The 57671-nt window shown below is 52.4% G+C and carries 50 protein-coding genes, 1 tRNA gene and 1 pseudogene (1 of these 52 running past the window's edge); 24 read left to right on the forward strand and 28 right to left on the reverse strand.

Annotated elements, in window-relative coordinates:
- A pseudogene (locus G604_RS15570) lies at positions 1 to 218 on the reverse strand (IS4 family transposase); the annotation flags it as partial.
- Between the two features lie 280 nt (positions 219 to 498).
- Between G604_RS15570 and G604_RS0109825 the strand changes: the two are divergent.
- Positions 499 to 1461, forward strand: coding sequence for a cation diffusion facilitator family transporter (locus G604_RS0109825; protein WP_028910411.1), 963 nt, complete (start codon positions 499 to 501; stop codon positions 1459 to 1461).
- On the opposite strand, the gene G604_RS0109830 is transcribed toward G604_RS0109825, so the two are convergent.
- The 3 genes from G604_RS0109830 to G604_RS0109840 all read right to left on the reverse strand — a co-directional run bounded on the left by G604_RS0109830 (position 1445) and on the right by G604_RS0109840 (position 4424).
- Positions 1445 to 3199, reverse strand: coding sequence for a 1-deoxy-D-xylulose-5-phosphate synthase (locus tag G604_RS0109830; RefSeq protein ID WP_028910412.1), 1755 nt, complete (start codon positions 3197 to 3199; stop codon positions 1445 to 1447). The genes G604_RS0109825 and G604_RS0109830 overlap by 17 nt on opposite strands.
- A 12-nt stretch (positions 3200 to 3211) precedes the next feature.
- Positions 3212 to 4117, reverse strand: a complete 906-nt coding sequence (locus tag G604_RS0109835) for a helix-turn-helix domain-containing protein (protein ID WP_028910413.1) — start codon at positions 4115 to 4117, stop codon at positions 3212 to 3214.
- Positions 4118 to 4349: 232 nt separating this feature from the next.
- Positions 4350 to 4424, reverse strand: a tRNA-Arg gene (locus tag G604_RS0109840).
- A gap of 133 nt (positions 4425 to 4557) precedes the next feature.
- Here G604_RS0109840 and G604_RS0109845 point away from each other — a divergent pair.
- On the forward strand, positions 4558 to 5790 hold the full coding sequence (locus tag G604_RS0109845) for a nucleoside recognition domain-containing protein (protein WP_028910414.1): 1233 nt from the start codon (positions 4558 to 4560) through the stop codon (positions 5788 to 5790).
- Between the two features lie 3 nt (positions 5791 to 5793).
- The gene (locus G604_RS0109850; protein ID WP_028910415.1) at positions 5794 to 7275 is read left to right on the forward strand and encodes a polysaccharide biosynthesis C-terminal domain-containing protein; all 1482 of its coding nucleotides are present in this window, start codon (positions 5794 to 5796) and stop codon (positions 7273 to 7275) included.
- Positions 7276 to 8015: 740 nt separating this feature from the next.
- Here G604_RS0109850 and G604_RS0109855 read toward each other — a convergent pair.
- A complete protein-coding gene (locus tag G604_RS0109855; protein WP_028910416.1) occupies positions 8016 to 9425 on the reverse strand; it encodes an ATP-binding protein in 1410 nt (469 codons plus the stop codon).
- 334 nt (positions 9426 to 9759) lie between these two features.
- Complete coding sequence (locus G604_RS0109865; protein ID WP_028910418.1) at positions 9760 to 11631, reverse strand: DEAD/DEAH box helicase; 1872 nt, start codon at positions 11629 to 11631, stop codon at positions 9760 to 9762.
- A 234-nt stretch (positions 11632 to 11865) separates the two neighbouring features.
- On the opposite strand from G604_RS0109865, the gene G604_RS0109870 reads away from it, so the two are divergent.
- The 4 genes from G604_RS0109870 to G604_RS0109885 are packed head-to-tail and all read left to right on the forward strand — an operon-like array spanning position 11866 to position 14009.
- On the forward strand, positions 11866 to 12162 hold the full coding sequence (locus tag G604_RS0109870) for a type II toxin-antitoxin system HigB family toxin (RefSeq protein ID WP_028910419.1): 297 nt from the start codon (positions 11866 to 11868) through the stop codon (positions 12160 to 12162).
- Between the two features lie 4 nt (positions 12163 to 12166).
- Positions 12167 to 12532: a type II toxin-antitoxin system HigA family antitoxin gene (locus tag G604_RS0109875; RefSeq protein WP_028910420.1), complete on the forward strand. Its 366-nt coding sequence runs from the start codon at positions 12167 to 12169 to the stop codon at positions 12530 to 12532.
- 5 nt (positions 12533 to 12537) lie between these two features.
- Positions 12538 to 13068: a TIGR00730 family Rossman fold protein gene (locus G604_RS0109880; protein WP_028910421.1), complete on the forward strand. Its 531-nt coding sequence runs from the start codon at positions 12538 to 12540 to the stop codon at positions 13066 to 13068.
- 20 nt (positions 13069 to 13088) lie between these two features.
- The gene (locus G604_RS0109885) at positions 13089 to 14009 is read left to right on the forward strand and encodes a DUF7017 domain-containing protein (protein ID WP_196801116.1); all 921 of its coding nucleotides are present in this window, start codon (positions 13089 to 13091) and stop codon (positions 14007 to 14009) included.
- 22 nt (positions 14010 to 14031) lie between these two features.
- On the opposite strand, the gene G604_RS0109890 is transcribed toward G604_RS0109885, so the two are convergent.
- From G604_RS0109890 to G604_RS0109920, 6 genes are all read right to left on the reverse strand, one after another.
- Entirely contained in the window at positions 14032 to 15396 is a 1365-nt protein-coding gene (locus tag G604_RS0109890) for a PFL family protein (RefSeq protein ID WP_028910423.1), read from the reverse strand.
- Positions 15397 to 15429: 33 nt separating this feature from the next.
- The gene (locus G604_RS0109895) at positions 15430 to 15702 is read right to left on the reverse strand and encodes an ACT domain-containing protein (protein WP_028910424.1); all 273 of its coding nucleotides are present in this window, start codon (positions 15700 to 15702) and stop codon (positions 15430 to 15432) included.
- Positions 15703 to 15731: 29 nt separating this feature from the next.
- Entirely contained in the window at positions 15732 to 17888 is a 2157-nt protein-coding gene (locus G604_RS0109900; RefSeq protein WP_410524370.1) for a S46 family peptidase, read from the reverse strand.
- Between the two features lie 319 nt (positions 17889 to 18207).
- The gene (locus G604_RS0109910; protein WP_028910426.1) at positions 18208 to 19365 is read right to left on the reverse strand and encodes a dicarboxylate/amino acid:cation symporter; all 1158 of its coding nucleotides are present in this window, start codon (positions 19363 to 19365) and stop codon (positions 18208 to 18210) included.
- A gap of 7 nt (positions 19366 to 19372) precedes the next feature.
- Positions 19373 to 20557, reverse strand: a complete 1185-nt coding sequence (locus G604_RS0109915; protein WP_028910427.1) for an FprA family A-type flavoprotein — start codon at positions 20555 to 20557, stop codon at positions 19373 to 19375.
- A gap of 15 nt (positions 20558 to 20572) precedes the next feature.
- Positions 20573 to 21502 carry a carbohydrate kinase family protein gene (locus G604_RS0109920; protein ID WP_028910428.1) on the reverse strand — a complete coding sequence of 310 codons (930 nt, stop codon included), beginning with the start codon at positions 21500 to 21502 and terminating at the stop codon, positions 20573 to 20575.
- Positions 21503 to 21617: 115 nt separating this feature from the next.
- On the opposite strand from G604_RS0109920, the gene G604_RS0109925 reads away from it, so the two are divergent.
- Entirely contained in the window at positions 21618 to 22874 is a 1257-nt protein-coding gene (locus tag G604_RS0109925) for a M16 family metallopeptidase (protein ID WP_028910429.1), read from the forward strand.
- Here G604_RS0109925 and G604_RS0109930 read toward each other — a convergent pair.
- From G604_RS0109930 to dapB, 4 genes are all read right to left on the reverse strand, one after another.
- A complete protein-coding gene (locus G604_RS0109930; protein ID WP_036905310.1) occupies positions 22865 to 23473 on the reverse strand; it encodes a WbqC family protein in 609 nt (202 codons plus the stop codon). The two genes, G604_RS0109925 and G604_RS0109930, sit on opposite strands and share 10 nt — an antisense overlap.
- A gap of 67 nt (positions 23474 to 23540) precedes the next feature.
- A complete protein-coding gene (gene lepB / locus G604_RS0109935) occupies positions 23541 to 23957 on the reverse strand; it encodes a signal peptidase I (protein WP_081657740.1) in 417 nt (138 codons plus the stop codon).
- A complete protein-coding gene (gene lepB / locus G604_RS0109940; RefSeq protein ID WP_028910432.1) occupies positions 23957 to 25423 on the reverse strand; it encodes a signal peptidase I in 1467 nt (488 codons plus the stop codon). The genes lepB (G604_RS0109935) and lepB (G604_RS0109940) overlap by 1 nt, the downstream gene beginning before the upstream one ends.
- Positions 25424 to 25429: 6 nt before the next feature.
- The gene (dapB, locus tag G604_RS0109945) at positions 25430 to 26185 is read right to left on the reverse strand and encodes a 4-hydroxy-tetrahydrodipicolinate reductase (RefSeq protein ID WP_028910433.1); all 756 of its coding nucleotides are present in this window, start codon (positions 26183 to 26185) and stop codon (positions 25430 to 25432) included.
- Between the two features lie 115 nt (positions 26186 to 26300).
- Between dapB and G604_RS0109950 the strand changes: the two genes are divergently transcribed.
- Genes G604_RS0109950 through dprA form a run of 3 tightly spaced genes read left to right on the forward strand, consistent with a single transcriptional unit; the run spans position 26301 to position 29195 of the window.
- A complete protein-coding gene (locus tag G604_RS0109950) occupies positions 26301 to 27593 on the forward strand; it encodes a DUF2851 family protein (RefSeq protein WP_028910434.1) in 1293 nt (430 codons plus the stop codon).
- Between the two features lie 20 nt (positions 27594 to 27613).
- Positions 27614 to 28030, forward strand: coding sequence for an acyl-CoA thioesterase (locus tag G604_RS0109955; protein ID WP_028910435.1), 417 nt, complete (start codon positions 27614 to 27616; stop codon positions 28028 to 28030).
- A gap of 31 nt (positions 28031 to 28061) precedes the next feature.
- The gene (dprA, locus tag G604_RS0109960; protein ID WP_028910436.1) at positions 28062 to 29195 is read left to right on the forward strand and encodes a DNA-processing protein DprA; all 1134 of its coding nucleotides are present in this window, start codon (positions 28062 to 28064) and stop codon (positions 29193 to 29195) included.
- Positions 29196 to 29254: 59 nt separating this feature from the next.
- On the opposite strand, the gene G604_RS0109965 is transcribed toward dprA, so the two are convergent.
- From G604_RS0109965 to G604_RS0109975, 4 genes are all read right to left on the reverse strand, one after another.
- A complete protein-coding gene (locus G604_RS0109965) occupies positions 29255 to 30118 on the reverse strand; it encodes a hypothetical protein (RefSeq protein WP_155941917.1) in 864 nt (287 codons plus the stop codon).
- Between the two features lie 126 nt (positions 30119 to 30244).
- Positions 30245 to 30643, reverse strand: coding sequence for a hypothetical protein (locus G604_RS0109970; RefSeq protein WP_028910438.1), 399 nt, complete (start codon positions 30641 to 30643; stop codon positions 30245 to 30247).
- A gap of 130 nt (positions 30644 to 30773) precedes the next feature.
- Positions 30774 to 30929, reverse strand: a complete 156-nt coding sequence (locus tag G604_RS15265; RefSeq protein WP_155941918.1) for a hypothetical protein — start codon at positions 30927 to 30929, stop codon at positions 30774 to 30776.
- Between the two features lie 204 nt (positions 30930 to 31133).
- Positions 31134 to 33119 (reverse strand): OPT family oligopeptide transporter, encoded by a 1986-nt coding sequence (locus G604_RS0109975; protein WP_028910439.1) that lies wholly within the window; start codon positions 33117 to 33119, stop codon positions 31134 to 31136.
- Between the two features lie 98 nt (positions 33120 to 33217).
- Here G604_RS0109975 and dusB point away from each other — a divergent pair, with 98 nt between their 5' ends.
- From dusB to G604_RS0110010, 7 genes are all read left to right on the forward strand, one after another.
- On the forward strand, positions 33218 to 34231 hold the full coding sequence (gene dusB / locus G604_RS0109980; RefSeq protein ID WP_028910440.1) for a tRNA dihydrouridine synthase DusB: 1014 nt from the start codon (positions 33218 to 33220) through the stop codon (positions 34229 to 34231).
- A gap of 117 nt (positions 34232 to 34348) precedes the next feature.
- Entirely contained in the window at positions 34349 to 35386 is a 1038-nt protein-coding gene (ruvB, locus tag G604_RS0109985) for a Holliday junction branch migration DNA helicase RuvB (protein ID WP_028910441.1), read from the forward strand.
- A 25-nt stretch (positions 35387 to 35411) separates the two neighbouring features.
- Positions 35412 to 35864 (forward strand): pantetheine-phosphate adenylyltransferase, encoded by a 453-nt coding sequence (gene coaD / locus G604_RS0109990; RefSeq protein ID WP_028910442.1) that lies wholly within the window; start codon positions 35412 to 35414, stop codon positions 35862 to 35864.
- 29 nt (positions 35865 to 35893) lie between these two features.
- Positions 35894 to 36310, forward strand: coding sequence for an rRNA maturation RNase YbeY (gene ybeY / locus G604_RS0109995; protein ID WP_028910443.1), 417 nt, complete (start codon positions 35894 to 35896; stop codon positions 36308 to 36310).
- An 89-nt stretch (positions 36311 to 36399) separates the two neighbouring features.
- Positions 36400 to 37548: a PCMD domain-containing protein gene (locus G604_RS0110000; RefSeq protein WP_028910444.1), complete on the forward strand. Its 1149-nt coding sequence runs from the start codon at positions 36400 to 36402 to the stop codon at positions 37546 to 37548.
- 11 nt (positions 37549 to 37559) lie between these two features.
- Entirely contained in the window at positions 37560 to 38342 is a 783-nt protein-coding gene (locus G604_RS0110005) for a porin family protein (protein WP_028910445.1), read from the forward strand.
- On the forward strand, positions 38343 to 39575 hold the full coding sequence (locus tag G604_RS0110010; protein ID WP_028910446.1) for an MFS transporter: 1233 nt from the start codon (positions 38343 to 38345) through the stop codon (positions 39573 to 39575). It begins immediately after the preceding gene.
- 579 nt (positions 39576 to 40154) lie between these two features.
- On the opposite strand, the gene G604_RS0110020 is transcribed toward G604_RS0110010, so the two are convergent.
- From G604_RS0110020 to G604_RS0110055, 8 genes are all read right to left on the reverse strand, one after another.
- Positions 40155 to 41753 (reverse strand): S41 family peptidase, encoded by a 1599-nt coding sequence (locus G604_RS0110020; RefSeq protein ID WP_028910448.1) that lies wholly within the window; start codon positions 41751 to 41753, stop codon positions 40155 to 40157.
- A 67-nt stretch (positions 41754 to 41820) separates the two neighbouring features.
- A complete protein-coding gene (locus tag G604_RS0110025) occupies positions 41821 to 43806 on the reverse strand; it encodes a DNA topoisomerase IV subunit B (RefSeq protein ID WP_028910449.1) in 1986 nt (661 codons plus the stop codon).
- A 163-nt stretch (positions 43807 to 43969) separates the two neighbouring features.
- Complete coding sequence (locus tag G604_RS0110030) at positions 43970 to 45115, reverse strand: hypothetical protein (RefSeq protein ID WP_028910450.1); 1146 nt, start codon at positions 45113 to 45115, stop codon at positions 43970 to 43972.
- Positions 45116 to 45200: 85 nt separating this feature from the next.
- Complete coding sequence (locus tag G604_RS0110035) at positions 45201 to 46463, reverse strand: THUMP-like domain-containing protein (RefSeq protein WP_028910451.1); 1263 nt, start codon at positions 46461 to 46463, stop codon at positions 45201 to 45203.
- Positions 46456 to 47670, reverse strand: coding sequence for a nicotinate phosphoribosyltransferase (gene pncB / locus G604_RS0110040; protein ID WP_028910452.1), 1215 nt, complete (start codon positions 47668 to 47670; stop codon positions 46456 to 46458). Before pncB ends, G604_RS0110035 begins: the two co-directional genes overlap by 8 nt.
- A gap of 165 nt (positions 47671 to 47835) precedes the next feature.
- Positions 47836 to 48591, reverse strand: coding sequence for a succinate dehydrogenase/fumarate reductase iron-sulfur subunit (locus tag G604_RS0110045; RefSeq protein ID WP_028910453.1), 756 nt, complete (start codon positions 48589 to 48591; stop codon positions 47836 to 47838).
- A gap of 7 nt (positions 48592 to 48598) precedes the next feature.
- Complete coding sequence (locus G604_RS0110050; protein WP_028910454.1) at positions 48599 to 50545, reverse strand: fumarate reductase/succinate dehydrogenase flavoprotein subunit; 1947 nt, start codon at positions 50543 to 50545, stop codon at positions 48599 to 48601.
- A 66-nt stretch (positions 50546 to 50611) separates the two neighbouring features.
- The gene (locus tag G604_RS0110055) at positions 50612 to 51292 is read right to left on the reverse strand and encodes a fumarate reductase (RefSeq protein WP_028910455.1); all 681 of its coding nucleotides are present in this window, start codon (positions 51290 to 51292) and stop codon (positions 50612 to 50614) included.
- A gap of 175 nt (positions 51293 to 51467) precedes the next feature.
- On the opposite strand from G604_RS0110055, the gene mnmG reads away from it, so the two are divergent.
- The 6 genes from mnmG to deoC all read left to right on the forward strand — a co-directional run.
- Positions 51468 to 53384, forward strand: a complete 1917-nt coding sequence (gene mnmG / locus G604_RS0110060; RefSeq protein WP_028910456.1) for a tRNA uridine-5-carboxymethylaminomethyl(34) synthesis enzyme MnmG — start codon at positions 51468 to 51470, stop codon at positions 53382 to 53384.
- A gap of 195 nt (positions 53385 to 53579) precedes the next feature.
- Complete coding sequence (locus tag G604_RS0110065; RefSeq protein ID WP_028910457.1) at positions 53580 to 54110, forward strand: adenine phosphoribosyltransferase; 531 nt, start codon at positions 53580 to 53582, stop codon at positions 54108 to 54110.
- A gap of 134 nt (positions 54111 to 54244) precedes the next feature.
- On the forward strand, positions 54245 to 56083 hold the full coding sequence (gene uvrC, locus G604_RS0110070; protein WP_028910458.1) for an excinuclease ABC subunit UvrC: 1839 nt from the start codon (positions 54245 to 54247) through the stop codon (positions 56081 to 56083).
- 71 nt (positions 56084 to 56154) lie between these two features.
- A complete protein-coding gene (dtd, locus tag G604_RS0110075) occupies positions 56155 to 56607 on the forward strand; it encodes a D-aminoacyl-tRNA deacylase (RefSeq protein WP_028910459.1) in 453 nt (150 codons plus the stop codon).
- Positions 56608 to 56630: 23 nt separating this feature from the next.
- Positions 56631 to 56954, forward strand: a complete 324-nt coding sequence (locus tag G604_RS0110080) for a nucleotide pyrophosphohydrolase (RefSeq protein ID WP_028910460.1) — start codon at positions 56631 to 56633, stop codon at positions 56952 to 56954.
- 60 nt (positions 56955 to 57014) lie between these two features.
- Positions 57015 to 57671: the 5' portion of a deoxyribose-phosphate aldolase gene (gene deoC, locus G604_RS0110085; RefSeq protein WP_028910461.1), read on the forward strand. The gene runs 291 nt beyond the window's last position; 657 of the gene's 948 nt are visible here — the first part of the coding sequence; its start codon is at positions 57015 to 57017; the stop codon falls past the right edge of the window.

A 57671-nucleotide genomic window follows, 5' to 3' on the forward strand; every position in this document is an offset into this window, starting at 1 on the left:
TGGAAGGCATCTTTGATACAGAAGAACGGGAAAAGAAGCAGTAAATGGAAAACCTGCAATACAGTAAATTTGCAGTTAGGCTTCTTGGTGAGACCTATCTGCTTTTCATGAATATGCAAAGAACGCATAATGCCGACAATGCGGATTATAGCCCTGTGACTGTCATTTTGTTGGAAAAATTCTTGCAGCTCTGAAAAAATTGATGTATCTTTGCGCATAGCTAAAGGTATTTGGTACTTTGTTTATTGACATTACAAAGATACTAATTTTCCGCGACTTACGGAAACCTTTAGCTATTTTTATTCACCCTATTTTGACCTTTTTATTCACTTGCGAAAGTTGAGTATGTAATAAAGGGTAAGAAATTCGTAGTGAAATAAAATAATGAGTTATTTTGGTCTTTTCCTGTAAATTCACTACCTTTGCTTCCCATGAATCCGTGAACATGTTTTTGTCCTCACAATGAGGATAAAGGGTTCGTGTGAAGAGGAATAAATTATGGTTGAGAATAAGAATCAGGAAATCAGTCGGCGGGAGCGGGCGATCACCCGTGTCACCCTGGAGGGGAGCGTCATCAACATTGTGTTGCTGACCTTCAAGTTCATTGCCGGTATCGTCGGCCACTCAGGAGCGATGATCGCCGATGCCGTACATTCGTTGTCGGACTTCATCACCGACATCATCGTCATCATCTTCGTCCATGTGAGCAGCAAGCCCATAGACCGTGACCACGACTACGGCCATGGGAAATATGAGACGCTGGCGACGGCCCTTGTGAGCATCATACTCCTCGTCGTCGGCGCCTATCTGATGTTCAGCTCCGTGGTGAAGATCTGGAGCGTCATGCGTGGCGCCGTCCTCCCGCGGCCGGGCGCCATTGCCCTCGTCGCCGCCCTGGCGAGTATCGCGCTGAAGGAATGGGCCTACCAGTTCACCGTCCGCCTCGGTAAGAAGGTCCACAGCGATGCCGTCATCGCCAACGCGTGGCATCACCGCAGTGATGCCCTCTCGTCGGTGGGTACGGCCATCGGCATCGGTGGCGCCATCCTCCTCGGCAGCCGCTGGACGGTACTCGATCCACTGGCGGCCCTCGTGGTGAGCGTGTTCATCGTCATCTCCGCCTTCAAGCTCGTCAACGGAGCCGTCGGCGAACTGACGGAGAAGAGCCTGCCGGCGGACGTGGAGCAACATATCACGGACATCGTCTGCGATGAGCCGCAGGTCAGTGCCGTCCACAACCTCCGTACACGCCATATCGGCAACGCCACGAGTATAGAGATGCACGTACGCATGCCGGGGGACCTCACGCTCTATGAGGCCCACCGGCATGCGTCGAATATCGAACATGCGCTGCGACAGCATTTCGGCAGCAACACGATCATCAGTATCCATATGGAACCCGTGAAAATCCACGGGAAATATGAGGAGCCGTCAGGCAAACGTCCTACAGCAGACTCATGATGTCGGCAACGATCTGTCCGTCCTCGAGATGATTCTCACGCAGCAGCTCGTTGACATCATAACGGTCGTATAACGACTTCTTTACGCCGAAGTTGAGTACACGGACCTCCGTAGGACCATAGAAGCGGCTGACGCGCTCACCGAAGCCGCCGTCGAGGCTGCCGTCCTCCAGGGTAATGACGAGGCGGTGGTTCTTCTTCAGGTCCGCCAGGAGATCCTCGTCGATGCCGCTGAGCCAACGGGGGTTGACCAGTGTGGCATCGATGCCCTTCCCAGTCAGGAGCTCGCGGACCCGCTCGCCCTTCTGGAAGAAGTTGCCGACGGCGATGATGGCAACGTCACTGCCACGATGGGCCACACGGAAACGGTTGATATCACTATAGTCGGTATCCACGGGCTCCGTGGCATGACAGACCTTACCGGCCGGCACACGGATGGCGACGGAGTATTTCTCCTGGTTGATGGCCCAGTTCTCCATGGCGATGAGCTCCTCGTAGGTCGTCGGGGCGAGATAGTGGAGGTTCGGGATGTGGGAGATCATAGGGATATCGAAGAAACAGATATGCGTGAAATCGTTCATCCCATAGATCGTAGCGCCCAGGATGTTGAACACGGCGGGATTGCCGTTGACGGCGAGGTCCTGTGCCAGCTGGTCATAGGTGCGCTGGAAGAAAGTGGCATAATCGCTGAAGACGGGATGGGCGCCACGCTTCGCGGCCCCGGAGGCCAGTGCCACAGCTTCCTCTTCGGCAATGCCGGCATCGATGAACTGACGACCCGCAGCCTCACGGCGCGCCTTGTTGAAGCCGAAGGAAGAGGGGGTGCCGGCGGTGATGAGCACGAGCTTCGGGTCTTTCTTCATCTTCTCGAAGAGCCAGTCGCCAAGCAGGCTGTCGATATTCTCCCCATCATCGGTATTGCGCAGGCTGCCGTCGGCGATATAGAACGGCATATGCCAGTGCCATGCCTCCTTATTCTCCACGGCGGGCTCATAGCCATGGCCTTTCTCCGTATGGATATGTACGACAACGGGGTGGTCGATGTCCTTCACCTCCCGGAAAGCGGCGATGAGCGCCGCGATGTCATTGCCCTGCTCCACATATCGATAATCGAAGCCCATGGCCCGGAAGAAGTTGCACTCTGCCTTACCCTTGGTCTCCCGGAGTAGCTGAAGGTTACGATACAGTCCTCCGTGGTTCTCGGCGATACTCATCTCATTGTCATTGACAACGATGATGATGTTCGTGCCGATCTCTGCCGCCGTATCGAAGCCCTCGAAGGCCTCACCGCCGGAGAGAGAGCCGTCGCCGATGACGGCGATAACATTCTCCTTGCCGCCGAGGATATCACGACCTTTCTGCAGGCCCGTGGCCAGGGCTATGGAGGTAGAGGTATGACCAATCTCGAAATTGTCATACTCCGCGTTCTCACGGGGTGAGGAATAGCCGGAGATGGCATTCATATCCTCTACATGGAGGAAGCCGTCGGCACGCCCCGTGAGCATCTTGTGGGGATAGCTCTGATGACTGACATCGAAGACGATCTTGTCCTCGGGGGCGTTGAAGACATAGTGGAGGGCAATCGTCGCCTCCACGAAGCCGAGGTTCGGGCCTACATGACCACCATGGTTACTCACACGGTTGAGGATTCCCTGACGGATCTCACCGGCTACGTCGTTCAGTTCTTTGATATTGAGTCCCTTGATATCTTTCGGACTCTTGATTTTCTCTAAATACATATTCTTTACCTTTTATTTCTGTCTGTATTCTTTCGGCGTCATGCCTGTCAGTTTCTTGAAGAAGCGCGTGAAATGCTGGGGATACTGAAATCCCAAGTCATCGGAAATCTGCGAGATGCTGCGCCGGCTGTCCATGAGTTTCTCCTTGCCGAGGGAGAGGACATGCTGCTGGATAAAGAGTTGGGCGCTCATGCCCGTCTCCTTGCGGACGAGGTCTCCGAAATAGCCGGGAGAGAGACAGGCTTTGTCGGCAAACCAAGCCACGGAGGGGAGGCCATGGCGACGTACCTCATCACCGGTGAAATACGCCTTGATATTCCTTTCGAAATCGGAGAGGATGTCCGAGTTGACTTTATGGCGCGTGATGAACTGCCGGTCGTAGAAGCGCTGACAGTAATCGAGGATCAGTTTGATACGGTCAGTGAGGATGGTCTGCGAGTGCTTGTCGACGGGCAGCTCCAGTTCCATACGGATAGACTGGAGGGTGTCGGTGATCATCTTCCGTTCGCGCTCCGAGAGATGGAGGCTCTCAAAGGAATCGTAATCGAAAAAATGATAATCGCCGATGGCTTTTCCCAAGGGAGTGCCGTAGAGGATGTCGGGGTGGAAGAGCAAGCCGAGGGTATGACCGGGGTGGGCCATCTGCTCATCGGTCATATCCACCTGCACCACCTGCCCCGGGGCGAAACTGACGATGGTCCCGTCGTGGTAGTCATACTCCCGGCGGCCATAGTGCAGCGTGCATTGTTTTCCGTCCTTGAGCCACAGGGCATAGAGACCATAGCGCAGTTTGACATGGTTGATCCACCGCGTGGCCTCCGCCATATCCACCACGGCGACATAAGGGTGCTGCGTGGTGAAACCGTAGGATTCATTATATTTACCGACAGAGTCGATGCTGATGATTTCTTCTGACATAATCTTCTTTTTGATTTCCGTTTGCAAAGTTACACATAAGAAATCAAAAACGTGTTACCCCATCTCATGTCTTTTTTACCTTTTATGCTTATTTAGTAGGGACATGATTTATCATGTTCCGCAAAGGTGATTTCGTTAGGGTTCGTTGTGATTCCGTTGGGGTTCGAAACCATACCCAGCAGCGTTTTGGTCGGGGATATATAGGGATTTGAGTTATACTGATCCTCAAAGGTGATTCCGCTGGGGTTCGAACCCAGGACCCACAGCTTAGAAGGCTGTTGCTCTAATCCAACTGAGCTACGGAACCAACACCCATTTACAGGAAAGGCCTGTAAATTCTGTGCAAAGGTACGGCTAATTTTTGAAATAGCGAAATCTTTGCACAGATTTTTCCTAAACAGCCCTCTTTTTCCAAAATTTTCCTTAATTTTGCAGCCGCTATGGTATTAAACTATATTTGGATCGCCTTCTTCGTCATCGCCTTCCTCTTCGGACTCGTCCAACTGGTCTTCATGGGTGACACCACCGTCATGGAGAAGATGGTACAGAGCACTTTCGACACGTCAAAGACCGCCTTTGAGACCTCGTTGGGCCTCACAGGTGTGCTGGCCCTGTGGCTCGGCATCATGAAGATCGGCGAGCGCGCGGGAGCCGTCAACGCCCTCTCACGCCTCCTCTCCCCCGTCTTCACGAAACTCTTCCCAGGCATCCCCAAGGGCCATCCCGCCATGGGTGCCATCTTCATGAATATCGCCTCCAATATGCTCGGCCTCGACAATGCCGCCACGCCGACAGGCTTGAAGGCCATGCAGGAGATGCAGAGTCTGAACCCGAAGAAAGACACGGCGACGAACCCGATGATCATGTTTCTCGTGCTGAACACCAGTGGACTGACGATCATTCCCACGACGATTCTCGCCTTCCGTGCCGCGAAGGGAGCCGCCATGCCGACGGATGTCTTCATCCCCATCCTCATCGCCACGGGTATCGCTACGCTCGCGGGTATCATCATCACGGCACTGTGGCAGAAGATCAACCTCCTGCAGCCCGTTCTCCTCGCCACCCTCGGCGGTCTCATCGCCTTCATTGGCCTCATCATCTGGGGCTTCGGACAGATGGACAAGGACACGATGGCCACGGTGACGAGCGTGACCTCCAACCTCATCCTCCTCGGCGTGATTATCACCTTTATTATAGGAGGCTTCCTGAAGAATATCAATGTCTACGACGCCTTCATTGAGGGCGCGAAGGAAGGCTTCCATACCGCCGTAAGGATCATCCCCTATCTCGTAGCCATCCTCGTGGGTGTCGGCATCTTCCGCGCCTCAGGAGCCATGGACATGCTCATCGACGGCATCGCCTGGTGCGTGAAAGCCTGCGGACTGAACACGGACTTTGTCGGAGCGCTGCCGACGGCCTTTATGAAGCCCCTCAGCGGCAGCGGCGCCCGCGGTCTGATGCTCGAGGCGATGGACAACTACGGACCCGACAGTTTCGTCGGCCGGCTGAGCTGTATCTTCCAGGGCTCCACAGACACCACCTTCTATATCCTTGCCGTCTATTTCGGCAGTGTCAACATCAAATATACGCGCCATGCCGTGGCCTGCGGTCTCCTCGCTGATCTTTGCGGTGTCATCGCTGCCATCTGCGTGGCCTACATCTTCTTCCACTAAAATATGGCAAACTTAAAATCACTAGCAAAAGATACCGCGATCTACGGACTGAGCAGCATTGCGGCACGCTTCATCGGCTATCTCCTCGTACCGATCGAGACAGCCAAGTTCAACGCCGCCGGCGGACAGTATGGTATCATCACGAATATCTACGCGTATATCGCCCTGCTGATCATCATCCTCACCTACGGCATGGAGACGACATTCTTCCGCTTCATGAACCGTCCGGGCGAGGATCCGAAGAAAGTCTATGCCACGACGTTGCGCATGGTCGCCACGACCTCGCTGGCTTTCGTGCTCCTCCTCTGGGCCTTCCTCAGTCCTATCGCGAATGCCATCGGCTATCCCGACCATCCGGAGTTTATCATGATCATGGGCACGTGCGTGGCCATCGACGCCTTCACGGCTATCCCCTTCGCTTACCTCCGCTATGCCCATAAGCCCGTGAAGTTCGCCCTGCTGAAGATGGTGAGCATCGTCGTCAACCTCGTCGGCGTGAGCCTCTACCTCATCGTGCTGCCGGACATCCACCTGAACCTCTTCCATATCTACGACGCCAACTTCGACCTGGAGGTGGTATGGGTATTCTGGATTGAACTGTCGGGCTCCATCCTCACGCTGATCCTCCTGGCGAAGGAGCTGAAAGGCTTCGCCAATCCCTTCGACAAGGCGACCTGCAAGCGCATGCTCTCCTATACGTGGCCGTTGCTCGTCATGGGCCTCGCCGGACAGCTCAACCAGTGCGCCTCACAGATTATCTTCCCCTATGTCTTCAACGGCACCCCCGAGGAGGCCCGTGTGCAGCTCGGTATCTACGGTGCCTGTATCAAGATTGCGATGATCATGGTCATGATCACGCAGGCCTTCCGCTATGCCTATGAGCCATTTGTCTTCGGACAGTCGAAGGAGAAAAACAACAAGGAGACCTATGCCCGTGTAATGAAATACTACATCATCTTCACCCTCCTGGCCTTCCTCAGCGTCATCGGATACATGGATATCATCCGCTATATCGTCGGCAAGAGCTACTGGGAGGGTCTGGAGATCGTGCCTATCGTCATGGCCGCGGAGATCATGTTCGGCATCTTCTTCAACCTCAGCTTCTGGTATAAGCTCATCGACAAGACCATCTGGGGCGCCTACTTCAGTGGCATCGGTGCCGCCGTCCTCATCGCCGTGGACATCATCTTCATCCCGCGCTTCAGCTATTGGGCCTGCGCCTGGGCCGGTTTCGTGAGCTACGGCGTGAGCATGGTGCTGAGCTATTTCTTCGGACAGAAATACTATCCCATCAACTATCCGCTAAAGGATATCGCCTTCTACACCATTGCCGCCCTCATCGCCTTCGCCATCCTCGACTTCAGCAACAACCACCTACCGATGTGGGGTGCCCTGGCCTTGAACACCGTCCTTCTCGCCGCCTTCCTGGCCCTGATCATCAAGCGCGACTTCTGGGCGCTGATCCAGGCAAGAAGACACAGATAATAAGTAGGTGTCGTCCTATTGCGGCCACGCAAGGAAGATGGGAAAATTTGTTTTTTCCATTCATCGTGGGTGCGTGGCCGCAACATGGCGGCCACCTACAATTCCCGTTAATCGTGGGTCAAATTTTGCATAGTCTCCACTCAGAATACCTCAAAATTGACACGGCTTTTGCATCATCTGTTTTTTAGTTCTGGAAAGCGAGATGCCCAAAATGCCATCTGCGCCTAGCAATCATGCAGAATCGCTCCCCTATCTATCGTGCAGAATTTTGTAAACAGCATCCACAGAAAATTATCTCTGCTGTTTACGAACCGTAAATAGCATTGTTTCTCACAAAAAATGCCATCGTTTTCTGCATAAATATCAGCCATAGTACCGAAAATGCATCATTTTCGCGAATAATTATACCATCCGACTTCCCCATTTGACAGACCCATATTCGTATCTCGCTGTCATACAGACAGATAGTAAAGTCGCCCATATTTCGGCTATTTGCGGCCTAATGCCCGTTTGGTGATTTCCGCGCCCGTCATGAACCTTTACCTCCTGTTAAAATTGAGGGAATGACGACCATGTTGCATCCACGCCCTACTTATCGAACAATCAAATCCATGTATATACGATATTAAATCACCCTACATCCATTTGGGAAGATTAATTCCCAACTCATAGAATAAGCAAAAGAGGCCCCTCAAGCGTGAGGGACTTTTTTTGTGCCTTTTTTCCTACCTAGCCGCGCTCTACAAAGGCAGATCATTCTCATTCCAATCCATGGCCCCGAGAATCTTTTCCAACTGCGAAATGGCGAAAAGTGGGCAGATGGCGATGTGGCGGACAGATTGATTGTCTTCTGAATCAATATATTCGAACTTGCCAAAATTCTCCATAGAGCACCTGACGGCATGGGAAAGGCCTTTCTCTCTCATGAACAGCCATAGACTTTTCATGCCTCCTCTTTTACCGGCCTTCACCTCAATGGGTAATACCGTCAATTTATAACTGGAGATATAATCAATCTCCGCAAGAGAACTTTTAGCCTCTCTTACCCAATAAAATAATTTGTGCCGGATATTAGGAGTCCGATATCGAAGCAGTTCCAATCCAGCCACCATTTCCGCCATAGGACCTTTGTTGACAAGATCAGATATGTCCGAAGTAAGGATATGCTCTGTCAATTCAGAGATATCGCCTGTCGTCATATTCAGCAGCCGAAGCAGAAGGCCGGTATCCAGCAACATAACCTTGCAATATGAATCATCAGCCTCACTCCCTAATGGTAATCCATTAGCGGCAGTATTTGCGACAGGTATTAAAATCCCAGCCATATAAAGCATGTCCAATGCCTTCTTCACCTCGTTAGCCTTGTATCCACCCTCCACCCGGGAATAGATAAACTTCTTAGTGACTTGTGTTGCTGCACTCTCCAGAGTTTTTCTTAGAAGAGTAGGGTCTACTTTCTTACGGTATTTCGGAAAATCATCCTCGTAAGACACTAATATATCGTCTTGTATTTCTTGGCATGAGAGATAGTCGTGTGTCGTAACCCATGTGCTTACAACTTCCGGCATCCCCCCAATAAGCAGATAATTTCTAAACTCCGCAACTAAACGATCGTATAATGGAGTTGGCAGGGGTTGATCAGCTGTTGCCATGTTTCTGGCATTCATCAAAAGCGACTCGCCGTTTGCTGCCAGAAACTCATCAAATGTCATCGGATACATGAACATCGAGTGTATTCTACCTACCCCAAAAGTGGGTAATTCGTCCAAGGCAAATTCCAACAGAGATCCGGCAGCAATCACATGCAGCCCCGGCATATCCTCCTTAAAGAAACGAAGAGACATAATGGCCTTAGGACATGCCTGTATTTCATCCAAGAACAAAAGAGTCTCACCACACACGATTGGCGTGTTGACAATAGCTGCTATTTGGGGAATGATTCTCTTGACATCTAAATCTCCTTCAAACAGCTGACTGAAGGCTGGTTGTTTCTCGAAATTGATCTCCACAAAACTTTTAAAGGTTTCTGCCAGATGGTGAACTGCTGTAGATTTGCCCCCCTGTCTGGCTCCACGTAGCAGAACCGGCTTATGGGTTGGTTTAGCGGCCCACTCAGAAAGATACTTATCTATTAATCTTGGGTAGTACATATCGCGTTTTTGATTGTTTGAATGAAAGAAAGAGGAATATTTTCGGTTGCAAATATACGGAATTTATTGCTTGCAAACAAATTAATTCTTTGTTTTTGACAAAATACAAACAATTAAAAGAGCGATTTTTGACAAAATACAAACAATTAAATCCCTTGTTTTTGACAAAATACAAACAATTAAATATAATTTCCACCGTAGGGGCGGCCCTTGTGGCCGCCCTAACGCCACAAAATCCCAATTAGGACGGCCACAAGGGCCGCACCCTACGGCGGGGAAGAGACCTGAAAAAATCTTATTGTGATCAGATGTGATGTGATCAGTGTGATCAAACCTACTTCTTCTTCGGACGACGACGGGCCCAGCCCTCCTCACTGAAATCGGGGATCTCACCCTTCAACTTGAAAGGCTTGTCCTTGATGAGGTCGCGCCACGACTCCTTTTCCCTGCCGTGGCGGGCCTGTTTGCCGCGGGAGCCATTATCTCCCTTGCGAGCCTCCTTGCGGGCGATACGGCGCTCGGCACCGGCCTTAGGACGTGCGCTGCGGCCGTGGCCACCCTCGTCGGCATCATTGCAGCGTACCTCACGGCCCTTATAGGTGGCGCCATTGATGGCGTTCATCACCTTTTCGGCATCGCCCTCGGGGACCTCGATATAGCAGAATTTCTGCAGCAGGTCGATATGGCCCACCTCCTGTTTGCTGCCGTGGATATGATGATTGAGAAACTGCATGATCTCTCCGGGATAGAAACCATCAGTCTTACCGAGGTTGATGAAGAGACGGCGATATCCGGCCTCAGCCTCATGACTGCGGCGTCCACTGCTGACGCGGCCCTTGCGGTCGCCCTTCTCGTCCTTACGGTCACTGCGCTTGCCCGTAGGCTTCTCAATGACCGGCGCGTTCTTGTAATACTCCAGGAACTTACCGAAGGTGACGGCGACCATCTTCTTGATGAGGTCTTCCTTATCGAGATATTCAAACTGGCGGTTGATATCGTCCATATACGGGGCGATCTGCTCCTCGTCGATATCCGTCTTCATGATGTCGTCCATCGTCTTGTAGAGCTGTTTCTTGCAGATCTCCTCGGGCGTGGGCAGCGTGCCGTCGACAAACTCCTTGCCGATCTGCTTCTCAATCTGACGGACCTTCCATTTCTCTTTCGTATGGATAATGCTGATCGACGTACCCTTCTTGCCCGCACGGCCCGTACGGCCACTGCGGTGAGTATAGCTCTCGATATCATCGGGCAGACCGTAGTTGATGACATGCGTGAGATCCTCTACATCGAGGCCGCGGGCAGCGACATCGGTGGCAACGAGGAACTGCACCGTATGCTGGCGGAATTTCTGCATCGTCAGGTCACGCTGCTGCTGGCTGAGGTCACCGTGGAGGGCCTCGGCGTTGTAGCCGTCCTTGATGAGCTTGTCGGCAATCTCCTGCGTCTCGAGCTTCGTACGGCAGAAGATGATGGCGAAGATACGCGGGTAATAGTCTACGATACGCTTCAAGGCCAGATACTTGTCCTTGGAGTGAACGAGATAGTAGATGTGGTTGACATGCTCGGCGCCCTCATTACGGCTGCCGACAACGATCTCCTTATAGTCGTGGAGATACTGCTGCGCGATCTTCTCAATCTCCTTGCTCATCGTGGCGGAGAAGAGGAGCGTGTTGTGGTCCTCGGGCAACTGCTCGAAGATGGCGTTGATACTCTCGGAGAAGCCCATGTTCAGCATCTCATCGGCCTCGTCGAGGACGATATTGCGGACGTTGTCGAGCTGCGCCACGCCACGGTTGATGAGGTCGATGAGACGGCCCGGCGTGGCGACAATGACCTGCACGCCCTTCTTCAACTGGCGGATCTGCGGCACGATGTCGGCACCGCCGTAGACGGGCACGATATGAAGGCCATGGATATACTTGGCAAAAGCGTTGAGATCATCGGCGATCTGCAGACAGAGCTCACGCGTGGGCGAGAGGATGACGGCCTGCGTCGTCTTCGCCTCAGCATCGGTCTTCTGCAGCACGGGGAGGCCATAAGCGGCCGTCTTGCCCGTACCGGTCTGCGCCAGTGCGATGACATCATTCTTATTGCCTAAAAGATACGGGATGACTTCTTTCTGGACCGGCATCGGCTGCTCAAAGCCCAGTTCCTCAATGGCGCGGCGAATCTCTTCGCTGACGCCTAACTGTTCAAATGTTTTCAAAATCTGTTACCTGATATTTTTTAATACGCTTCCTGTGAGGGGATAACTTCGCCCTCCCAGCCATGAAAATATCGGGCGATGATCCTCCGTTCTTAGAAATCGGGTGCAAAGGTAATGATTTTCATTGATAATCAAGGCAGAAAAAAGAGGAAAAGATATTTTTTTCTAAATTTTGGAAAATAATTTTGTAATTCAGAAATATTATCCTTATCTTTGTACAAAAATGATGATGTTATGCATATTATCAAAAGAAAGACTATCGTAGATTTCTATTTAAAGAATCCACAGTCAAAGGATGCTTTAGAAGACTGGTTTAGTAAAACCAAAAAAGCTACATGGACTAACTTTGCTGATATGAAAATGACTTTCAATAGTGTAGACAACGTTGGAAACCAACATTATGTCTTTAATATTAAAGGAAATGACTATCGCTTGGTGGCCGTGGTGAAGTTTACCATTCAAAATGTATTGATACGATTTATCGGAACCCACAAGCAATATGACCATATAAAAACGATTAATGAAATATAGCTTTATGGCAAGAATTAAGAACGAAACAGAATACAATGCATTGATGAAAAGGGTAGAAGAACTTGCTCCTCAGTTCGATGACAGCACGCCGACTTCTGACCCAAAAGTCATAGAGTACGTCATGCTCTCCAATCTTATTGAAGAGTATGAGGAGGAGCATTATCCTATTCAGACGCCTTCGTTGCCTAACGTAATTAAGTTGAGGATGTATGAAATGGGATTGACTCAGACTAAATTATCTTCTATTCTTGGTGTCAGCCCATCTAGGATAAGCGATTATCTCTCAGGTAAGAGTGAACCAACCTTACAGATTGGGCGAAAAATTAGTAAAACTTTGAATATTGATGCCAATGTTGTGCTAGGAGTATAAAAGATATGAAGTTAGCAGTATTTTGTTCAGCGAATAACGGTATCGTGGCGGAGTTTGCGGAAGCGACGACAGAGCTCGGACGATGGATGGCCACGGAAGGGCATACGCTCGTCTATGGCGGCTGCAACAGCGGGCTGATGGAGTGTATCGGCAAGGCCGTCCACGACGGCGGCGGCATGACGATCGGTGTTCTGCCTACAATGGTGGAGCGCGGCGGCCGCAAGTCCGACTTCGTCGACGTGGAGATTCCCTGCGACAACCTCAGCGACCGTAAGGACCTCATGCTCGCGCAGTGTGATGCTACTATCGCCCTGCCGGGAGGCATCGGCACGCTCGACGAGATCTTCACCGTTGCCGCCTCACATCTCATCGGCTATCATCAGAAACCGGTAATCCTCTATAATATCAACGGCTTCTGGGATCCACTCATCGCCTTGCTGGAGAATCTTGAGCAGCGCGGGATGCTCCGCGGTCATTACACTGATGATATCCGCGTCGCCAACAGTCTGGAGGAGCTGAAAAAGATACTGCTGTAACCCTTTAAACCCTTTTGACAATGGAAGTTAGAGACATTTTTGCATTAAGAAAGGAGGGAAAATTAGAAGAAGCCTATGAGGCGATCTCACGCATTTACGCTGTCCACCGCGGCCCACATACGAATCTATGTATGTTCTGGTGTACGAATGATATCTTAAAGTTACGACTGGGTATGCGGAAGGTTGAGGAGGCTCGTCGGTTGCTTTATCAACTTGTAAAGCTCTATCCGCAAACCGAGGACAGACTCATGCAAGGCAACCGGGCAATCATATCTGCAGCGCTGAAGATGGACCGTATTGTGGAGAACTTCAACCTGATCTATTTCATGCCCTATTTCAACCGGATGACCGATGCCGATTGGCAACCCTATGTCTATAATGGTCATCCCGTTCCCTCTCTCGGTCAGCAGGTCGTTAACCATCTTCTTCGGGATCTCCCGAACCGTGATGCTGAATATATCAATCAGATTGCTGATCTTTTTCGTGTGGCTATGCGAAAGTCTCCTTATTATGTAGAGAACTTGCGCCACTTGGCACAGATGCATACGCTTCTCGGACAGACAGACAAAGCCGTGGATGTCTATAAGAAAGTTTTACGGCGACACCATGAGAGCTATCTCTATGCCGAACTGGCAAAATTATTGCCAGATACAAACATGAAGATAGCTCTCTATTGTCAGGCCGTCGTCCACCAACGAAGGGAGGGGTTTGCGGCCAAATATCACCGTGAACTGGCTCTGCTCATGCAGGATAGTAATCCCCGTCGTGCTGCTTACGAGCTTCAGCAGTGTCTCCGCATCCGACAGAATAAAGGACAGCATGTATCAGCCTATACCCTCCGCTTGCAGGAGAAGTTGAAGGGCATTGAGCCCGTCACTGCCGACGACGAGCAAACCCTCTACGAGCACGCTGAGGCCGTTGTCAAAGAGTTGATAGGGTAAAGCCCCCTTCGCCGAGACCGGCTTAATTCTTAAAGCTATGTATCGGCGCGGGGATGCGACCTGTGCGGTTCACGAAATTATCGCTGGCAAACGTGCTCACGGGCATGATCGGCGCATGACCGAGGAGACCGCCGAAATCCACATGATCACCGACCTTCTTGCCGATAACGGGGATGACACGCACGGCCGTCGTCTTCTGGTTGACCATACCGATGGCCGCCTCATCAGCGATGATACCGGCAATATTCGCGGGTGTCGTATCACCGGGGATGGCAATCATATCCAAGCCTACGGAGCAGACACACGTCATGGCCTCCAACTTCTCAATACGCAGGGCACCAGCCTCCACGGCATCAATCATGCCCTGGTCCTCACTGACGGGAATGAAGGCACCACTGAGACCGCCGACGTATGAGCTAGCCATGATACCACCTTTCTTCACCTGATCGTTGAGCATGGCGAGGGCTGCCGTCGTACCCGGCGCACCGGGCTGTTCAACGCCCATCTCCTTCAGAATATCGGCCACACTGTCGCCGATGGCCGGCGTAGGAGCCAGACTAAGGTCGATGATGCCGAAGGGGATGCCGAGGCGCTTGCTGGCCTCCTTGGCAACGAGCTGGCCGACACGCGTGATCTTGAAGGCCGTACGCTTGATCGTCGTACCCAGTTCCTCGAAATTCTTACCACGCACTTCCTCCAGGGCATGCTTCACGACACCAGGGCCACTGACACCGACGCTGATGACGGCATCGGGCTCGGTGACACCGTGGAAGGCACCGGCCATGAACGGGTTGTCGTCGGGAGCATTGCAAAGGACGACGAGCTTGGCGCAGCCGATAGATCCCTGGTCCTTCGTCTTCTCTGCCGTCTCGTGGACCATATCACCCATGAGGCGCACGGCATTCATGTTGATACCCGTCTTCGTAGAGCCGACATTCACGGAAGAGCAGATCAGCTCCGTCTCGGCGAGGGCCTGGGGGATGGAGCGCATGAAGAGTTCATCGCTCGGCGTCATACCCTTGCAGACCACGGCGGAGTAGCCACCGAGGAAGTTGATGCCGACGGTATGAGCGGCCTTGTCGAGCGTCTTGCAGATCTTCACATAGTCCTCGGGGGTATGGCAGGCACTGCCGCCGATGAGGGCCACGGGGGTCACGGCGATACGCTTGTTGACGATAGGGATGCCATACTCACGCGAGATGTCCTCACCCGTCTTCACGAGGTTCTTGGCCAGATGCGTGATCTTGTTGTATACGTTATTGCACAGACGGTCGAGGTCGCTGTCCACACAGTCGAGGAGACTGATGCCCATGGTGATGGTGCGGACATCGAAGTTCTCCTGCTCGATCATCTTGTTGGTCTCGATTACATCAGAGATATTGATCATCTTCTGCTTCCTTTTATTGTTTACCTATTGATATTATACGCGGTGCATGCGGTCGAAGATCTCCTCGCGCTGGCACTTGATCTGCACGCCGAGGACCTTGCCGACCTCCTCGAGCTCCGTGTCAATCTGTTCGAAGTTCTTCGTCACCTTCGACATGTCCACCATCATCATCATGTTGAAATAGCCATGAATGATGGTCTGTGAGATATCGAGGATGTTGACATTGTTCTCTGCGAGATAGGTGCAGACACGGGCGATGATACCCACGGTATCCTTACCCACTACGGTGATAATAGCCTTATTCATTGTTGCTTGATTTTTATTGTCGTTTCGCTTTATTTCGTTGCCTCCGGAGCACAACCGATCTCACGGATCAGGCGGTCGGCATGGCCCCACTTGTCCATCATATAGACCACATAACGGATATCGACACCGATGCAGCGGGCCAGATGGCGGTCGAAGTTGATGTCGCTGGAGAGGCTGTCCCAGTTGCCGTCGAAGGCGAGACCGATGAGCTGGCCCTTACCGTTGAACATCGGCGAGCCACTGTTGCCGCCCGTGATGTCGTTGTTCGTCAGGAAGCAGAGCTGCAGCTGACCGCTCTTCTTGTCGGCATAGCGGCCGAAGTCCTTCACGGAGAGGAGCTGGTGCATGATCGGCTCGGCCTGATAGTCGATGACGCCGTTGTCGCCCTTCTTCATCTTCTCCACGATACTCTCCGCCGTGGTGTAATAGCCCGACGGCTTACCACCAAGGTCGAAGCCGCCGACCTTGCCATAACTCAGGCGCATGGTGAAGTTGGCATCACTGTAGTGGGGCTGGTCCTGCTCCATACGGATCTTGGCGGCACAGAGGTATTTCTCCTGGTCTGCGATGCTGTCCTCAAGGGCAGACGACTGCTCCTGGAGATTGGCGAGGACATCCTGCAGGTCAAGACCGTAGTTGACGCCGGCATCCTTCTTGTAGTCCTTACTGTTGAAATAGATTTTGGCGCCGGGCTTCATGATCAGGCTCTTCGTGTAGAGATCACGGGCGAAAGCCTGGTAGTTGCCGCCATACTGCTTGTCGATGGTCTGATAGAAAGCCGGGAGCCACTCCTTGTCGACATGATCGCGGTAGTTCTTCAGCAGCACGGCGAGCATCTCCTCATCGGTGGCGGCATCCCATTCGTTGCTGTTATCGTCAAACTCATGGTACTGTTTCTTCGGCTTATTCTCGGGGCCTTTCACCTCCATGCCGTTGCCGAGCTTCATGGCGCGGACATTGAACTCGATGTTGCTGCGGCGCGTGAAGGTCTCGGAGAAATTCGTCCAAACATACTCCAGCTTGCCGAGACGGCTGTAGAGAGAGGCGAGGCGGGCGAAGTCGACCTTATGGATGTCAGCCTTCGTCGTGTCCTGCCAGGCCTGGATCTTCTGTTCGAAGAGACGCTTCTGGTTGATGAGCCCGATGGAATCGATACATTTGTTCATGCCGATGGAGTTCTTCCAGTAGTTGGAGCTCTGGGCGAACTTCGAGTCGTACTTGATACGGACGGCCTCATCAGCACGCATGTGGCGCAGCATCACCTCCTGCTTGACGCCACGCACCTGGGCCCGCGGCGCATTCTCGTCATCCCGACGCACCTGGATGCCGTAGCTCGAGAGATAGCGGCTCGTGGAGCCCGGATAGCCAATGGTCATGGCATAGCTGCCGTCATCATAGCCGTCGAGGCTCACCTGAGCCCACCGCTTCGGATGATAGGGCACGTTATCCTTGGAATAGGCGGCGGGGCCACCGGTCTTCGGATCACAGTAGATACGGAATACGGAGAAGTCGCAGGTCTGCCGCGGCCACATCCAGTTGTCGGTCTCACCGCCGAACTTACCCATGCTCTTCGGCACGGTGAAGACGAGGCGGAGGTCGGTGAAGTCCTGATAAGTCGTGGCATACCATTTATTGCCCTCATAGAAGGCGTCGATATTGACGTGGAGAGTAGAGTCGATGCGCTTCACGGAGTCAGTCATAAGATTCTGCAGCGAGTCAATGACCTGCTCTTTCTCATCACTGCTCTTGATCGTCTTCAGCGCGCTCTCCACGCGGTTGGTGACATCCTCCTGGTTCTTCATGAAGGAGACGAACATATTCTCATTCGGCAACTCGTCGGCATAGGTCTTGGCGTAGAAGCCGTTGAGCATATAGTCGTGGTCGACGGTGGAATGGGAGCGGATAGCCTCGAAGCCACAGTGGTGGTTGGTGAAGACGAGGCCGTCGGGGGAGACGACGACACCGGAGCAATAGCCGGAGAAGTTGACGACGGCATTCTTCAGGGCGTTGGGGCCACTGTAGAGCTGGTCGCGGTTGAGTTGGAAACCATAGCTCTGCATCACCTCCAGCGTCTGCTCGGGGAGGTTGTAGAGCGTCCACATGCCCTCATCAGCGGAAGAGGACAGTGGGTTGCAAAGGGATAAAAGTAAGAAGCCCAAAATGGACTTTGCTTTCATTTTCTTCATTATATTGCGTAATTATTGATTATGCCGCAAAGTTACACATTTTTTTCAAGAAAATTGATATTCCGGGTAGGAATTTCCCCACAACGATCACACTGATCACATCACAAGTGATCACAATAAGCTTTTTCCAGCTCTCATGTAGGGACATGATTCATTATGATCCGGCATAATGTGGATACGTGGCCGCAACATAGCAGCATGCTTGGAAGAAATTGCGGCAATATTGAATGGCCTGCCGTCGAGTGCTTGCGCTTTGCAAGCGCAAGGAAGCGCAGATGCCCTCACATCCGACCATCGGTCGGCGGGTGCCCCTACGGAGTCACCGCCGCGCGATCTTGTCAACGAGAACAGCGATAGCTCCATCGCCCGTCACGTTGCAGGCCGTGCCGAAGGAGTCCATGGCGATGTAGAGGGCAATCATCAGGGCCTGGGCATTACTGTCGAAACCGAGGATACTCGACAACGGTGCCAGGGCAGCCATCACGGCACCACCGGGGACGCCCGGCGCGGCAACCATCATGATGGCGAGGATGAGGATGAAGTGGAGGAAAAGTCCGGGATCGTGGGGAATATTCGTCATCATGCAGATCGTCAGGGCGCAGCACGTGATCTTCATCATACTCCCCGAAAGATGGATCGTGGCACACAAGGGGATGACAAAACCGGCGATATCCTCCCGCACGCCATTCTTCAAAGCCGACTTCAGCGTCACGGGGATCGTCGCTGCCGAGGAGCTCGTGCCGAGGGCCGTGAGGTAGGCGGGCACCATCGTCCACAACTGGCGCAGGGGATTGCGATGGGCGAAGCCGCCAGCAATGGTGAACTCATAGAGCAGGATGAAGACATGGAGGATGAAGATGACGACGATGACCTGGGCAAAGACCAAGAGGATGCGGTAAGCCTCACCCGTATAGGTCATGTTGACGAAGATACCGAAGATATACAACGGCAGGAAGGGAATAATGCCTTTCTCGATGACCTTCTCGATGATGTACTTGAACTCCGTGAAGATATTCCTCAGCGTGTGGAGATGGCCATACGACGTGCCGAGGCCGACGATGAAGGAGAAGACGAGAGCACTCATCACGTCGACCATCGCGGGAATGGAGACCGTGAAGAAAGGCGCCAACTCCTGTGCCTTGTCCACGTGCGCCGGGGCTGCCGTATGGGCGAGGATGCCGGGGAAGAGCCACAGACCCGTGCCATAGCCGAGGAGACCGGCGACAACGGTATCCCCATAGGCGATAGCCACGGTGAGGAGCAACAGCTTGCCGGCATTGCTGCCGAGCTCGGCGATGGCGGGGGTCACGAGACCGATGATGATCAACGGAATCATGAACCCGAGAAACTGACTGAAGAGGCTGTTGAAGGTTACGAAGACGCGCACCCACCCCTCGGAAAAAATATTGCCCAGCGCCACACCGAGGATGATCGCGATGATGACGCGGGGCAACAAAGAAATTTTGATAGATTTCATGAGTATGTTATTTCAACAACGCCTCTGCCATGGCACGGCCGAGGGCCTCGCACTGCTCCTTCGTCGTTGCCGTCAGCCCCTGCTTCATATCCACAGGCTCTCCGACAGCCTCAAACTTCAGGCGCGTATTGTTCCAGTCCTCAATCTTCGAGACGGCCTTGCTGGCCCAGCAGTGGCTGCCGAACCATCCGAGGAGGTGGTTCTTGATGTCCTTGTTGGCAATCTCCGAGAGCAGCACCTCCATCTCATGATACAGCCCGGCATTATAGGTCGGCGCGCCGACGATGAGTCCCTTATAGCGGAAGATATCACGGAGGATATAGCTGTGATGGGTCTTCGAGACATTATACATCACGATATTCTTCACGCCGGCCTCACTGGCAGCACGGGCAATGATCTCCGCCATGCGCTCCGTATTGCCATACATCGTGCCGTAGCAGATGACGAGTCCCGGCTCCGTCTCATACTTCGAGAGCTTGTCGTAGATGCCGATGACCTTGTCGACATACTTATGCCACACGGGGCCGTGGGTAGAGCAGAGATAATCGACCTGAACCTTGCTGAGCTTCTTCAGCGCATTCTGTACGGGGACGCCATACTTGCCGACGATATTGCTGTAGTAGCGCACCATCTCCAGCCAGAATTCATCGGTGTTGATGTCGCGGTCGATAACACCACCGTTGAGGGCACCAAAGCAACCGAAAGCATCACCGGAGAAGAGCACGTTGGTCGTCGTGTCGAGCGTCATCATCGTCTCCGGCCAGTGGACCATCGGCGTCATGAAGAACTGCAGCGTGTGCTTGCCGAGGTCGAGGGTGTCGCCCTCCTTCACATCGATGGTGTCATCGCTGATCTGATAGAAGCCCTGCAGCATGTTGAAGGTCTTCTTGTTGCCGATGATCTTCACGTCGGGATAGTATTTCTTCAACAGAGAGATACTGCCACTGTGGTCGGGCTCCATGTGGTTGATCACGAGGTAGTCGATCTTGCGGTCACCGATCACGGCATGGAGATGCTCGAGAAACTGCATGAAGAAGTCCACCTCCACCGTATCAATGAGACAGACTTTCTCATCATCGATGAGATACGAGTTGTAAGACACGCCATTGGGCAACGGCCACAGGCCTTCGAAGAGGTTCTTGTTGCGGTCGTTGACACCTACATAATGAATATTTTTTGCTATTTCCATAATTCGTTGTTGATTCAATTATAAACGCTTAGCCTTGCCGAAAGCGGGGCTCACTGAATTGGTGATATCCTTGCAGCACTCCGCAGAGAACTCCAGGCCGCAGGCGACAACCTGGTCCCATTTCTTCTCGCTCATGCCCCCCTCAATATCCTCACGCGTAATGCCATACTTGATCATGCCATAGATGAAGCCGGCATTGAAGTTATCTCCGGCTCCTATCGTGCTCACCGTCCTCATCGGCGGTACCGCATACTCCTTGCGGAAGCCGTCCTGGTCATGGACGACGAGGGGCTCGGCGCCACGCGTACAGATGAACTTCTTACAGTAGAAAGAGATCTCTGAATTATACACCTTGTCGGGATCATCCATCTTATAGAGTACGGCGAAATCCTCTTTCGACCCACGGACGATATCAGCATAGTCAAGGTTGTCAAGGAGATTCGGCGTGATCTTCATGATGTCATTCTTATGCGATGAACGGTAGTTGACATCATAGTAGATGATGGCACCATGCTCACGGGCATACTCGAGGAAGCCCGCCATCTGTGGACGCACAACGGGGTTGACGGCGAAGAAAGAGCCGAAGAGGACGATGTCGTCCTTGTTGATCTCCGGGAAGTCAAACTCCAACTGATCATGGGGGTGATCCTTATAAAAGAGGTAGTCGGCATTATTATCCTTGTCGAGGAAAGCCAGGGAGATGGGGCTCTTGCTCTCCGGGAAGACGGCGACATGATCGGCATTAACACCGTTGTCGCGCAGAAAGGCGATCACACGCTCTCCGATGCGGTCATTGCCGGCCTCCGAAATAAAGGTAGTGTTGATACCACAGCGCCCCAGAGAGATGGTGGCGTTGAAGGCAGAGCCGCCGGGGACGGCACTCACCGGCTGGTTGTCTTTGAATATAATGTCGAGGACGGTCTCCCCGATTCCTATCACTTTTCGCATTGTCCTATAAATTGTCTTGTAAAATGTCGTGCAAAATCAATTCACGTGCAAATATAATAAAATTCTCGCATTACCCATCGTGGATTATCGATTTTTTTGTAATTTTGTGTCTAGTATGAATTACAGCACGTATACATTCCCCAATGGACTGCGGATGATCTATCTGCCGTCAGACTCCCCCGTCGTCTACTGCGGCTTCGAGATTGCCGCCGGTTCCCGTCAGGAGGGGCCCGACGAGGAGGGGCTGGCCCATTTCGTCGAACATACCACTTTCAAGGGCACCGAGCACCGTAGCGCCTGGCAGATCCTCAACTATCTGGAGTCTGTCGGTGGCGACCTCAACGCCTTCACGACGAAGGAGGATACGGTCTATTATGCAGCCGTACTCAAGGAGCATGTGCCGCGCGCCATAGACCTGCTGACGGATATCGTCTTCCACTCCGTTTATCCTCAGAAAGAGATCGACAAGGAGGTGGAGGTAATCTGTGATGAGATCGAGAGCTACAACGACACGCCCTCCGACCTCATCTATGATGATTTCGAGAATATCATCTTTAAGGGCACGCCCCTGGGGCATAATATCCTCGGCACCGCCGACCGCGTCCGCTCTTTCAAGACTGCCGACGCCCTCCGCTTCACCCGCAAATATTACCGCCCCGACAATGCGATATTCTTTATATATGGGGGAGGTGGGCTTCCCTTTGACCCCAGCAAGAAGCCCTGGTCGATCCTCGCAAACATCCCCAAGGCCGGATCTAACATAGAGGGGTCAATTGAAAGCCCCTCCCTTTCGGGGAGGGGGTGGAGTGAGGGCGCTGGGGGAGAAGCCCCCCTCATCCGCCACCTTTCCACCCATCAAGCCCACGTGATGGTCGGCTGCAGAGCCTATGACGTGCACGACGAACGGCGCATGGCGCTCTACCTGCTCAATAATATCCTTGGCGGACCAGGCATGAACGCCAAACTCAATGTTGCCCTTCGCGAGCACCGAGGTCTCGTCTATACCGTGGAGAGCACAATGGTGAGCTATGGCGATACGGGTATCTGGTGTATCTATTTCGGCTGTGATCCCGAGGATGTCGACCGTTGCCTGCAGTTCATCCGCCGTGAGCTCCAGCCTTTCATGGACAAGCCGCTCACCACCCGACAGCTGCAAGCCGCCAAACGACAGTTGAAAGGACAGATCGGCGTGGCCTGCGACAACCGTGAGAACTTCGCCCTCGACTTCGGCAAGAGTTTCCTCCACTGGGGTTGGGAGAAGGACATCACCACCCTCTACGCCCATATCGACGCCATTACCGCCGCACAGATCCAGCAGGTCGCCCGCGAGCTCTTCCCCGCGGAGAATCTCACGACACTGGTCTATAAATAATACACCGCCTCGTTGCCCTCATTGAAGAGCAAATCGAGGATGCTGAGGTTTGGCTGAAAGCCGAATTTCTGCTGATAAACCTGATAATACCGTTGGGCAACGAAATCAGGATCGTTGCCGGGATGCTTCGGCCGGATTACTTCACGCAAATCGGTGAAATCGCCGGCAGCGACATAATCCTCCGTACGTCGTACATGAGGCTCAAAGTCGAGGAGCTCACACATCTTCATCATGATCTCCCAGTTGAAATCAAAGAGAAACTCCCAACGGCGCTCAAAGAAAGGCCGGAGGTCATCGGCGTAGAACTCGAAGAAAGGACTCTCACCATAGGCACTCTGCAGCGCATTCCAGTGGAGATGCTGCCAGTTGCCATGATCGCTGATCCTGACATCACGCATGAGGGTCTTGTCGAGACGCCCGCACTCGGGCTTCTCCACAGGAACCGTCAGGGCCTGCACACCCTCTGTGGTAGCGATCAGACAGCGGTTGCGGTAGGTCTGCTTCATGAAATGGTCATACTGCTCTATCGCGCAGTCGCCGCGGAAGAGCTTCTGATACCATTGTATCGGACCGAAATAGGTGGAAGAAAGAAGAAACAATGAAAAAATATTTAATGCAGGGGCCGTCCCTTATGGCGGCCCGCCGTCGGTACGACGGATTTTCAATTTAAAAAACGGGCATGCGGAATATCCTCGTGGCTTTTCCGATGCACTGATGTAGATGAACGAGGACCGGCTGGCGGCCCACCGTCATGAGATAGATGCAACAGTCAGGGCAAGGACAGTGGACGCAACAGCGGATAGGTATACGGTAGCGGCAGCCACGGAGGGTAATCGTATCTCCTGGCACTGCCGTTACCGTACCGATATAATAAGCCGTGGAGTCGGTGAACACCACAGCATCACCTTTGGCAAAACGGGCGCAGTCGAAGTGGTTCACGATATACCGGTCACCCGCCCTCATCTGCGGGGCAAACGTGTTGCCGCTGACCGTGAATACCGTGAACGCATACTTGCGGATACCCAACATCACGAGGAGGAGTACCGCAAGTACGATGACAAACTTTACACCCTGGCGCCACATTATTTAATATTGTCCACCCATTTGAAGATACGGTTCCAACGGATACCCTTGAAGCCCGGATGATCGGGGTTATGGCTCCACCAGATAAAGATTGGCTTGCCGACGATATGATCCTCCGGCACAAAGCCCCAGTAGCGGCTGTCGGCGGAGTTATGACGGTTATCGCCCATCATCCAGTAATAGTCCATCTTGAAGGTATAGCTGTGGGCCTCCTTACCGTTGATATAAATCTTATTATTTTTCACCACGAGGTTGTTGCCCTCATAGACACGGATCGGACGCTCATAGATGGCGATATTCTTCATGTTCAGGGCAATGCTCTTACCCTTGGCGGGAATCCAGATGGGGCCGTAGTTGTCGCGCGTCCAACCGGTCACGGCATTCATCGGATAGAGATCGCCGGTCTCGGCATCGGTGTTGAGCCGGATGGAGGTCACGAGATCCTTACGCTTGCTCAATACGGCAGCGGCATGCTTCGTCAGCGGCAGGAAGCCATTCTGCGTCAGACTCTGCAGATCCTCATTGCTGATCTCCAACTGGTCGCAGAGGTCGGCCGGTAACATCTGGCGGAGTTTGACATAATAGGTATACTGCACATTGTCCGGCTCCTTGTTCGGACGGCCGTTGAGGTAAACGATGCGGTTCTTGATCTGCAGCATCTGACCGGGCAGACCGACACAACGCTTCACGTAATTCTCACGACGGTCAGTAGGACGCGTGGTGATGCGGCCATACTGGTTGGGATTGTCGAGGATATATTTTCTTCCCAACCCGTAGAGACGGGCATAGAAGTCGCGCTGCTGCTGAATCGTCATCGCCTGGACATTAGGCAGATTGCCATACTGCTGCTGATAGAGCTGAGAGCCGAAAGAGTAGCACATGGTGTAATAATCCTGGTTATCCCACGGCTCCTCAGAGCAGATAGTGTCGCCACAGGGATAGTTGAAGACAACAATATCATTCAACTTCACCTTACCGAATCCTTTCAAGCGGCGGTAGTCCCAGTGAGGCCAGTCGAGATAGCTCTTCACGTTGACGAGAGGCATCGTATGCTGCGTCAGCGGCATCGTCAGCGGCGTCTCGGGGATGCGGGGGCCATAGCTCATCTTGCTCACGAAGAGATAGTCGCCCGTGAGCAGACTCTTCTCCAGCGAGGAGGAGGGAATGACATAATTCTGGAAGAAGAAGAGGTTGACGAAATAGACGGCCACGAGGGCGAAGACAAGGGCGTCGACCCAGCCCATGATGAACTTCACCGGGCCTTCGGAGTCCTTCCACCACTGCCAGCGGATCTTCTTCGAGATATAGACATCATAGATGAAGAGGGCACCGAGGATTGTCAGTATCCAACCCGTGATACTCTGCGGGAGCACCCAGAGGATAAAGAGGGCGTAGCAGAAAATGGCGGCGCCAAACTTCATCCACTGGACCTTCATATTCAGTTTTGCTTTTTCCTTATCGATCATAATCAATTAGAATTTAAACAGATCGGATGTGGTCAGCAAGCCCGTGTGATCCTTCGTATACTCAGCGGCGAGGACAGCGCCAAGGGCGAAACCCTTACGGCTGTGGGCATCATGGGTAATGGTGATCTTGTCGGCCTCACTGTCGTAGCTGATGCTATGGATGCCCGGCACCTCGTCGTGGCGGACGGAGTTGATGAGCAGCTCGTCAGCCTTGTGGTCGGCAGAGCCCTCCACACGACCATCATCCCATGTCGTCGTGCCCTTCTTCCAGTCCTTCTTGCGGTCGAGGTCGTTCACGATCTCCTCAGCAAGGGTGATGGCGGTACCCGACGGCGCGTCGAGCTTATGGATATGATGCGTCTCGGTCATCTCCACGTCATACTGTGGGAATCCGTTCATGATCTTGGCCAGATAACGGTTGACAGCGGAGAAGATAGCCACGCCGATAGAGAAATTGCTGGCCCAGAAAAGGGTCTGCTTGCCGTCTTTCGTCAACGCCTCAACATCAGCCTTGTGGTCCTTCATCCAGCCCGTAGAACCGCTGACAACCTTCACATGATGCTTGAAGGCACGGAGATAGTTATCATAGGCTGCTGTGGGATTGGTGAACTCGATGGCGACATCGGCACTGGCAAAGGCCGGAGAATCGAAGTCGTCCTGGTTGTCTACGTCAATCTTGCATACGATCTCATGGCCACGCTCCAGGGCGATCTGCTCGATCATATGACCCATCTTGCCGTAGCCGATTAAAGCAATTTTCATAATTTTCTAATTCGAATTAAAAACGTTTTGGCAAAGATACAATATTTTTTCAGGAAAAAGGTACCCTGTTGCAATATTTTTTGTATTTTTGCACATACCTATAATGAAGAAGCCTATGGAACAACTCTTGCACTATGTCTGGAAACACAAGCTATTCCCCCTGCGCCCGCTGACGACGACGGACGGACAGACGGTGGAAGTGATCGACCCGGGACTGCACAACCGCAATGCCGGACCCGACTTCTTCAATGCCAAAATAAAGATCGGCAATACCCTCTGGGTGGGCAACGTGGAGATCCACGACCGGGCCTCTGACTGGTTTCTTCATGGCCACGACCAGGACAGCCATTACGACAATGTCATCCTCCATGTCTGCGGTATCGTGGACGTCGAGGCAAAAAACAGCCGGGGAGAGGTGCTCACGCAGATGCAGCTCGATGTCCCCCGGAGCGTACGGGGTAATTACCAGCAGTTGATCACCACCGACACCTATCCACCGTGCTACCGCGTCATCCCTACCCTCTCGCGCCTCACCGTCCATTCGTGGATGAGTGCCTTGCAGACGGAGCGACTCGAACAGAAGACGGAGGCGATAGCAAAGCGCGTGGACGACTGCGGCGGCGACTGGGAGAGTGCCTACTTCGTCACCCTCGCCCGCAACTACGGCTTCGGCATCAACAACGACACCTTCGAGCAGTGGGCCCGCGCCATTCCGCTCCACGATGTCGACCACCACCGCGACAATCTCTTCCAGATTGAGGCGATATTCATGGGGCAGGCCGGACTACTCGACATCGACTCCGTGCCGAAGCGATATCAGAAAGACGCGCTTGGCGAGGGCTATTTCAATAAGCTGAGGGAGGAATATCTCTATCTCGCCCATAAGTTCAACCTGCAGCCCATCGACTGGCATCTGTGGCGCTTCCTACGGCTGCGCCCGCAGAACTTCCCGCACATCCGCATCTCGCAGTTGGCCAACCTTTACTACCAGCACAAGGCGGGGCTGAGCCAACTCCTCGAGGCCGACTCTATCAAGGCGATGAACGAGATCCTGCGCATTGGCGTGACCCCTTACTGGGAGACGCACTACACCTTCGGCTCTACGAGTACGAAGAATGGCAAGCGCCTCTCCCCCTTCAGCCTCAACCTGCTGCTCATCAACACCGCCGTGCCAATACTCTTCGCCTACGGACGCCATAAGCAGGACGACACCCTCTGCGACCGTGCCTTCGATATCCTCGAACAGCTCAAGGCGGAGAAGAACCATATCATCTCCATGTGGCAGGAGGTGGGACTCCCCGTGGAGAATGCCGGCGACAGTCAGGCGCTGATCCAGTTGAAGAAAGAATACTGCGATAAGAAAGACTGCCTCCGCTGCCGTTTTGGTTATGAATATCTGAAAAAATAAGATCAATATATACAATAAAAATGGAAAAGAATCATCCTTACGTCTTCGAGACGCGGCTGGAAGTAAGAGACTACGAGTGCGATATCGAGGGTATCGTCAACAATGCCAACTACCTCCACTATTTCGAGCATACCCGCCACCGCTTCCTCCAGAAGACGGGGCTGAGTTTCAAGGACATGCATGAGAAGGGCACTGACGCCGTCGTCGCCCGCATGACTCTCGAATACAAGGCCCCGCTGCAGTGCGACGACTTCATGATCTCCAAACTGTGGATTGAGAAACAGGGCGTGCGCTATATCTTCCACCAGGATATCTACCGTGAACGCGACAACAAGCTCTCCTGCCGTGCGAAGGTTGAGCTCGTCTGTCTCGTCAACGGCCGCCTCGCCGTCAGCCCCGAATACGACGAGGCCTTCGCACCCTTCATGGAAAAGTAAAAAGGTAAAAAAGTAAAGAAGTAAAAGGTTAATGTCATCAGACCAAGAGATCATATCCTCCATCGCCCTGACGAGGCTGAACTATTTCTCCCTCGCCGGACTGCTGCAGCTCTACCGTCGACTCGGCTCGGCGGAAGAAGTCATTGCCCACAGGAAAGATATCCGAGATATCCTTCCCGATGCCCAACCACGCCTCATCGAAGCCTTGGAAAATATCGATGAGCCGCTGAAGCGAGCAGAGGTGGAGTATGCGTGGGACCAACAGCATGGCGTCCATGTGCTCTGTCTGAATGACCCTGATTATCCCCAACGGCTGAAAGAGGTGGATGACGCGCCCCTTGTGCTCTTCTACAAGGGCAATGCCGATCTCAATCAACGGCATATCATCGACATCGTGGGCACACGCCGTTGTACGACCTACGGCCAGGATATCATCCGACATTTCATCAAGGAGTTGAAAGCCTACTGCCCAGAAGTGCTCATCGTCAGTGGCCTCGCCTATGGTGTCGATATCTGCGCCCACCGCAACGCCCTTGCCGATGGCTTTCCCACTGTCGGCGTCCTCGCCCATGGCCTCGACGACCTCTATCCTGCCGCCCATCGGGAGACGGCAAGGGAGATGATCGACCACGGTGGATTGCTCACGGAGTTTCTCACGCAGACAAGAGCGGAGAAGGTCAACTTCATCCGTCGCAACCGCATCGTCGCCGGTATGAGCGATGCCACGATCCTCGTGGAGAGTGCCGCCAAGGGTGGCGGTCTCATCACCACTGGTATGGCTCAAGACTATGGCCGTGAGGTCTTCGCCTTCCCCGGTCCCGTCATCAACGCGCCCTATAGCGAGGGCTGCAACAACCTGATCCGAGACAGTGGCGCCGGTCTGATCACCAGTGCCGAAGATTTCGTCAGAACCATGGGGTGGCAGGAAGACAGCATCCTCTACGAGGCCAAACGAAAAGGCATTGAGCGTCAGCTCTTCGTGGACCTCAGTCCGGACGAAGAGCAGATCGTCAATGCCTTAAAAAAGCAGGATAATCTTCAAATCAATAAGATTGCCATCCATACCGCCATCCCCATCGGCCGTCTCACCGCCCTCCTCTTCCAGTTGGAGATGAAGGGTGTCGTCAAAGCCATGGCCGGCGGTGTCTATCATCTATTGAGTTGAATGGCACGCCGTCGTGTGCTTGCGCTTTGCAAGCGCAAGGAAGCATAAGTCAGTTCGATCTATTTCAAGATCTTCTTACCCTGAAGGATACAAATACCCTTCGGCTCGCTCATGCGCTGGCCATTCAGATTGTAATAGACGCCTTTCTGACGATGATCACCGGAGATACCGTTGATCTTCGTAGAGATAGAGGAGATGACGCGGACCTCCTCAAGGGTATAGCTCTGACCTTTTACGACAAAGCCACTACGCAGCAAGTCTACATTGTCGGCAGTAACCTCCAGGTTGAAGTCGCCGTCGTAATCATTATAGTTGCCATTGTCGGTCGTCAGAAAGACGGAGAAGTCGGGCGTAGCCACCTGCAGTTGGGCGGGGCTGTCCTGGGAAGCGCCGGAGACAGTACCGGTGAAGATGAGCTTATCACCAGCTTTCATATCCTTGTTTTTCAATGCCAGTTGACTATTCCAATTATTGGCATCGAAGGAGTCAGACCAAGGGAGCGGCTGATACTCTATTTCGGACGAGGTGTTATCGGAAGTCTGATCGTCATCAGAAGACTTCTTGATCACGTCAACGGACTTCAGCGTGAAGCCCTGACCCTTGACATAGATGCCACCATTGATGGCTGCGGCATTATCACTGGTGACGGCAAGTTTATAGACACCAGCCTTAAAATCGACATACGGACCATCGATAGGCGCCCAATTCTTGTCATCGATCTGAATCTGGGCATTGTCGGAGACATCGCCCTTGAAAACGATCGTGTCGCCGTCAACAACAGGATCAGAGAGGTTGATTTCCTGCCAGGCTCCCCAGTTTTGAGGATCGAAAGACCCCGACCATACTGTCGAAGACTTGGCAAAGACACAAATGACACTGACAAGCAGTACCACGCATGCAAGTAGAAGTTTTTTGTTAATCATGAGTTTAGTGTTGATATTTGAGTATTAATTTATAATCGACAGCAAAATTACACAAAAAGATTCTATATAAAAAATAGGAAAAAAGATAAAAAAAAGGGACCGTACAAATGCGGCCCCCTTTTTCTATTATTCGCCCCAATCAAAATAATTATTCTGCTTGGCATCATTGATCGGGCCATCGGGAATATTCGAATCGCCAGTATAGACGGGGATCACCTCACTACTGCTGCCATCAACGGCATGAAACTTCATGATAGCATCGCTGAAGACGATATCTACCGTTTGACTCGTACCCGTAGAGAGATCGAGGTAGTTATGATAGACATAGCTGCTACGGACCTCACTGCTGCGGTCGGCCCAGGCCACATCGCCTTTACTATCGTGGAGGAAATAGATACCCGAGATCGTGAAGTCGTTGCCACCAATCCAAAGGTTGTTGTGGTCGATAAGATCCTTCAGAGCCGCATTAACGGTGATATCCATGTATTTCCAACCATTGATACTGAACTTATCAAAGCCGAACATAAATTGCAGAAGCCCGTCCACCCGCTACTCACATGATATTTCGGCGAGATCTGCGCAGGTTCAGAGGTTGTTGCGCCATCAACCAGATACTTCACGGTGACGTCGACACTGAGATCGCTGTAGGTTTTCTTCAAGGCTGTAATCTCACCCGACATAAGGCTGTAATCTCACCCGACATGAAGAGATCCTTGGCGATAAAGAGCGCACGATCCCAGGAGCCTGTGGAGAAATAATAACCATTGGTAGTGTCGGCGACGAATCCGTTTGCCTCCGTTGCCGAAGACACCCATGCCGTCTCGATGGCAGGGGTGCCCTTTCCTTCATTTGTGTTGGAATAAACAGTTTCCTTATTGTTCGTCGTCGTGGCGGCAGCGTGCCAGGAGAAGATGACATTCGTGTTAAACGACTATCACGTAATCCTCACAAAAAGAGGGTATTGCACAAACAATACCCTCTTTTGAGACAAATCATCCACCGTAGGGGGATGAAATTATTTCTTCGTGGCTTTGACAAAATAGGTGATCAGAAGGATATAGGCGGCAAGGCTGCAGACCTCCGACATCGGGTTCGTCCACCACGTGTCAGCGATACTCAGCTCCACACCGCCGAACTTCAACAGCGCGCTGACAACACCCATCAGGGCGCCACCGGCGATGAAGCCACTGGCGATGAGCGTGCCCTTCTCACCACGTGCCTTGTTGACGGCAGCATCCTTCGAGCGGGAGGTGACATACCAGTTGAGGGCGCCACCAACGACGAGGGGGATATTCAACTCAATGGGGATGAACATACCGAGGGCGAAGGCCAGTGCGGAGATGCCACAGCGGTCGAGGATGATGGCGATGACAGCGCCGATGCCATAAAGCAGCCACGGAGCACCGACACCATTCATCAGCGGGTCGATGACGGCAGCCATGGCATTAGCCTGCGGGGCAGCAAGCTGGCCGCTGGCGAAGCCGTAAGTCTTATTGAGGAGCATCATCACGCCACCGACGGTAGCTGCGGAGACGAGGGTGCCGAAAAACTTCCACGTCTCCTGCTTCTTCGGGGTCGTGCCGAGCCAGTAACCAATCTTCAAGTCGGTGATGAAACTGCCGGCCATCGACAACGCCGTACAGACGACGCCACCCATGATCAGTGCGGCGAGCATGCCACCGGGACCTTTCAGACCTACGGCAACCATGACGACGGAGGCGAGGATGAGCGTCATCAGCGTCATACCCGACACCGGGTTGCTGCCGACGATAGCAATGGCATTGGCAGCGACAGTGGTGAAGAGAAAGGCGATGATCGTCACCAAGAGGATACCGACGATGGCGAAGAGGAGATTGCCCTGCATCACGCCGAACCAGAAGAAGAGGAAAGTGATGAGGATCGTCACCAGGGAACCGATGGCAATGATCTTAAACGAGATATCGCGTTGCGTGCGCTTCACCTGTGCTTCTGCCCCACTCTTGCCTTTCAACTCTCGGCTGGCAAGACTTACGGCACCCTTAATGATGCCCCAGCTCTTGATGATACCGATGATACCGGCCATGGCGATGCCGCCGATACCGATGCTGCGGCCATAAGCCTTGAAGATCTCTTCGGGGCTCATGGCACCGACGGTCGTCGTGATCGACGGATCCCACATATTCAGCACCTGGTCGTGGAAGACAAGGCTCATACCTGGTACGATGAGCCACCACACGGCGAGGGATCCGAAGGTGATATACAGGGCATAGCGCAAGCCGACGATATAACCGAGACCGAGAACGGCAGCACCCGTGTTGACCTTGAAGACGAGCTTCGCGTGATCAGCCAGCTGCTGGCCCCACGTGCACACACGACTCGTGAAGTTCTCATTCCACCAGCCGAAGGAGGCGACGATGAAATCATAGAGACCACCGACAAGACCGGCGATGAGCAACGGCTTCGCCTGGTCACCACCCTTAGCGCCGGAGACGAGCACCTGTGTCGTTGCCGTAGCCTCCGGGAAGGGATATTTGCCGTGCATGTCACTGACGAAATACTTCCGGAAAGGAATGAGGAAGAGGATGCCGATGATGCCACCAAGGGCCGAGGCCATGAAGATCTTCATAAAGGATGTCGTCATCTCCGGATATTTCGCCTGGAGGATATAGATAGCCGGCAATGTGAAGATGGCACCGGCAACGACGGCTCCCGAACAGGCACCGATGCTCTGGATAATGACATTCTCGCCGAGGGCCTTGCTGCGGTGCGTCGCCGTAGAGACGCCGACGGCGATGATGGCGATGGGGATGGCAGCCTCGAAGACCTGGCCGACCTTCAAGCCGAGATAGGCGGCAGCGGCAGAGAAGAGGATCGCCATAACGATACCCCAGCTCACCGACCAGCCATTTACTTCCGGATATACCTGGTCCGGTTTCATGATCGGGGTATACTCTTCCCCGTCCTTCAGTTCCCGAAACGCGTTGTCGGGCAACTGGATCTGTTCTTTTTCCTTGTTTTCCATAATTGTTTGCAAAGATAGGGAAAAATTAAAAAGTAAAAAAGTAAAAAAGTAAAAAAGTAATCCCCTACTTCTTTTCTTTTTTGTAATTTTGCACACAAATGAAAATAGGTAATATAGAATTTGGAGACAGACCGCTGTTTCTCGCTCCTATGGAAGATGTCACCGACATCGGATTCCGCAAACTCTGCAAGCGCTTCGGCGCCGCGATGGTCTATACGGAGTTCGTCTCTGCCGATGCCATCATCCGGAGCATCAAGTCGACACTCTCGAAGATGGTCATCGATGACGACGAGCGCCCCGTAGGCATTCAGATCTACGGTCGCGATGTGGCGTCGATGGTCGAGGCCGCGAAAATCGTGGAGCAGGTGCACCCCGATGTTATCGATCTCAATTTCGGCTGCCCCGTGAAGAAAGTCGCCGGGAAAGGTGCCGGAGCGGGCATGCTGAAGAATATACCGCTGCTGCTGGATATCACGAGGGAGGTCGTGAAGGCCGTCCACACCCCCGTGACCGTGAAGACGCGCCTCGGCTGGGATATGAACAACCTCATCATCACCGATCTCGCCGAACAGTTGCAGGACTGTGGCATCCAGGCGCTGACGATCCACGGCCGCACACGCTCACAGATGTATACGGGGCATGCCGACTGGACCCTCATCGGTGAGGTGAAGCGCAACCCCCGCATCCATATCCCCATCATCGGCAACGGTGACATCACGACACCCGAGGAGGCCAAGCGTGCCTTCGACGACTATGGTGTCGACGCCGTGATGATCGGCCGCGCCACCTTTGGCCGTCCGTGGATCTTCAAGGAGATCCGCGACTATCTCGACCAATCCTCCGTAGGGGCACCCCTTATGGGCGCCCAAACCGGGAAAGGCTCTCTCTCCCTCGATGATAAGATCGACATCTTAGAGGAACAGTTGGACATCAACATCAACCGTATTGATGAATACCGCGGCATCCTCCACACGCGCCGCCATCTCGCCGCCTCCCCGATCTTCAAGGGCATCCCCGATTTCCGTCAGACGCGCATCGCCATGCTCCGTGCCGACACGAAGGAGGAGCTCGTGAGGATACTGGAAGAGTGCAGGGTAAAATTAAAAAAGTAAATAAGTAAAAACATTGGCGCAACCTTGCGCTTGCAAAGCGCAAGCACACAACGGCAAGCCATTAACACCCACACTCCGTCTTCGTTTAATTTTTTAATTCTTTAATTTTAAAAGTCTTTGGAAGATATAGATATCAGAGAAAACGAGAACCTCTCCTCGGCAGAGAAAGAGTTTGAGAAGGCCCTGCGGCCGTTGAAATTCGACGATTTCAGCGGTCAACAGAAGGTCGTCGACAACCTCCGTGTCTTCGTAGAGGCCGCCAAATACAGGGGAGAACCCCTCGACCATACGCTTCTCCATGGTCCTCCCGGCCTTGGAAAGACGACGCTGAGCAACATCATCGCCAACGAGCTCGGCGTGGGCTTCAAGATCACCTCCGGTCCTGTCCTCGACAAGCCCGGTGATCTCGCGGGCATCCTTACCTCGCTCGAGCCCAACGACGTGCTCTTCATCGATGAGATCCACCGTCTCTCTCCCGTCGTCGAGGAATACCTCTATTCGGCCATGGAGGACTACCGCATCGACATCATGATCGATAAGGGACCGTCAGCCCGCAGCATCCAGCTCGACCTGAACCCCTTCACGCTCATCGGTGCCACAACGCGCAGCGGCCTCCTCACAGCACCTCTCCGTGCCCGTTTCGGCATCAACCTCCATCTCGAGTATTATGATCCCGAGACGTTGCAGAAGATCATCAAGCGCAGCGCCCGTCTGCTGAAAGTACCCATCGAGGACGAGGCAGCGGCAGAGATCAGCCGCCGCAGCCGTGGCACGCCGCGTATCGCCAACGGTCTGCTGCGCCGTGTCCGTGACTTCGCCCAGGTGAAAGGCAACGGTACCATCACGAAAGATATCGCCATGGTAGCCCTTCAGGCGCTGAACATCGACCAGTATGGTCTCGATGAAATCGACAATAAGATTCTTCTGACCATTATCGACAAGTTCCGCGGTGGCCCCGTGGGCATCACGACGATCGCCACCGCCATCGGCGAGGATGCGGGTACCGTGGAGGAGGTCTACGAGCCTTACCTCATCATGGAGGGCTTCATCAAGCGCACGCCGCGTGGCCGTATGGTCACGAAGCTCGCCTACGACCACCTCGGCCGCAACCCTTACGCCGGCAATGTCATGGGGCAGGACCTCTTTCAAAAGTAAAAAAGTAAAAAAGTAAAGAAGTAAAATGCGAACAGCACTCTTCACGGGGACCTTTGATCCCTTCACCATCGGCCACGCCGACATTGTCAAGCGGGCCAAACCGCTCTTCGACCGCCTCGTCATCGCCGTCGCCGTCTCCAAGCTCAAGCATACGGAGGAGGAGATCACGCAGCGTGTGGCCGACATCCAGGCTATCTATGCCGATGACCCGCAGATCGAGGTGAAGGCCTACAGTGACCTCACCGTCGACATGGCCAAGCGCGAAAACGCCCGTTTCATCGTCCGCGGCATCCGCTCGATCAAGGACTTCGAATATGAGCGTGAGCAGGCTGATATCAACCGTCGGCTCAGTGGCGTGGAGACGCTCCTCTTCTTCACCGACCCGCAACTGCAGAGCGTCAGCAGCACCCTCGTGCGCGAGCTCCGCTTCTTCGGCAAGGACGTGTCCGAATTCCTGCCAGGAAAAGTAAAAAAGTAAAGAAGTAAAAATTCCGTAAACAACGATATATGATTACCTACAATGTTGACGGCGTGAAAATGCCGAAAATCAAGAAACGAGAAACGACAGCGTGGATCAAGAAGGTCGCTGCCGCTCATGGCCGTAAGGTCGGTGAAATCGGGTATATGTTCGTTGACGACGAGAAGATCCTCGAGGTCAACAAGCAGTATCTCGGTCACGACTACTACACGGACATCATCACCTTCGACTACGATGAGGACGATATCCTCAACGGCGATATCGTCATCAGCCTCGACACCGTGCGCTCCAACGCGGAAAAGTTCGGCAAGACTTATGACGACGAGCTCCACCGTGTCATCATCCATGGCATCCTCCACCTCTGCGGCATCAATGACAAAGGCCCCGGCGAGCGTGAGATCATGGAGGCCAACGAGAATGCCGCCCTCGCCATGATGGAAAAGTAAAAAAGTAAAGTATTAAAAAAGTAAACGTAGATAGGGAAGTTCCAATGGCAGTCTATTGAGGGCCATAGCGAGCTATCCCTTAAGAAACTATGAGCAAAATGAAATCCTTGCGGCAGTGGCTCATGGCCATTACCTTGATGAGCAGTGCTTCAATGGTCCTCTCATCCTGTATCCGTGACGAGGCCCTGAATGCCGAGGCCGACATCACGTCCATTATCCTCGACAGTACGCAGATCAAGCCTATCGGCGAGCCCGTCATCACCAACGACGAGGTGAAAGTCTATGTCAACGGCTGGGATGATTTGACGAAGCTGTCACCGTCGTTCACCCTCACTCCCGGCGCCACCATTGATCCCGCCAACGGTACTGTCCGCGACTTCACCCAGCCGCAGACCTACACCGTCACCTCGGAGGATGGCAACTGGAGCAAGAAATACACCGTCTCTTTCCTCTCCAATGATGTCCCCACAGACTTTTCCTTCGAGAACGTGCGGCAATACAAGTATGTCGACGAATGGGATCCCGAAGCTGACAGCCTCTTCTATCAGATCTTCTACGACACCATTGACGGCACCACTACCGACTGGGGCAGCGGCAATGCCGGTTTCATGATTACGGATGACGACAAGAATAATCCCGCCTCCTATCCTACCCAGCAGTCCGACAACGGCTATAAAGGGAAATGTGTGAAACTGGAGACAAAATCCACAGGCGCCCTTGGAAAGATGTTTGGGGCACCCATCGCCGCCGGTAACCTCTTCATCGGCGACTTCGTTCTCGACATCAGCAGTCCCGCCAAGAGCACCCATTTCGGCCGCCCCTTCCGCAAGGAGCCTCTGGTCCTCACCGGCTGGTATAAGTACAAGGCCGGCAGCGTGTTCACCGACAAGAACATGAATGAGCTTAAAGACCGCCATGACTCCTGCGATATCTATGCCGTGATGTACGAGGCCACGGACGACGTGCCCTATCTCGACGGTACGAATATCAAGACGAGCAAGAATATCGTGAGCATCGCCGAGGCAAAAGAATGGAAAGAGACCGACAACTGGACCTTCTTCCTCATCCCCTTCAAGGCCGTCAACGGCAAGACCTTCGACGCCGCGAAACTTGCCTCCGGCAAATACCGGCTCGCCATCGTCATGAGCTCCAGCCGCCATGGTGCCGACTTCGAGGGAGCCGTTGGCTCTACACTCTATGTCGACGAGGTACACGTATATTCTAAAGGTGATTTCTAAACTGCAAACGAATGAAAAGAAATATCATATTGCTGGGGATGGCGCTTGCCACCCTTTCTGTATCAGCACAGACCGACCGTGACAACAGTCTCGTGGCCGCCTCCGCGAAAGGCTGGGACTTTGAGGTGCGCGCCGGTATCAACATCGGCGGGGCAACGCCCGTCCCCTTTCCCCGTGAGATCCGTGAGGTGAAAGGCTACAACCCCAAGCTCAACGGTTCCATCGCCGGTATCGCCACCTATTGGTTCGGTGATGACGGCAAGCGCAGTCCATGGGGTTTGTCCACGGGACTGAAGCTCGAAGAAAAGCGCATGTCAACGAAAGCCCGCGTAAAGAACTACCATACCACCGTCGTCGACGAGGGCAACTATATGACGGGCTACTGGACGGGAGACGTGAAGACCAACTACTCCTCCACTCTCTTCACCATTCCCGTTGATGTCAATTATCGTTTCAACGACCGCTGGCGCGTATGGGCAGGCCTCTACGCCTCCTTCCAGGTTGACGGTAGTTTCGACGGAGAAGTCCATGATGGTTACCTCCGCAACCTCACGCCGACAGGCGAGAAAGCAGAGTTCAAGGACGGAAAAAACGCCACGTATGATTTCTCCGATGATCTCCGCAAATTCCAGTGGGGCCTGGAGATCGGCGGCAGTTGGCGTGCCTACAAGCATTTCAATGTCAACGCCAACCTCGCCTACGGTCCTGAGAATATCTTCCACAGTGATTTTAAGACCATCACATTCCGTATGCACCAGATTGCCTTCAACATCGGGTTCGGATATCTATTCTAAATGAAACAAAGACCAAATGGCCGCGGACACCTCTCCGCGGCCATGACATTTATTCTTCTTTTTGGCCTCGTGAGCCTCTTCTCTGATATGACCCACGAGAGTGCCAACAGTATCCGTGGAGCCTTCCTCAGCCTCGCCGGAGCCTCAGCGGCGGTCATCGGCTTCGTCTCCGGACTCGGAGAACTCGTGGGTTACGGACTGCGCTATGTCTTCGGACGCCTCACCGACCGCACGCGGCGCTACTGGCCGATGGTCATCCTCGGCTATACCCTTGATGTCGTCGCCGTACCCGCCTTGGCCCTGACAAGCCGCCATGGCTGGATCTTCGCCTGCGCCCTGCTCATCATCCAACGCCTCGGCAAGGCCATCAAGAAGCCCGCCAAGGACACCGTCATGTCATTTGCCGCCACACAGGAGGGTGTCGGCAAGAGTTTCGCCATCCAGGAGCTCCTCGACCAGATCGGTGCCGTCCTCGGGCCGCTGCTGCTCTACGTCATCATGCTCTTCCAGCACCACGATGACGTCTTCTACGACTACCGCAACTGCTTTGCCTTTCTCGTCATCCCCGGTGCCATCACCCTCTTCCTCTTATGGCTGACCTACCGGAAATTCCCGCACCCCGAGAATTTCGAGCCCGAGCCCAAGGAGTATATTCCTTTTAAGATTCACAAGAGTTTCGTGATCTACATCCTTGGTATCAGTTGTTTTGCCTTCGGCTTCATCGACTACTCCCTCGTGGTGATGCATTTCTCCCGCAGAAGTCTCTTCAGCGCCGACACCATTCCCTTGCTCTATGCCCTGGCGATGCTCACCGATGCCGCGGCAGCTTTCGTCTTCGGATGGATGTACGACAAGCACGCGCGTAGGTCGCTAATCCTCGCGACCCTCATCGCTACACCTTTCGCCGCCTTCGTCTTCCTCGGAGCCAGTAAAATGGCTGCCATCATCGGTGTTATCCTTTGGGGCATCGGCATGGGCGCCCAGGAGAGTATCCTCAAGGCCACAGTGACGACGATGGTGCCGAAGCGCAGCCGTGCCACGGGCTACGGCATCTTCGAGTGCTGCTTCGGCATTGCCTGGTTCCTCGGCAGTTGGCTCCTCGGTGCCCTCTACGACCAGAGCATCACCGCCACGGTCGCCGTCAGCACCGTCGCCCAGCTCCTCGCCGTAGGCTGCTACGCCACCTTGCGCTTGCAAAGCGCAAGCACACAACGGCAGGCCATTCAACACTAGCACACAACGTCACGCCCTAAGGGAGGATGCTTTATTCGAACGTCACGCCGTCAATATGCTCCCCGATGAAGATCATTGTGATGCCGCCCGGACACGACATGATCCACTTTCCAGCCGTAGGTATCCACATTTCTCCATGCCTTTCCCGTCTCCCGGTAGCGGACGGAGAAGTCAAAGCGCAGTAGAGACCTCTGAGAGCCCGCTGAAGCCGTTATTACGTTTTGGGCGATAGATTGTCCACAGAAGAGAAAAAGGCCCACAGAGAGCAAAATAAACCGCATTATCTTCATTGTCTTATTGCTTTTCTTGATAATACGATTCATATAGGGATTCTACTGAAATATCTCTATATATATTCCACTGACGTAACAACGTAACATCACAAGACAATTCTGCCTGCCGCCTCCCGGATCTATCGTGCAGAATTTCATAAACAACAGAGATAGAAAATTATCTCCGTTGTTTACGACCGCAAAATAGCTTGATGGCAATTGGAGGATTGCCTGTATAATTCATAGATCCTCTTGTAGGTGGCCGCCATGTTGCGGCCACGCACCGCAATGATCGGAACAAAAGTAATCATTTCCCTTCAATCACCTGGATGCCTTTTTGGACGATAGCGTTGCTCTCGTTCATGATCTTGAAATACTCGTTCATATCCCACAGATCACGGGCTACAAGGGCCTTCAACTGCAACTTCAGATAAGGAAGGGTACGCTGAAGCTCGGCATCGTCCTTCGGCTCGATCTTCTGCTTCTTGCCATCCTCGCGGATCTTGGCGATAAGGTCATCGGGAACGGTATAGTCGCTGTTGAACGCCTCGAAAGTCTTGTAATGTTTCTTCAGCGCCTTGCGGCTATTGTCGACATAACGGAGATAGTTGTCCATCACGACATTGCTCATCATCAGTTTGCGGTGATAAGCCGTATACTGCAGCGTGTCGAGGGGCACGAAGACATCGGGCATGATACCACCGCCACCATAGACGGGACGGTGCTTGCGGAGCGTATAATAGGTATGGCTCTTGTCAAGATGGATACTGTCAACATTCGTCAGCTCACCATGCTTATATCGGTTGTCGAAATCCATCTCATAGTCTTTCAAGTCTCCCTTCTTGTAAGGCTTCTGGATGCAACGGCCACTCGGCGTGTAGTAATGGGCTACCGTGAGCCGCATCATACTACCGTCCTCAAAGGGAATGGGGCGCTGGACGAGGCCCTTACCGAAGGAGCGGCGACCGACGACGGTGCCACGGTCCTGGTCCTGAACGGAACCCGTGACGATCTCAGCGGCAGAAGCGGAGAACTCGTTGATGAGGACAACGAGACGGCCGTCGCGGAAACGGCCACGCTGTCCGCTGTTGAAGTCTTGGCGCGGAGACACGCGGCCCTGGGTGTAGACGATGAGGTCACCGGGCTGCAGAAACTCCTGGGCGATGGCCACGGCTGCCTGCAGATAGCCGCCGCCATTGTCCTGAAGGTCGAAGATGAGGTCTTTCATGCCCTGTTTCTTCAACGAGTCGAGGGCCACGGCTACTTCCTCGTCACTCTTCATGCCGAAGGAGCTCAGACGAATATAACCGACACCCGGACGAATCATGTAGGCGGCATCAAGCGTCTTCAACGGAATTTTGTCGCGTACGACGTTAAAAGTCAACGGATGGCTTACACCCCGACGGATGATCTTCAAGTGCGCTACAGTGCCCCTGCGACCTCTCAGACGGCGCATAATCTCCGCCTTATCCATCTTCACACCGGCAATGGCCGTGTCGTTGACAGCCACGATGCGGTCGCCTGGGAGGATGCCGACTTTCTCTGACGGACCCTTCACGACAGTCTGGATGACAACAAGGGTGTCCTGCAGCATGTTGAACTGCACGCCAATGCCGTCGAAGCCGCCGTTGAGTCCTTCCTCCAGGCTCTTGGCCTCACTGGCCGGGGAATAGGAGGAATGGGGATCAAGCTTCTCGAGCATGCCGCGGATACCATCTTCCACGAGTTTGTTCTCGTTGACGGTGTCGACATAGAGATTACTGATGGCGAGTTCGGCCATCTGCAGTTTCCGCAGTGGTGATCCCTTCCCGAAATTGAAGCGCAGCTGCGCGCACGCCGGCTGCACCATAAAGAAGGCGAGCAGCAACAGCAGCGCGCCTATAAGTATGTTTTTCGTCTTTCTCATCATTATTTTCGTTGTGTTCTTATTTTTTCTCCGTAGGGGCACCCCTTGTGGGCGTCCTAACAGCATCTTACGATTGGGTAGAGGTCTCTTCTTCCGGCTTATCCTCCTCAATGACGAGATTATCGATGATGAAGTTCTGGCGCTCCATCGTATTCTTGCCCATATAATACTCCAGGAGCTTCTGCACCTGATCGTTCTTATGCAGCGTGACCTGCTCAAGGCGCATATCGGGGCCAATGAAATGACGGAACTCGTCGGGACTGATCTCGCCGAGACCCTTGAAACGCGTAATTTCGGGATCGGGACCAAGGGCGGAGATAGCCTGGCGGCGCTCCTCGTCACTGTAACAGTAACGCGTGATGAAATCACCTTTCTTCTCTTTCGGACCGAGTTTGGCATCAGCGTCAGCAATGACCTGCTTGTTCTTGATCTTCGTACGGCGGTTGCGGACTCGGAAGAGCGGCGTCTGAAGGACATAGACATGGCCCTTCTTGATCAACTCGGGATAGAACTGGAGGAAGAAGGTGATGATGAGCAGACGGATGTGCATACCGTCGACATCAGCATCGGTAGCAACGATGACCTTATTATATCGCAAATCGTCGAGACCATCCTCGATGTTCAGAGCGGCCTGCAAGAGGTTGAACTCCTCATTCTCGTACACTACCTTCTTCGTCAGACCGAAGGAGTTCAGCGGCTTGCCACGAAGGGAGAAGACGGCCTGCGTGTTGACATCACGGCTCTTCGTGATACTTCCGCTGGCAGAGTCACCCTCGGTGATGAAGATAGAGCTCTCCTCCTTGCGCTCATTCTTGGCGTCATTATAATGGATGCGGCAGTCACGGAGCTTGCGGTTGTGGAGACTGGCTTTCTTGGCACGCTCACGGGCAAGCTTCGTCACGCCTGCCATGGCCTTACGCTCATGCTCGCTGCTCTTGATCTTTGCCTCCAGAACCTCAGCGACATCACTGTGGATATGGAGGTAGTTGTCGACATTCTGTTTGATGAAATCGCCGACAAACTTGTTGATCGATTCACTGTTGGGATCTTTCGGGTCCACCTGCGTACTGCCGAGCTTGATCTTCGTCTGACTCTCGAAGACGGGCTCCTGGATATTGATGGCAATGGCGCCGACAAGACCGTTTCGAATGTCGGTATACTCGTAGTTCTTTCCGAAAAACTCCTTGATAGTACGGGCAATATGCTCCTTAAAAGCGCTCTGATGGGTACCGCCCTGAGTAGTATGCTGGCCGTTGACAAAGGAATAATACTCCTCGCCATACTGGTTGGTATGGGTGAAGGCGATCTCAATGTCATCGCCTTTCAAATGGACGATGTCATAAAGACCATCGACGGTCATATTATCGGTCAGCAAGTCCTTCAAGCCATGACGGCTGGCAATGCGGCGGTCATTATAGAGAATCGTAAGACCCGTATTTAAATAGGTGTAGTTGCGGAGCATCGTCTCCACAATATCATCCTGGAAACTGTAGCCTTTAAAAAGCGTGTCGTCAGGCTCAAAACAGACGTAGGTACCGTTCTCGTCCTGCGTCTCCCGCATGTTGTCGAAAGTCTTGATGCCTTTCTCAAAACGGAGTTCACGGACCTTCCCGTCTCGGTAGGACATGACGCAGAAATGACTGCTAAGGGCGTTGACGGCCTTAATACCGACACCATTCAGGCCGACGCTCTTTTGGAATACCTTCGTATCGTATTTTCCACCGGTATTGAGCACGCTGACAGCCTCCACGAGCTTGCCCTGGGGAATACCACGGCCATAGTCGCGGACACTGACACGATGGTTGTCATCAATGTCCACCTCTATGCGGTCGCCGGCATGCATCTTGAACTCGTCAATGGAGTTGTCAATGGTCTCCTTCAGCAACACATAAATACCATCCTCGGGCAACTTACCGTCGCCGAGGCGGCCGATATACATGCCCGGACGCGTACGGATATGCTCCATGTCACTCAGGTGACGGATGTTATCCTCGGTATAGGCTACAGGCTGCTCGATAGGTTTGTTATCGGTTCCTTCTTTGTTTTCACTCATAACTCATTCCTTTTTATTTTCCCCTTCTCTGGCGGAAATACGTGTGACAACGTGACAACGTTACACACCTCATTATTCTTTGCAGGATGCATGCGGCAATGTAGAATGGCCTGCCGTTGTGTGCTTGCGCTTTGCAAGCGCAAGGATCCACAGAGGTTCCCTTCTACAACTTCCGCTTATAGCATCTACGGCGCTTATGCAGCACGGGATTCAGCGGTCCCCACTGACTCTGCACGCTCTCGTTCGTTTCCATCTCCACCTGCGTCTCGCCCCATTTGAAACCGTATTTTTGATAACGAGGAATAAGGTCGGAGAAAAGCAGGGAGTTGGCTCCCTTGCTGCGGTACTCGGGAAGGACGCCGATGAGCAACAGGTCAACGGCGGGAGTCTTATGGAACTTCAGTGCACGAAGGACATGCCACCAGCCAAAAGGCAGCAGACGGCCACGACGGCATTTCTGAAGGGCCAGAGACAACGACGGCAGACTTATACCGACGCCGACAACCTTGCGGTCCTTGTTCCAGTCCTCAATGAGCGTCACCAAGTCAAGGTCGATATATTGCAGGTACATCTTTGTATACTGCTGCACCTGACGCTCCGTGAGCTTCGAATAACCATAGAGATGACTGTAAGTGTCGTTGATGACCTGGAAAACTTTGTCGCCATAGCCACGCTTGAAAATATCATCACGCGTGAGCTTCTTCACGTGGAGGTTATAACGCTCCTCAACGATCTTTGAGACATTAGCGTATTTCTCCGGGATCTTCTCCGGAACAGGGAGGTAGTACTCTACATAGTCATTATCCTTGTCCCAGCCGCCCATCTTCTCCATGTGCTCGGGATAGTAGGGATAGTTGTAAATCGTCGGCATCGTACCGAGACGGTCATAGCCCGCCGTAAGCATGCCCTCGGGGTCCATATCGGTGAAGCCTAAAGGCCCGACGATCTCATCCATTCCTTTCCGGCGGCCATAGTCGGCAACAGCTTTCAGCAGCGCCTTGGAGACCTCGATGTCATCAATGAAGTCGATCCAACCGAAGCGCACACACTTCCGGCCCCAGGCCTCGTTGGCATGAGTGTTGATGATAGCGGCCACACGACCGACAATCTTCCCATCACGATAGGCCAAATAATACTCTGCCTCACAGAAGTCGAAGGCGGCATTGCGGTCCTTGCGCAGCGTGTTCATCTCATCGCTGAAAAGATTGGGTACGTCGTACTTGTTTCCAGCATAGAGATCGTAATGGAAATCAATGAATTTCTTGAGGTCGAACTTCGTCTGAACCTGCTTAATATCAACTGATGACATGAATTTATTCTTCTAATAATGTGCTTGAAATGTGCAAATTTACTACATTTTCCCCATTTCTCAAAAGATTGGGGTAAATATTAAATTAATTTAATTTCTTACAGATGAACAAACGATGTTCACGGTCGCCCACCGTCGTGGCAAAAAGATAGGTGTCACCACCATCACGCAACTTCAGTTTCCGACGTAATTCTTTGACGGTCATCGGGAAATTTCTAACAGTGATATTCGCCTGCGTGATGCCCTGCAACGCTGACTTCAACTGCTTCTTGTTCATCGTCGTCACGGTCTCCACAACGAAACGACGTCCGGGAAAGGCGGGGACGAGGCGGGTGGAGACAAAGAGATGACTGTTGGCTCCAAGCGGAAAGACCCCAAAACGCGCCGATACAGCATCGAAACAGCCGGCCTTGCGGATCGACGAGTTGGGCTCGTAGAGAAAGAATGGTGGATCTCTTCTCATTATTTCCGCATTTGCTATGACGGAGACAGTCTCCATACCAGGTTGCCAGATGAAGCTGTCGCCATCGTTGACGCAATAAACCGTAGGAGCGCCTCTGAAGCCACGGGAGAGCACGAGAAGGAGCTCCTTGCATTCATTGCCCACGGAGACGATATGAACCTCACACACGCCACCACAGACATCTCCGGAAGTCTCTTCACAGACGCTACCGGAGACCGGTGCCGAAAGAGCCGCTACGGCAGCATGCCAGTCGAGCATCGGTGAGAGCTTCAGCATCACGAGCGTGGCCTTTCTCAGAAGACCGTCACGAAGGCGCGTCACATCGGGTGTGCAGTCCTCCAACAACACCGTCTTGCCACCATGACTGTCTCGCCGGGCAGGATCAAGGAAGAGCACGACGGGCGATGATTCGGTAGCTTCGGGAATCTCTTCAAGCACGGCTTCTCCCTCGGCACATAGCACGTCGGCATGACGGAGGCCCAACAACGGGAAATTATGGCGTGCCAGCTCACAGAGAGAGGCCTGACGCTCCACATAGACAGCTGTCGGGAAGAGGGGCGCCAGGAAGGAGAAATCAACACCGAAACCGCCCGTGAGGTCATAGAGGGCGCCATCTCTCCACGAGGCCGTCAGACGCTGCAGCACAGACCGCTTGTAAGCGCCCGTAGACTCACTGGAGCACTGTTCCATGGAGAGATGGGGAGGATAGCGAAGACCGTCGACAGCAGCCCAAGAGGGAAGTTTCTTGCATGCTCGCTGCCACCCGGCTATCTGGTCAAGGGCATAGGGCAGGTCGACATCAGGATACCGTGACCCCTGAAAGACCAGTTGGCGGACATCGTCATCCCGGTGCGCACGAATAAAAGCTTCCGTTGTTCTATTCATTTTCCTTGAAATGAATCTCCTCCATAAACCGTTTGATGACCTCCGGCTTGCCGGTATGCTTGCCGTCATCCTCGGAAATCTTACACGTGTCATTGTAGAAAGGCCACGACTCCGTGATCTTCACGGCCGTGAGCTTGATGACGGTATTCATCGGGGCTGTATGAGGGAAGTCATTCGTGAAATGGGTGCCGATGCCGAAAGACGGCTGACAGACCTTACTGGCATACTGCTGAATCTCTATGGCGTCATCTGTCGTCAGCGCATTGGAGAAAATCACCTGCTTCGTACGGCTGTCAATATTCAGACTCTTGTATTTATCACAGATCTTCTGCAACTCCTTTCGGTTGTCACCACTGTCGACACGCAGGCCTTTGAAGAGATTCGCAAAGTCCTCGGAGAAATTCAGGGAGAAGATGTCCCATCCGAAACTGTCGTAGAGATACGTACCGAGGGCACCGTTGAAAGTGTGACGCCAGGCATTCATCGCTATATGATTGGCCATCTGGGGACCGAACATGCCGCCGATAGCACAGACAAACTCATGGGCCATCGTACCCACTGGAGTGAGACCGTATTTCATGGCAAGATAGACATTACTCGTTCCCACGAAACGGCCCTTCCAATCACTGCGGGAGGACTGGCAGTCACGGAATGCACGCACAATGGTATCCTCTGCCTTGAAAGAGGCACGGCGACGGGTTCCAAAATCGGAGAAGATGCAGCCGGCATTCAGCAGTCGCTCGCCCTTTTCATACGTTCGACGATAGTAATCGTCATAATCGAAGTCCTGGTTCTGCTTCGTGACGATATAATACAGCTCCGAAACGATGGCCAGCACCTTCACCTCCAGGAGGATCGTATCGCTCCAGTTGCCTTCGAAACTAATATGCAAATGACCCTCCGCGTCCTGCTCCACTGTCGTCCACTCACTGCGATAGCGGAAGCCTTTCAGATAGGTGAAGAACCAACTCGGCATATAATAGCACTTCGATTTCATGAAGGCGATCTCCTCATCGGTGATCACTACATTCTCCAACATCTTGATCTGTTCCTTCACTAAATCAGCAAACCCGGGAGGATAGACCGTGTTGTTGCGGTCCACAAAGGTGTACTTCACCTCTGCACGAGGATAGTTATCAATGACGGCACAGCACATGCTGAACTTGTATAAGTCGTCATCGGTAAAATGGTTGATAATTTGCTGCATAAAGAATAGTATATGGCTGCAAATTTAGCAATTTTCTCCCAAAAACAAAAATTCCCGCCTAAGTTTTATGCTTAGACGGGAATCTATTCTTATTTTCCCTCGTAGGGGCACCCCTTGTGGGCGCCCTTTGAGCACCCCTTGTGAGCGCCCTAACCAGGATAAATATTAATCAGCAAGTTTAGCCTTGATGAACTCACGGTTCAGACGGGCGATGTTGGCGATGGACTCGTTCTTCGGGCACTCTGCCTCGCAGGCACGGGTATTCGTGCAGTTACCGAAGCCGAGCTCCTCCATCTTTGCTACCATAGCCTTAGCACGACGGGCTGCCTCAGGACGACCCTGCGGAAGGAGAGCGAGCTGGCTGACCTTAGAGGAGACGAAGAGCATGGCGGAACCATTCTTGCAGGCTGCGACACAAGCGCCACAACCAATGCACGTTGCGCAGTCCATAGCCTCGTCAGCGGCCTCCTTGGAGATCAGGATAGCATTGGCATCCTGTGCCTGACCAGTACGTACGGAGGTATAACCACCGGCAGCGATGATCTTATCGAAAGCGCTGCGGTCGACCATGCAGTCCTTGATCACCGGGAAAGCGGCGGAACGCCACGGCTCGACAGTGATGACATCACCGTCATGGAAACGACGCATGTAGAGCTGGCACGTAGTGGCACCCTGTGCAGGACCGTGGGGATGACCATTGATATACAGGGAGCACATACCACAGATACCCTCACGACAGTCATGGTCGAAGACAAACGGCTCCTTGCCAGCCTCGATCAACTGCTCATTCAGAATATCCAGCATCTCGAGGAAGGAGGTATCACCAGGGATGTCCTTCATCTCGAAAGTATCGAAATGACCTTTTGCCTGAGGTCCGTTCTGACGCCATACTTTGAGCGTGAAACTTATATTTGTATCCATTGCTATATTACTTCTTATAATTACGTGTCTGTACCTTGATATACTGATAGTTGAGAGGCTCCTTCAGAAGCTCAGGGGCTACCTCATCGGAACCCTGGTACTTCCAGCAGGCGACATACATATAGTTCTCATCGTCACGCTTGGCCTCGCCTTCCTCGGTCTGGCTCTCCTCACGGAAATGACCGCCGCAGCTCTCGTTACGGTTCAGGGCATCATAAGCGATGAGCTCACCCATTGTGATGAAGTCACGGAGATGGATGGCCTTGTCGAGCTCGACATTAAGACCTTCCTTGCTGCCGGGGATGCGGACATGCTCGTCAAACTCCTTGCGGAGCTCCTTGAGCTGCTTCAGAGCGGTCTCCAGTCCTTCCTTGTTACGGGCCATACCCACGTGATCCCACATGATGTGGTACAGCTTCTTGTGGATGTGGTCAACACTCTCATCACCCTGAATGCCATAGATGCGGTCGATCTCCTTCTGAACTCCCTTCTCAGCCTCCTCAAACTCGGGAAGGTCGGTAGAGAAGCGGGGAACCGTGATCTGATCGCTCAGATAATTCATAATGGTATAAGGAATGACGAAGTAACCATCACTCAGACCCTGCATCAGTGCGGAAGCACCGAGGCGGTTAGCACCGTGGTCGGAGAAGTTGCACTCACCAAGAGCGAAGAGACCGGGGATAGAGGTCTGCAGCTCGTAGTCTACCCAGATACCACCCATCGTGTAGTGGATAGCAGGATAGATCATCATCGGGTTCTCATGGGGATCGACATCCGTGATCTCCTGATACATATCGAAGAGGTTACCATAACGCTGGTCAACGACATCACGACCGAGACGCTTGAAAGCATCGGAGAAGTCAAGGAAGACGGCCAGACCGGTGTTGTTCACACCGTAGCCCTTATCGGTACGCTCCTTAGCAGCACGAGAGGCAACGTCACGAGGTACGAGGTTACCAAAGGCAGGATAACGGCGCTCCAGATAGTAGTCGCGGTCTTCCTCGGGAATATCGCGGCCTTTCAGCTTACCGGCCTGCAGGGCCTTGGCATCCTCGAGCTTCTTCGGTACCCAGATACGACCATCATTACGAAGGGACTCAGACATCAGCGTCAGCTTACTCTGCTTGTCACCGTGGACTGGAATACAGGTCGGGTGGATCTGTACGAAACACGGGTTAGCGAAGTAAGCTCCCTTACGATAGCACTGAAGAGCTGCGGTACAGTTGCAACCCATAGCGTTCGTGGAGAGGAAATAAGTATTACCGTATCCACCGGTAGCGATACATACGGCATGTGCGCTATAACGCTCGAGCTTGCCGCTGACGAGGTTCTTAGCGATGATACCACGGGCACGACCGTCGATGAGGACGACATCCTCCATCTCCGTACGAGTGTGGAGCTCAACACTGCCACGGTGTACTTCCTTCATTAAGGAAGAGTAAGCACCGAGCAACAGCTGCTGACCCGTCTGACCCTTGGCATAGAACGTACGGCTGACCTGCACGCCACCAAAAGAACGGTTGGCAAGCATACCACCATACTCACGGGCGAAAGGTACACCCTGAGCAACACACTGGTCGATGATGTTCGCGCTGACCTCTGCCAAACGATAAACGTTGGCCTCACGGGCACGGTAGTCACCACCCTTGATGGTATCATAGAAAAGACGGTAGACAGAGTCACCATCATTCTGATAATTCTTAGCTGCATTGATACCACCCTGAGCGGCAATAGAGTGTGCACGACGGGGAGAGTCCTGAATGCAGAAGTTAATTACATGGAAGCCCATCTCACCCAGACTGGCTGCTGCGGATGCACCGGCAAGACCAGTACCAACAACGATGATGTCAAGCTTACGACGGTTGGCAGGGTTGACAAGTTTCTGATGTGCTTTATAATTGGTCCATTTCTCGGCCAGAGGGCCTTCTGGAATCTTGGAATCTATCTGTGACATAATTCAGTGATAGTTTTACGTATTTATAGTTGACAAGTTGATAGCTTATAACGATGAGGTATAAGACTATGCACAATAACTGGGAGCGAAGCCCAACCAGAAAGAGAGGATCAGGAAAGCGAAGATACCCATCAGAATCGTCACATAAACGATACCGATGCACTGCCAACGCTTCAGCCAAATCTTACCACTCCAACCGAGGGTCTGCATAGCGCTCCAGAAGCCGTGGGAGAGGTGGAACCAAATGGCACAGAGCCATACAAGATACAGGATGGAGAACACCGGATTAGCAAAGGTATCCTGAATCCATGCGAAACCATCAGCAGGATCATGTGCTACCTGAATGCCTGCCAGATCAGCGAACATCATATGTCCCCAGAAATTGTAGAGGTGGAGAATCAGGCCGAGCAGGATGATCAGACCCAATACGAGCATGTTCTGACTGGCCCAGCTCACTTCCTTCCAACGGGCAGTAACGGCATAACGCTCGTCACCACGTGCACGACGGTTCTGCGCGGTCAGGATGAAGGCATACACAATATGGCAAACTGCCAGGAATGCCAACCCCAGAGTGCCGATAACGGCATACCAGTTGGAACCGAGGAACTCACATACCGTGTTGTAAGCATCACCGCTGAAGAATGCAGCGATATTCATACAACAGTGGAATGTCAGGAAGAGAATGAGGCAGATGCCTGTCACAGACATCACCACCTTTCTACCAATAGGTGAATTAATTAACCACATAAATGATTGAAATTTAGATATTTAACTGTTTGAAACTGATATTGTTCGCTTTTTTCATAGGTCTCGCCATACCTAATTGTGTTGCAAAAATACCATAAAAAAATGATTATACAAAGTATTTTCGGCAAAATTTGAATTTAATTTTTTACTTTTGCGGTGAAAATCAAAAAACGAAATGAAATTTTACTTTGATGTTATTGTCATCGGAGGAGGACATGCCGGTTGCGAGGCAGCTACAGCAGCTGCCAACATGGGCGCAAAAACTTGCCTCGTCACGATGGACATGAACAAGATTGGACAGATGAGTTGCAACCCAGCCGTCGGGGGTATCGCTAAAGGACAGATCGTCCGCGAAATCGATGCCCTCGGTGGGGAGATGGGGCGCGTCACCGATGCTACTGCTATCCAGTTCCGCATGCTGAATATCGGTAAAGGACCCGCCGTGTGGAGTCCTCGTGCCCAATGCGACCGCGGACGATTCATCTGGCAGTGGCGTTCCGTCCTTGACCACACCCCGAATCTGAATATCTGGCAGGACCAGGCCGACGAGTTACTTGTAGCGAATGGCGAGGCCGTCGGCGTACGTACAATTTGGGGCGTGGAGTTGCGCGCCAAATGCACCATCATAACCGCCGGAACCTTCCTCAACGGACTGATGCATGTCGGCCGGAAAATGGTAGAGGGTGGCCGTTGCGCAGAGCCTGCCGTGCATCACCTCACAGAGAGTATCACGCATTGGGGCATTCGTTCCGCACGCATGAAGACGGGCACTCCCGTACGTATCGACAAACGGAGTGTACATTTCGAGGATATGGAGGAGCAGAAGGGTGACCAAGGCTTTCACCAGTTCTCTTACTTCGGCCCTCACCGCCAACTGAAACAACTCTCATGCTGGACGACCTACACGAACAAGACCGTCCACGATATACTTCGCAGTGGCCTCGCTGACTCCCCGCTCTTCAACGGACAAATCAAGAGTACAGGGCCACGCTACTGCCCGAGCATCGAAACAAAGCTCGTTACATTCCCCGACAAGGATGAGCACCCACTCTTTCTAGAACCAGAAGGTGAAGACACCAACGAGATGTATCTGAACGGCTTCTCATCCAGTATGCCGATAGACATTCAGATGGAGGCTATCCATCATATACCCGCTCTTCGCGACGCACAAATCTATCGTCCCGGCTATGCCATCGAATACGATTACTTCGATCCGACACAACTCTATCACTCGCTGGAATCGAAAATTATTTCGAATCTCTTTTTCGCCGGCCAGGTGAATGGAACTACCGGTTATGAGGAAGCCGGAGGACAGGGAACCATTGCGGGAATCAATGCTGCACTGAAATGTGGCGGAAGTGAGCCCTTCGTCATGAATCGTGATGAAAGCTATATCGGCGTACTGATTGACGATCTCACCACAAAGGGTGTCGATGAACCCTATCGGATGTTTACTTCCAGAGCCGAATACCGCATCCTCCTCCGACAGGATGATGCAGACGCACGACTCACAGAGAAAGGTTACGAACTCGGATTGGCAAAACGAGACCGCTACGACTGGTGGAAGAAAAAAAAGGCTGGAATCGAAGGGATCATCCGTTTCTGCCAGGAGACAACCGTCCATCCTAAAGATGTCAACGGGGCTCTCGAACACCTAGGCACTACCCCACTGCGTTTCGGTTGTAAGATCAGCGAGCTCGTTGCTCGTCCTCATCTCACACTGAAAGCTCTCTCAGACATCATTCCCGGACTGAAAGAAGCTATCGATAAGAATGGACAAAGCTCCATGACTGTTGACGGCACGTCTTTCGTCACGACCGGAGAGCGAACAGAAGAGATTGCCGAAGCAGCAGAAGTGAGAATGAAATACAAAGGATATATAGACCGAGAGAAAATCGTGGCAGACAAAATGCACCGACTGGAGAACATCAAAATCCGCGGACATTTCAAATATGCCGACATCAAAGAAATCTCCACCGAGGGCCGACAGAAGTTGGAACGCATACAGCCCGACACCCTCGCACAGGCCAGCAGAATTCCCGGTGTGAGCCCAAGCGACATCAATGTCCTCCTCGTCCTCATGGGGCGGTAGCCTCCCCACCGTAGGGACATGATTTATTATGCCCCACAACCGCCAGCCACTGGTTATCATTCTCGCTCTTCACGTGAAACAAAACCCGTTAGAAGATATTGTTTCACGTGAAACAGTAAAGAGGTTAAAATAAAATATATCAAACAATTAACGATTCAAGTAAAACGTAAAACTTGAAGTAAAACGACAATAAAAATGAACAAACAAATCTTACTGGACAATCTGCGTTGTATCCCAGATTGGCCCATCAAGGGAGTAAACTTCAGAGATGTTACAACCCTGTTTAAAAACCCTGAAGCCTTGAGAGAAATCAAGGACGAAATGGTAGAACTTTATCACGACAAGGGCATCACAAAAATCGTAGGTATTGAAAGCCGTGGCTTCGTGATGAGTTCAGCTGTTGCCGTAGAGCTCGGCGCTGGTGTCGTACTCTGTCGTAAACCCGGTAAACTGCCTTGCGAGACCGTACAAGAGAGTTACGCCAAAGAGTATGGGATGGATACCATCGAAATCCATAAGGATGCCATCAGTTCTGATGATGTCATTCTCCTCCATGACGATCTCCTCGCTACCGGCGGAACGATGCAGGCAGCTTGTAACCTCGTCAAGAAATTCCATCCAAAGAAAATCTACTGTAACTTCATCATTGAACTGCATAGTGAGTTCCCAGAGAGTCGTAAACTTTTCGATCCTGATGTAGAGATATCCTCCCTCCTACAGTTTTGATTAAAGATTTGGCCATACCCTTGTCTGTGGCCGCCATGTTGCGGCCACGCAAAGAATGAAGGAGAAGAGATAAACACAATCATATTTATTAGGAACTCTCACCCCAACCGCAACCATTCGTTTCACGTGAAACTATGACTAAAGAAGAAAACGAAGCCCGTCTGGCCCACTGCAAGAGCATCGTACTCAGTATGCCCGAGAAGCCTGGAAGCTACCAGTTTTACGATAAAGACCACAATATCATATATGTGGGGAAGGCTAAGAGTCTGAAACGTCGTGTTTCGAGCTATTTCCATAAGGAAGTAGACCGATACAAGACGAAGGTTCTCGTGTCAAAGATTTGGGATATCTCCTACTCTGTGGTTAACACGGAGGAAGATGCTCTTCTACTAGAGAATGCATTGATCAAAAAATACAAACCCAAATACAATGTACTGCTCAAGGACGGCAAGACTTATCCTAGCATATGCGTCACCAATGAGTACTTTCCTCGTATTTTCAAGACACGACAGATCAACAAGCGCTTCGGCACCTTCTTTGGCCCCTATCCGCACATTTCCGCCATGTATGCCGTACTGGATATCATCCATCGTGTATACAAGCCACGGACATGCCGTACTGTGTTCACAAAAGAGGGTATCGAACAAGGAAAATACAAACCTTGTCTTGAGTGGCATATTAACAACTGTTATGCGCCTTGTATCAACAAGATCTCTTATGAAGAATATCAAGAGAATATCCGTCAGGCGCGAGAGATCCTAAAAGGCAACACACGAGAGATTAGTCAGAAAATCTACGACCTGATGATGAAAAACGCGTCTCTCATGAAGTTCGAAGTGGCTGAGGAACTGAAAAAGCGCTATCTGCTGCTACAGGATTTCGTGACAAAGAGCGAGGTGGTCAGTTGGACGATCTCCGACGAGGACGTCTTCAGCATCGTAGATGACGAGAATAAAAGAAATGCCTACATCAATTATATCCACGTCAAGAACGGTACAATCAACCAAAGTTTCACCTATGAGTATAAGCGCAAGCTGGATGAGACAGACGAGGACTTGCTCATGCAAGCCATACCGGAAATCAGAGAGCGGTTCCACAGTACGGCTAAAGAGATCATCGTGCCCTTCGAGATGAGTTGGAAGCTGAAAGACGCAGTGTTTTTCATCCCTCAGCGTGGTGACAAGCACCATCTTCTCGAGCTCTCTGAGATGAACGGAAAACAGTATAAATTCGACCGTCTCAAACAGGCAGAGAAACTGAATCCGGAGCAGAAACAGACGCGCTTGATGAAAGAACTGCAGACAAAACTGCAACTCGAGAAACTACCCTATCAAATAGAATGTTTTGATAACTCCAACATCTCCGGCACCGATGCTGTTGCCGGGTGCATCGTGTATAAAGGGATGAAACCCTCAAGAAAAGACTATCGCAAATACAATATCAAGACTGTTGTGGGGCCTGACGACTATGCTTCCATGCAAGAGGTTGTTCGCCGTCGATACAACAGAATGATCGAAGAGAAGACACCCCTCCCCGACCTCATCATCACCGATGGCGGTAAGGGACAGATGGACGTCGTCAGAGAGGTCGTCGAGGACGAATTACACCTCCATATACCCATCGCCGGTCTGGCTAAGGATGATCGCCACAGAACAAACGAATTGCTCTTTGGTTTCCCTCCTCAGACCGTTGGTATTGACGTAAAGAGCGAACTATTTAAGGTTCTCACACAAATTCAAGACGAGGTACACCGCTATGCGATCACTTTCCACCGAGACAAGCGTTCCAAGCACGCCCTACACAGTGAACTAGACGACATCAAGGGAATCGGTCCAAAGGCAAAAGAAGCTCTTCTACAAGCCTTTAAAAGCGTCAAGAAAATAAAAGAGGCAAAAGAGGAAGAACTAACAAAAGTTATCGGGCCATCTAAAGCTAAAATCCTTACGGAACATTTCCGCAAAATTGGGAAATGACTTATCAGGTTCTTCTTACAAAAAAAGCAAATGGTTGATGAGAATTCAAAAAAAATAACTATATTTGCAACATGAGAATAGTCATACAACGTGTACGGAAAGCATCCGTTACAATCAATAAAAAAGTCAAGTCAGCCATCCAACAAGGCTATATGATCCTTGTCGGTGTCTGCGAGGAAGATACAGAAGAAGATGTCGACTGGCTTGTCAAGAAAGTCATCGGACTGAGAGTCTTCGACGACGAACAGGGAGTGATGAACAAAAGTATAATAGACATAAACGGTGAGATTCTCGTCGTCAGTCAGTTCACGCTATACGCAAGCTACAAGAAAGGAAACCGGCCCAGTTGGATACGCGCCGCCGGACACGCCACAGCCATCCCTCTCTACGAATCCTTCTGCCACAAGCTCAGTAAAGGCCTCGGCAAAGAGGTGGGAACGGGAGAGTTTGGCGCCATGATGGACGTCGCCCTTATCAACGACGGTCCCGTAACGATCTGCATGGACAGTAAAAATCGGGAATAAAACGAGCAAAGATGAATGAAGCAATAACCATCCAGGAAGCCCAGGAAATGGTCGACCAGTGGATCAAAAAATACGGTGTGAGATATTTTGATATTCTCACCAATATGGCTTGCTTGACAGAAGAAGTCGGAGAAGTCGCCCGTGTCATTGCGCGTAAATACGGCGAACAAAGTTTCAAGGAAGGCGATAAAGCGAACCTCGGAGAAGAGCTAACGGATGTGCTTTGGGTACTCATCTGTCTGGCCAATCAGACAGGGGTCAACCTTACAGAAGAGTTCCGTAAGAACATGGAAAAGAAGACCCGTCGGGATTCCACACGACATCTCAACAATCAAAAATTACAATAAACCCAAACAAGCGGATAAGGGGCTCTCTACCCTATCTGCAGTCAAACAAAATAGTAGAAAATGGAAAGTATTAAAGGAACCGTTCTGAAGGATATTGCCGACCAGAACAAGAAAAAAGCAGAAGAAAAAAGCAAATATGATCAGGCGTTAGAGCAGTACAACACTGAAGTTGATGAGGCCCAAGTACGCGAAGCCGTGAAGAAAATTATCGCTGAGAAAGTACCTCAGAATGATACTCCGGAAGTCAGAAAATTCCTCCTCGGCAGTGTTGAGCTCACCTCTTTGCACACGACAGATACCGAAGAGGAAATTCTAGCTATGACCGAAAAAGTCAACAAGTTTGACAGCCTCTATCCCGATCTGCCGCATGTCGCAGCCATCTGCGCATATCCTGTCTTCACGGATCTCATCGCCAACAGCCTTGAGGTGGACGGCGTAGAGATCACGAATGTCACGGGAAATTTCCCCAGCAGTCAGAGTCGCATCGAAGTAAAGATCGCAGAGACCTCTCTCGCCGTCGCCGACGGAGCCACAAACACCGATATCGTCATGCCGGTAGGAAAGTTCCTCAGCGGCGATTACGAGGGTATGTGCGACGATATCAGTGAGTTAAAAGCCTGCTGTGGCGAAGTACCGATGAAGGTAATCCTTGAGACCGGGGATCTTGGCAATCTAAGTAATGTAAAGAAGGCTGCATTGCTGAGTATGTATGCCGGC

This window comes from Prevotella sp. AGR2160 (assembly GCF_000424185.1).
Lineage (GTDB): Bacteria > Bacteroidota > Bacteroidia > Bacteroidales > Bacteroidaceae > Prevotella.

Coding starts and splice junctions, on each gene's coding strand:
- G604_RS0109825 (WP_028910411.1), top strand. CDS start 499: ATGGTTGAGAATAAGAATCAGGAAATCAGTCGGCGGGAGCGGGCGATC.
- G604_RS0109830 (WP_028910412.1), bottom strand. CDS start 3,199: ATGTATTTAGAGAAAATCAAGAGTCCGAAAGATATCAAGGGACTCAAT.
- G604_RS0109835 (WP_028910413.1), bottom strand. CDS start 4,117: ATGTCAGAAGAAATCATCAGCATCGACTCTGTCGGTAAATATAATGAA.
- G604_RS0109845 (WP_028910414.1), top strand. CDS start 4,558: ATGGTATTAAACTATATTTGGATCGCCTTCTTCGTCATCGCCTTCCTC.
- G604_RS0109850 (WP_028910415.1), top strand. CDS start 5,794: ATGGCAAACTTAAAATCACTAGCAAAAGATACCGCGATCTACGGACTG.
- G604_RS0109855 (WP_028910416.1), bottom strand. CDS start 9,425: ATGTACTACCCAAGATTAATAGATAAGTATCTTTCTGAGTGGGCCGCT.
- G604_RS0109870 (WP_028910419.1), top strand. CDS start 11,866: ATGCATATTATCAAAAGAAAGACTATCGTAGATTTCTATTTAAAGAAT.
- G604_RS0109875 (WP_028910420.1), top strand. CDS start 12,167: ATGGCAAGAATTAAGAACGAAACAGAATACAATGCATTGATGAAAAGG.
- G604_RS0109880 (WP_028910421.1), top strand. CDS start 12,538: ATGAAGTTAGCAGTATTTTGTTCAGCGAATAACGGTATCGTGGCGGAG.
- G604_RS0109885 (WP_196801116.1), top strand. CDS start 13,089: ATGGAAGTTAGAGACATTTTTGCATTAAGAAAGGAGGGAAAATTAGAA.
- G604_RS0109890 (WP_028910423.1), bottom strand. CDS start 15,396: ATGATCAATATCTCTGATGTAATCGAGACCAACAAGATGATCGAGCAG.
- G604_RS0109895 (WP_028910424.1), bottom strand. CDS start 15,702: ATGAATAAGGCTATTATCACCGTAGTGGGTAAGGATACCGTGGGTATC.
- G604_RS0109900 (WP_410524370.1), bottom strand. CDS start 17,888: ATGAAGAAAATGAAAGCAAAGTCCATTTTGGGCTTCTTACTTTTATCC.
- G604_RS0109910 (WP_028910426.1), bottom strand. CDS start 19,365: ATGAAATCTATCAAAATTTCTTTGTTGCCCCGCGTCATCATCGCGATC.
- G604_RS0109920 (WP_028910428.1), bottom strand. CDS start 21,502: ATGCGAAAAGTGATAGGAATCGGGGAGACCGTCCTCGACATTATATTC.
- G604_RS0109925 (WP_028910429.1), top strand. CDS start 21,618: ATGAATTACAGCACGTATACATTCCCCAATGGACTGCGGATGATCTAT.
- lepB (WP_081657740.1), bottom strand. CDS start 23,957: ATGTGGCGCCAGGGTGTAAAGTTTGTCATCGTACTTGCGGTACTCCTC.
- lepB (WP_028910432.1), bottom strand. CDS start 25,423: ATGATCGATAAGGAAAAAGCAAAACTGAATATGAAGGTCCAGTGGATG.
- dapB (WP_028910433.1), bottom strand. CDS start 26,185: ATGAAAATTGCTTTAATCGGCTACGGCAAGATGGGTCATATGATCGAG.
- G604_RS0109950 (WP_028910434.1), top strand. CDS start 26,301: ATGGAACAACTCTTGCACTATGTCTGGAAACACAAGCTATTCCCCCTG.
- G604_RS0109955 (WP_028910435.1), top strand. CDS start 27,614: ATGGAAAAGAATCATCCTTACGTCTTCGAGACGCGGCTGGAAGTAAGA.
- dprA (WP_028910436.1), top strand. CDS start 28,062: ATGTCATCAGACCAAGAGATCATATCCTCCATCGCCCTGACGAGGCTG.
- G604_RS0109965 (WP_155941917.1), bottom strand. CDS start 30,118: ATGATTAACAAAAAACTTCTACTTGCATGCGTGGTACTGCTTGTCAGT.
- G604_RS0109970 (WP_028910438.1), bottom strand. CDS start 30,643: ATGTTCGGCTTTGATAAGTTCAGTATCAATGGTTGGAAATACATGGAT.
- G604_RS0109975 (WP_028910439.1), bottom strand. CDS start 33,119: ATGGAAAACAAGGAAAAAGAACAGATCCAGTTGCCCGACAACGCGTTT.
- dusB (WP_028910440.1), top strand. CDS start 33,218: ATGAAAATAGGTAATATAGAATTTGGAGACAGACCGCTGTTTCTCGCT.
- coaD (WP_028910442.1), top strand. CDS start 35,412: ATGCGAACAGCACTCTTCACGGGGACCTTTGATCCCTTCACCATCGGC.
- ybeY (WP_028910443.1), top strand. CDS start 35,894: ATGATTACCTACAATGTTGACGGCGTGAAAATGCCGAAAATCAAGAAA.
- G604_RS0110000 (WP_028910444.1), top strand. CDS start 36,400: ATGAGCAAAATGAAATCCTTGCGGCAGTGGCTCATGGCCATTACCTTG.
- G604_RS0110005 (WP_028910445.1), top strand. CDS start 37,560: ATGAAAAGAAATATCATATTGCTGGGGATGGCGCTTGCCACCCTTTCT.
- G604_RS0110010 (WP_028910446.1), top strand. CDS start 38,343: ATGAAACAAAGACCAAATGGCCGCGGACACCTCTCCGCGGCCATGACA.
- G604_RS0110020 (WP_028910448.1), bottom strand. CDS start 41,753: ATGAGAAAGACGAAAAACATACTTATAGGCGCGCTGCTGTTGCTGCTC.
- G604_RS0110025 (WP_028910449.1), bottom strand. CDS start 43,806: ATGAGTGAAAACAAAGAAGGAACCGATAACAAACCTATCGAGCAGCCT.
- G604_RS0110030 (WP_028910450.1), bottom strand. CDS start 45,115: ATGTCATCAGTTGATATTAAGCAGGTTCAGACGAAGTTCGACCTCAAG.
- G604_RS0110035 (WP_028910451.1), bottom strand. CDS start 46,463: ATGAATAGAACAACGGAAGCTTTTATTCGTGCGCACCGGGATGACGAT.
- pncB (WP_028910452.1), bottom strand. CDS start 47,670: ATGCAGCAAATTATCAACCATTTTACCGATGACGACTTATACAAGTTC.
- G604_RS0110045 (WP_028910453.1), bottom strand. CDS start 48,591: ATGGATACAAATATAAGTTTCACGCTCAAAGTATGGCGTCAGAACGGA.
- G604_RS0110050 (WP_028910454.1), bottom strand. CDS start 50,545: ATGTCACAGATAGATTCCAAGATTCCAGAAGGCCCTCTGGCCGAGAAA.
- G604_RS0110055 (WP_028910455.1), bottom strand. CDS start 51,292: ATGTGGTTAATTAATTCACCTATTGGTAGAAAGGTGGTGATGTCTGTG.
- mnmG (WP_028910456.1), top strand. CDS start 51,468: ATGAAATTTTACTTTGATGTTATTGTCATCGGAGGAGGACATGCCGGT.
- G604_RS0110065 (WP_028910457.1), top strand. CDS start 53,580: ATGAACAAACAAATCTTACTGGACAATCTGCGTTGTATCCCAGATTGG.
- uvrC (WP_028910458.1), top strand. CDS start 54,245: ATGACTAAAGAAGAAAACGAAGCCCGTCTGGCCCACTGCAAGAGCATC.
- dtd (WP_028910459.1), top strand. CDS start 56,155: ATGAGAATAGTCATACAACGTGTACGGAAAGCATCCGTTACAATCAAT.